Raw genomic sequence first — 48,389 nt, 5'->3', positions numbered from 1 at the left:
GAGCACGCCTTCAACATCGCGCCGAACCTCTTGCAACAGGACTTTTCGGCGAGTGCCCCGAACCAGAAGTGGGGAGGCGATATCACCTACATCTGGACGCGTGAGGGTTGGGTTTATCTGGCCGTCATCATCGACCTGTTCTCGAGGCGCGTGATCGGGTGGGCCATCAGCAACCGGATAAAGCAGGATCTGGCGATCAGGGCGCTGAACATGGCTGTTGCCCTGCGACGACCGCCACCTGGCTGCATTCACCATACGGATCGCGGCGCGCAATACTGTGCCCATGACTATCAAAAGCGGCTGCGCCTGCATGATTTCACGGTGTCGATGAGCGGTAAGGGAAACTGCTATGATAATTCGGCGGTCGAAAGCTTCTTCAAGTCATTGAAAGCCGAACTGATCTGGCGCCGGGATTGGCACACCCGGCGTGATGTCGAGATCGCACTCTTCGAATACATCAACGGCTTTTATAACCCGCGACGCAAACACTCAGCCCTCGGCTGGAAATCACCCGTGGCCTTCGAGCAGAGGGCCGCCTAACATGAGCACCTGACCGGAACAGAACCGGGACAGGTCCAGAGCGAGTGCGTGCTCACCCCGAGCCGCTCAGAGACCTCCTTGGCCGGATAGCCCCGCTCCGTGATCTGCACTACCGCATCGCGCTTGAAATCGTCAGTGAAATTACCTGTGCCCATCATGGCCTCCTTGCCTCAAAGTTAGCGAAGAAGGCGTCCACGAAACATGGGGCTATTCAGGGAGATCTGGCCCGGGTGCGATAGCAGGCGGTCGACAGCGGTATAAAGGTCACCCGGTCGGCCCAGTACACAGTCAAATCCTTTGTCCCCCTTTCCAGAGGCGGCAGCCTCGGCTACGAATGGCGGCATGCGCTGGACGATCCCAAATACCCTCACTTTCATGCGGCTGCTCGCGGCTCCCGGCGTAGCTGTGTTGTTTCTCTATTTTCACAGGCCGTGGGCCGACTGGCTGGCGCTTGCGCTTTTCATCGGTGCGGCGGTGACCGACTATTTCGACGGCTACCTTGCGCGGTTGTGGAAACAGGAATCCAAATTCGGGGCCATGCTGGATCCGATTGCCGACAAGGCCATGGTGGTGATCGCGATCATGGTTCTGACTGGCTATAACGGCATGAACCCCTGGCTGATCCTGCCCGCCACCGTGATCCTCTTCCGTGAGGTTTTTGTCTCGGGGCTTCGCGAGTTTATCGGCGCGAAAGCCGGCACGCTGCGCGTGACACAGCTCGCCAAATGGAAAACCACCGCGCAAATGGTTGCGATTGCAGCGCTTTTCCTCGGGACCGGGCTCGATTATGTCAATGGGATCGCGGCGCGTGGCATGACGGTCGAGCAATATGTCGATGCGGTCCGCGCCGGTACGGCCGATCCGATCCGGGCCTGCGTCACACAAAACTGCGCCTCTTATGCCAATTCCATCGGCCTTGTGCTGATCTGGATCGCGGCGATCCTCACCGCCTTCACCGGTTGGGAATATTTCGCAAAATCAAGGCCATACCTGCGAGATGATCCATGATCGAGATCCTCTATTTCGCCTGGCTGCGCGAAAAGATCGGTCTGCCGCGCGAGAGGGTCGAGACCGGAGCGGCAACAGTTGCCGATCTAGTGCAGGAGCTCGCGCTGCGCGACGACGCCTATGCTCTGGCCTTCGCCGATCTGACCAGCCTGCGGGTGGCGCTTGATCAGGAACTGGCGGATTTTGACGCCCCGCTTGCGGGCGTGCGGGAAGTGGCTTTCTTCCCGCCAATGACCGGGGGCTGAGCCGTGACCGCGCCACTGATCCGGGTAGAGGCGGCGGCTTTTGACCAGGGGGCAGAGCTGAACCGCTTCGCTTCTGCCGCCGGTGCGGCCGGCGCGGTTGTCAGCTTTTCCGGCCTCGTGCGCGATGAGGGCGGTATCCTCGAAGCGCTTGAAATCGAACATTATCCTGCGATGACAGCCCTTGCGATCCAGGCCATTGCCGAAGAGGCCGCGCGCCGCTGGTCGCTCACTGCGACACTGGTGATCCACCGTTTCGGGCGGCTGGTTCCGGGCGAGGCGATCATGATGGTTGCCACCGCCGCCCGCCATCGTCGTGAGGCCTTCGAGGCGGCGGAGTTCCTGATGGATTATCTCAAATCGCGCGCGCCGTTCTGGAAAAAGGCCTTCACCGCCGGGGGCGCCGAATGGGTTGCCGCCAAAGCCAGCGACGAAGAGGCGCTTGGCCGCTGGGGCTGAACCGCCTTTCCTGACGGGGCTAGCCCTTCCGACCGAACCGTTCAGACCAGCAGGGTTGCAGATCGCCGCGCTCCGGGCGGGCGAGCCAGACCGCGCGGGCAATGGCGCGCGACAGGCAGACCGCCGCCGCATGGCCGATCTGGAACAGATCGGTCAGCGGGTCCTGCAAGTCCCGTGCACCGCTCGCGGCTGCAAAGACCAGATCTCCGTCGAGCAGCGTGTGCGAAGGGCAGATCGCCCGCGCCATGCCATCATGCGCGGCCACCGCGACCCGATGCGCCTCGGCCCTGGTCAAAGCGGCGTCGGTGGCGACAATCGCGATGGTGGTGGCCTCGCCCATCCGCTTCACCGGCAGGGGGGCTGCCGGCGCGGGCAGCGCCGGGGCCGGGCCGAGGCCGCCGAATTCGGCGCCCTCTTCGAACGGGGCGGCAAGAAACCAGGGGCCGTCACCCGCCGTCACCTGACCAAGCGCATTGACCGCGACCAGGGCCCCGACCGTGATCCCCGAGGGCAGCACCGCCGAGGCCGAGCCAAGCCCGCCCTTCAGTGTGCCGGTCATTGCCCCGGTGCCGGCACCGACGCTCCCGAGGCCGAAATCCACCGCCGCCGCCTCCAGCGCGGCGCGGCCAAGGGCGGGGTAGGGGCTGGTCACGGTCGCTTCGGGCCAGGCCTTATCACCGCCATTCAGCAGGTCGAAGAGGATGGCACCCGGCACGATCGGCACCCGCTGGTCGCCCACCGCATAGCCACGGCCCATCGCGCGCAGCCCCGCCATCACGCCGGAACAGGCATCAAGACCAAAGGCTGATCCGCCGGACAGCACCAGCGCGTCCACCCCGTTCACCAGCCGGTCGGGCGCCAGAAGATCGGTCTCGCGGCTGCCCGGGGCGCCACCCATCACATGTACCGCCGCCGTGAAGGGGCGGTCAGCCGTCAGGACGGTGACGCCTGATCGCAGGACCGGATCCGAGGCATTGCCGACCCGAAACCCCGCGACATCGGTGATCAGATTGCCTGGTCCTGGCCGCATCCGCCGCATCCCTTCCGCATCTTCTGCTCGACCCTGTTCAAGGCGCAGACTGCCCGCATTTCTGTCATTGATCCAGTGCCTGCGCCCGTATCTGCGCCCGCGCCGCAAGGTCCGGATCAGGCGAACCTGACCGAGGGGGATGCATGATTTGTTGCCTCAGTCGCAACACTTAACCTGTGCATTGGCTGCTCTGGCCCCTGAATCGACGCGCGCAGCCCTTCGGGACTTGACGTGGCGCGGAGGGCGTGGCGCATGGACTCTATGCGGGACGGCGGGGGCCGTCCTGAGTCGTTTTCACCACACCGGGATGATCTTCGTGATTTTCACACTGCCCCGCCTTGTTGCCGTGCTTGCCCTCTCCGCCCTTGCTGCCTGTGGCGCGAAACCGCAAATCGAACAGACGCCGGGCGTGGTCGCCGGCTACGAGGCCGTCGATGACGGCACCATCCATATTCCCGCCGTTCAGCCGAAATATCTGATGGAGGACCATCGCCGCGCCGAGGTCGCCTATAACGGTGATGACGCGCCCGGCTCGATCGTGGTCGATGTCTATTCGCGCAAGCTCTATTGGGTGATGCCTGACGGGCGCGCGGTGCGCTATGCCATCGCGGTGGGTCGCGAGGGCACCTCGTTCCGTGGCAATGGCTATATCGGGCGCAAGGCGGAATGGCCGTCCTGGACGCCGACCGCCAATATGATCCGCACCCGCCCCGATCTTTACGCGGAATATGCCGGTGGTCTGCCGGGCGGTCTTGAAAACCCGCTGGGCTCGCGCGCGCTTTACCTTTATCGCGGCGGCCGTGACACCATGTTCCGCATCCATGGCACCATCGACAATGCGTCGGTCGGGCTGGCGACCAGCGCGGGCTGCATCCGTCTTTACAACCAGGATGTGATGGATCTCTACACCCGCGCCGGCAATGGCACCCATGTCAAGGTCCGCAGCGAAGCCGAGAGTGTCGCGCTTGAGGGCCCCTATATGGATGACGCCTTTGGCCGTGCCGTGCCGGAGACCGAGGCGAATATCGCGAAGAAGGCGGCAGATGAGGCGGCCATCGTCAAAGCCGAGGCAGATGCCCGCGCCGCGGCTGAAAAGGCCGAGGCAAAGCGCCTGAAACAATGCAAGCGCAAGAAGATCGCGGCCGAGGATTGCCCGCGGCCAGAGGCTGAAACAGCCGCTGCGGGCTGAACCCGCCCAAGCCTCAACAGATGAAAACCGCGCCGGATCCTGGCGCGGTTTTTTCATGTGGAGGACCGTTTGCGGCTGTCATATTCGCGGTCAAAGTCCAGATCACCGCCCCTGATATATGGGCATTGACCGGGGCATTCCCGGAGCCTCAGGCGATGTTCAGGCGACGATCACATAGTCTTTCAGCGTGGTCTCGATCACCTCCCAGGTGCCGGCATAACCGGGGCGGATGATGAAACTGTCGCCCGCTTTCAGATGGGTTTCGGTGCCGTTCTGGTCGGTCACCACCGAATGACCCTCATGGATATAGACATATTCCCATTCGTCATAAGAGACCTTCCACTTGCCTTTGGTCGCCTGCCAGAGGCCGGAATAAAGCCCCTCCTTTTCCTCAAGGCTCCAGGTCGTATGGACCGGATCGCCCGCGATCACCTTTTCGGCCGAAGGGCGGTCGGTTTCGGGCGTGATGCCGTCACGGGTGACGCGCAGGATCAGGGGATGGGTCATCAATTGCTCCGTGGCTGAAAGGGGCTGTGCCGGGCATAAGCCCTGGCGCCGCCCGGTTTGGCCCATTGGCGCCGGGAGGCGCAGCGGCGTCAAGAGGGGGCCGCGGGAGGGGCGAAAGCCCAGGTGCTGCACTGCGGCGCTTAATTCTTGCACAAGTTGCAGCGCTATGCCCTTATGCCGCGCAATCTGTTAACGAAGCCCGGGACCTGCACCGCCGATGAGCGCCACTTCCTCCGCCAGGGCGGTTCTGCCGCCCGATATCAGGGCCATGAAAGGGGGGGCGCCGATCGTCACCCTCACCGCCTATACGACGCCGGTTGCGCGGCTGGTCGATCCGCATTGCGATGTGATCCTGGTGGGTGACAGCCTTGGTATGGTGATCCACGGACTGCCCTCGACCATCGGCGTGACGATGGAGATGATGATCCTGCATGGCCGCGCCGTGGTCCGGGGCGCGTCAAAGGCCATGGTGGTGATCGACATGCCCTTCGGGTCTTACGAGGAAAGCCCGGCCCAGGCGTTTCGCAATGCCAGCCGGCTGATGGCCGAGACCGGCGCGACCTCGGTCAAGCTGGAAGGCGGCGCGCATATGGCGGAAACGATTGCGTTTCTGACCGCGCGCGGCGTGCCGGTGATGGCGCATATCGGGCTGACGCCGCAATCGGTGAATACGCTGGGCGGCTATAAGGTCGTCGGGCGTGACGGTGAGGCTGAGAAGGTTATGGCCGATGCCCGGGCAACCGAGGCGGCGGGCGCCTATTCGGTGGTGCTGGAAAAGGTGCCCGCTGGGCTCGCAGCGCGGATCACCGGGGCACTCGTGATCCCGACCATCGGGATCGGCGCGGGTGTCGATTGTGACGGCCAGGTTCTGGTGGTCGATGATATGCTGGGGCTCTTTACCGAATTCCGCCCGAAATTCGTCAAGCGCTATGGCAATCTGGGCGAGGCTGCGGATCAGGCCATCGCGACCTATGCCGCCGAGGTGCGCGCGCGCGCCTTCCCTGGCCCTGATCATTCCTTTGCTGACACTATGCCAGGACCAAAAACCTCCAAATGACTGAAATCATTCATACTGTAGCCGAGCTGCGCCAATGTGTGCGGGCCTGGCGGGCGGCTGGCGATATGACCGGCGTGGTGCCAACGATGGGCGCTTTGCATGAGGGTCATCTGTCGCTTGCGCGGCGCGCGCGGCTGGAATGCGAGCGCGTGATCACCACGATCTTCGTGAACCCGCGCCAGTTCAACAATCCTGACGATCTGAGCCGCTATCCCCGCACGCTGGACTCCGATGCGACGCTTTTGAAATCGGTGCCGGTGGATGTGGTTTTCGCGCCGGATGTCGATGAGGTCTATCCCGATGGCTTCATCACCACGGTCTCGGTCGGTGGCGTGTCAGAACCGCTTGAGGGTCGTATGCGCCCGGGCCATTTCGACGGGGTCGCGACAGTGGTGACCAAGCTTCTTGGCATGACCGAGGCGCAGCGCGGCTATTTCGGCCAGAAGGACTGGCAGCAGTTACAGGTGGTGACGCGGCTGGTGGCCGATCTCAACCTGCCGGTGCAGATCGTCGGCTGCGAGACGGTGCGCGAAACGGATGGCCTCGCCATGTCCTCACGCAACCGCCAGCTGACCGGGGCGGGCCGCAGCATCGCGCCGGTGCTTTATGCCGCAATCAGCCGCGCCGCCGATGAGATCCGTGACGGTCAGAGCGACCGCATGGCGATCCGCGAGGCGGCGGAAACCATGCGAAATGCCGGTTTCGAGCGGGTGGAATATATCGAGCTGCGCGATGCTGCCACGCTGATGCCCTCGGATGACCCGAAACGCCCGCGCCGGATGCTCGCCGCCGCCTGGCTGGACGGGGTGCGCCTGATCGACAATATCCCGGTGTGACTGCGGCCGGATGCCTCCGGCGGGAGTATTTAAGTCAAGAGGAAATGCCAGCTTCCTCTTGATCAAAATACTCCGGGGGAGGCGGCCGCAGGTCGCCTGGGGGCAGCGCCCCCTGCGCCACGAGCCAATGGAGAAGGCGCCCGGATTTCTCCGGACGCCTTTCCTTTTTCGTGAAGTCACCAGTCCCGGCAGGGATCAGTTCAGCGGGCCCATCGGGGTTTCCGCTTCGACCATTGCCTGGGTCGCGGCAAGTTCCGGATCGGAAACGAGGCCGTAAGCGGCGAGCGGGCCATCGGGGCCAGCCACTTCATCCGAGACGAAGAACTGGACGAATTCCTTCAGGCCCGGCACCACGCCGAAATGGGCTTTCTTGACATAGATATAGAGCGGGCGCGAGATCGGGTATTCGCCGGCCGCGATGGTTTCCACCGAAGGCACGATACCGCCGATGGTGGCGACGCGCAGCTTATCGGTGTTGTTCTGGTAGAAGCTCAGGCCGAAGACGCCGATGGCGTTCTTATCGGCGTCGATGCGGGCGAGGGTCTCGGTATAGTCGCCGTCGATATCGACCGAAACGCCATCGGTGCGCAGGGCATGGCAGCCCGAAACAGCGGCTTTTTTCTTCGCATCGTCGTCGCCTTCGGCAGCGGCGAGGAACAGGTCATAGGCGCCGGTGGCCTTGCAGCCGACTTCCAGAACTTTCACGTCAAACACTTCGCGGGTGCCATGCTTGGTGCCCGGGATCATGGCGAGGATGTTTTGGGCCGGGAAATCGGCCTTCACATCGGCCCAGGCTTTGTTCGGGTTGGCAACCAGAGCGCCGTCTTTGACGACCTGAGCGGCGAGCGCATTGTACCAGTCAGCCGGCTCGAAAGCGAATTCCGGGCCGTCCACAGCCGAAGCGAAGACGATGCCGTCATAGCCGATGCGGACTTCGAGGATCTCGGCCACACCGTTTTTGGCGCAGAGGTCGATATCCGATTGCGAGATGCGCGAGGACGAATTCGCAATGTCGATGGTGTTTTCGCCAACGCCTTCGCAGAGTTTCTTGCGCCCGCCGCCCGAACCGCCACCTTCCACAACCGGGGTCGGGTGGTCGAAATTCTCACCGAAAGCCTCGGCCACGATCGTGGCATAGGGCAGAACGGTGGACGAGCCCGACAGCTGGATCTGGTCGCGCGCAGAGGCGGCCGAGGCCGCGGCAGCCATCGCAAGGGCGGAGACGGCGAGTTTCACGGTGTTCATGGATCACTCCTGATGTGCAGACCGGCGAGTCGGCCTTCGCCAGCCGGAATATGCGGGTTCGGTAACGGCAATCCTGCATTTGTGTAACAAAAGCATGACGATTTCGGTCTCCCGGCCCGCAGATACCGAGGGCACGCAGGGCCAGGACAGCTTCTGCGCTGCGGCATTGATCAGCATAGATGAACACAGATGTCGAAAAAGCGGGCCTGATGTTAGCGGATACGCAGGTCTATATCCCTCTCATCCGACGCAGAACAGCGTCACGAAAAAACCGAAAGGACAATAAAATGAAACGCTTCGCTACCATCGCCACCGCTGCAGCCCTCATCGCCGCTTCGAGCCAGTTCGCCCTGGCTGCTCTGCCGGCTCCGGAAATCACCCGCGCTGCTCCGGAAATCGTCGAAGTGCCGGCGGCCCAGATCAAATCCAGCAAAGAGATGCATCAGCTGGGTCTGGAACGCTCGACCCCGGTTGAAGTGACCAAAATCCCGGCTGGTCCGCGCGACACCAGCAAAGGCCGTGGCTGAGCCCGGTTCCGGGCGCAAAGCGGCCGGATGGCGAAAGGGGCAGCTGCACCAGCAGCTGCCCCTTTCTTAAATAAGAGGGCGGCAAAGGGCCGGTATCCGCGCCGCGCATGATCTGACGTCTTTAAACAGTAACATTGATGTGAAATTCGCGCTCTGCCGCACAGATGTGACGCGTGGTCTCCGGTTGTCGGAAGGCCCCGGCATGCCTAAGTCCTGCACATATAAATCACCGGAAACCGGGTACGTGTTATGGATACGGCAGTTCTGCGCACTTATGTTCATATTATCGAAGAGGGCAGCTTTGCGGGGGCTGCCAGGCGGATGGGGGTCTCGCGCAGCCTTGTCAGCAAATATGTCTCGGATCTGGAGGCGCGGCTTGGGGCGCAGCTCCTGACCCGGTCAACCCGCTCGCTCAGCCCGACGGAGCTGGGGCGTTCTTATTTCGAACAGGTACGCGAAATCCTGCAACATCTGGATGACGCCGATGATTCCGTCCGTCAGGGCGTCGGAATGGTGGCGGGCAAGCTGCGGATCGGCGCGCCGGTCACGTTCACGCTTCAGGTTCTGAACCCGCATGTGATGCGCTTCATGGAAGCCTATCCCGATGTGCGGCTGGATCTTTCGCTTGATGATGGCTGTGTTGATCCGGTTGCAGCGGGGTTTGATGCCACCATCCGGGTGGGGGTGCTGGATGACAGCAGCATGCGGGCCCGGCATCTGTGCCAGGTCGATACGGTGCTGGTCGCCTCACCGGATTATCTTGCCGAACATGGCACGCCGACAGATCCCGCCGATCTGAGCGAACATCGCATTCTCTATTACACCAATACGAAAAGTGCCGGCACCTGGCCGTTCCGTCGCGGCAATGAGGTGATCCATCAGAAGGTGACGCCGGCATTCTCGACCAATAACGGCGATATGATCCGCACGGCGGCGCTGGACGGGCAGGGGGTCGCGCTGACGGTCGGCTTTCAGGTCGCGGCGGATCTGGCAGCGGGGCGGCTGGTGCCGATCCTGACGCATTACGGCCTGCCGGAACTGCCGGTGAGTGTGATCTGGCCCAGCTCGCGCAATATGGGGGCGGCGCTCCGGGCCTTTGTCGATTTCCTTGGTCAAAGCGATTTCCACACCCGTCGGGTCGTCTCTCCGGAATTGGTCAAGTAGCGAAATCCCGCCGTTTCATCTTGAATTTCAGCAGGTTCTTGCCTTGCCGCGGCCGCCGCGCGATGAGAACTTGCTCTTTGCGTGGCGGCCCTGTTTTGTGCCGCAGCAATGATCCCAATTGTGGAGTTTGATATGCGTAAGTCTCTGGTCCTGTCTTCGGCTGCTCTGGTGGCTTCTCTTTTTGCCGCGCCGCTGATGGCGCAAACGATGGATGACGCCGTGGCTGCGGCGCGCAATCAGCTTGGTTTGCTGGAATACTGCCAGGCCGAGGGTCACACCGATGGCGCGGCCGTCGAGGCTCAGACCAAGATGATGGCGCTGCTGCCGGCAGCGACCGATGCCACCAAAGGCGACGAAGCCTATGCCAAAGGCAAAGAGGGCAAGCTCTCGGTCGGCGGCGTCGAGCAGGATCTGGCGGCGGCGGAAGCCCAGGGCAGCAGCATTGCCGATATGTGCAAGCAGATGGCGGATGCTGTCGTTGCGGCTTCGGCCCAGATGGGCGGCTGATCGCCCCGACTGGTCAGGGATCGTGACCCGGTCCCGGCGTGTCAAAGGCCCCCTCAGGGGGCCTTTTTCATTGCCCGCCAAACCCCTATCTTTTGTACTGGATTTTAAGGGGACCGTGCGATGCAGCTTCACCACAGCTATCTGACCGAGCTTCCGGGCACATTCCTGCGTCATATGCCGGATGTGGCGCCGTCGCCTGCCCTGATCGTGCTGAATGACTCACTTGCAAGGTCCCTGGGTCTGGAACTGACTGAGTTGCGGGACGAGGGCGCGGCATGGTTTTCAGGGGGCACGGTGCCGGAAGGCGCGGATCCTGCGGCGCTGGCCTATGCCGGGCATCAGTTCGGCGGCTTTTCTCCGGCTCTGGGCGACGGGCGGGCGCATCTTCTGGGCGAGATCCGGGGGCCGGACGGGCGGCTTTGGGATTTGCAGCTGAAAGGCTCGGGCCGCACCCCGTTTTCGCGTGGCGCGGATGGCAAGGCAGCCCTTGGGCCAATGCTGCGCGAATATCTGATTTCCGAGGCGATGGCGGCGCTTGGCGTGCCCACGACCAGGGCGCTGGCGGTGACAACCACGGGCGAGCGCATCGCGCGCGATGGCGCGCTCTTGCCCGGCGCGGTTCTGGCGCGGGTGGCGGCAAGCCATATAAGGGTCGGCACTTTCCAGTATTTCGCCGCGCGTGGTGACAACGAGAGGCTGCGCGCGCTCGCCGATTACGCGATCCGCCGCCATTATCCGGAAATCCCCGACACGCCAGAGCGTTACCTCGCGTTCTTTGATCAGGTTTGCGCCCGCCAGGCCGCGCTGATCGCCGAATGGATGGGGCTTGGCTTCATCCATGGCGTGATGAATACCGACAATATGGCGATCTCGGGCGAGACCATCGACTATGGCCCCTGTGCGTTCATGGAGGCCTTTGCCCCCGGCACGGTGTTTTCCTCGATCGACCGCCAGGGCCGCTATGCCTGGGCCAATCAGCCGCTGATCCTTGCCTGGAATCTCGCGCGGCTGGCGGAATGCCTGCTTCCGCTGATCGCCGGGGATGAGGCGGCGGGGGTAGAGCTGCTGAACACCCGGCTTGAAGGGATCGCGGGGCTTTACCGGCGCGAATGGCTGCGGGTGATGCGGCGCAAACTGGCGCTTTCGGGCGAGGATGACGCGGATGGCGCGCTGATCGACGATCTGCTGACCGCGATGACCGGTGCGGACTGGACCCTGACCTTCCGCCGCCTTGCCACCCTGGTTGAGGGCGATCCGGTGCCGCTGAAAGCGCTGTTCGGGGATTTCACGAAGATGGAGGCCTGGCTGCCACGCTGGCAGGCGCGGCTTGCGCCCGGGGCGGCGGCGCAGCTGCGGGCCGCCAATCCGGCGGTGATCCCGCGCAATCACCGGGTCGAAGAGGCGCTCGCGGCGGCGACCGAGGGCGACCTCGCGCCCTTCCGTTCGCTGCTGGCTGCGGTGCAAAACCCGTGGGAAGAGGCGGAATATTACATGCTGCCCGCGCCGCAGGGTTTTGGGCGATATGTGACTTTTTGCGGTACCTGACCCGGGAAACGGTTCCATCACATCTTTTTTGCAGAGGCAGCAACCGCCCCATCGGCGGAAAGCTGCACAAAGACGTGCCCCGGGGTCGTGGTTTCCCGCACGAACCGGTGTTTTCAAACACTTATCAGTTGAAGGAAATGTGTCGCGGCAGTATCGAATCGCCCGATGATCCCAATGCTGCAAGTGCGAAATACTCGATTCGCGCCCTGAGGCAAAAGGATCGCCCAGCAAGACGGGAACCGGCAGTCAGGACGTCCTGACCCGCAAGGCCCGCCAGCCAGCACAGGGTGCAGAGGCGAGACGTGAGCGACAAACCAGTGACCGCCAGAGCTGACGGCGGTGAGCGGCGTGAACGCGACATAAGGCTGGATTTTTTCCGCGGCCTCGCGATGATCGTCATCCTCATCGCCCATATCACCGATAACCCCTGGACCCTCTGGATGCCGGGCCGGTTCGGATTCTCGGATTCGACCGAGATATTCGTTTTCTGCTCGGGCATGGCCTCGGCGCTGGCTTATGGCGTGATCTTTCACCGCGCCGGCTGGCTGATCGGGACAGGGCGTATCTTTTACCGCATCTGGCAGGTCTATTGGGTTCATATCGGCGTCTTCCTCGTCGCCGTTTTCGCGATGCTGTCCCTGAATATGTCGGGGATCTTTCCCCGCGATGAGGTCGGCTCGCTGAACCTCTACCCCTTCCTGAAAAACACCGCGTCGAATTTCTTCGGGTTGATGACGCTGACCTATGTGCCGAATTATTTCGACATTCTGCCGATGTATATGGTGTTGCTCGCGCTGGTTCCGGTGATGGTCGCGCTGGCAAAGATCGATCCGCGCCTGGCGCTGGCGGCCTCGGTCGTGCTTTGGCTTTGCGGCACCACGGGCAGCCTCTGGCTGCCGGCGGAATGGTGGTTCGTGAACAATTCGACCCGGCCCTGGTTCTTCAACCCCTTCGCCTGGCAGCTGGTCTTTTTTACCGGTTTCGCACTGATGTCGGGCTGGATCCCGGCGCCCCCTCTGCGGCGTGAGCTGGTGGTGCTGGCGCTGGCCATCGTGATCCTGACCGTGCCCTTCGCCTGGCATGTGGTGATCGGCAAATCCACGATCCTGCAGGACTGGCGCAATGAATGGCGCCTGCTTTACGACAAGACCGGCTTTGGCCTGTTGCGCTATGTGCATTTCCTGGCGCTGGCCTATCTCGCCTGGGCGCTGGCGGGCGAAAAGGGCGCAAGGCTGCGCGGCCTTGCCGCCGACTGGCCGCGCCTTGTTGGCCTGGTCACCGATATCGGGCGGCAATCGCTGGCGGTTTTCGCGGTTTCGATGGTGCTGGCGCGGGTGCTGGGTGCCTTTCTCTATCTTTTCGGACCGGGCGTGATCGTGACCCCGGCCATCAATTTCACCGGCCTCCTGCTGATCTGGCTGACGGCGCGTATCGCCGCCTGGTTCAAGGGGCAGGGCTGGAAACGTCATATGAGCGCTGTTGCCGCACCTGATCCGGTGCCGGCCCCGGCGCCGAGTATACATGAGGCCGGCCGCGTCGTGCCGTCTCAGGGAGCCAAGGCATGACCAGGACCGTTTCCGATTTCCTCACTTCGGCCGCGCTGAACCGGCGTGGGGCGCTTGGCCTCGTGCTGGCCATGGCGGCGGCCGGCGTGCTGCCGCGGGCAGGGCGGGCCGAAGAGCTGCCCGAGGGCGGGATTGTCACCCCCGAAGGCGTGAAGCTCGGCGCGGCCGAGCCCTTTGCCGATGGTATGGTCGAGGCGCTGGCCCGCGCCATGGCCGAACAGCCCTATGCGCCCCCGACCGAGATTTCACCGGAATGGAAGGGCCTGACCTATGACCAGATCCGTGAGATCTGGTTCGATGGCAAACATGCGCTTTACGGTGCGACCGACAGCCCGGTCCGGGCGGAAATGTTCGTGGCCGGCCTCTATCAGCATTTCCCGGTCGAGATTTTCGCCGTCGCCCGGGGCGAGGCGCGCGCGATCCTGTTCGATTACGACCTCTTTGTCCGCACCGACCGTTTCCCCGAACTGCCCGAGACCGGCACCGGGTTTTCGGGCTTCCGCCTGACGGGCGAGATCGAGACCAGGGGCACCTTCCAGGAATATGCCGTCTTTCAGGGCGCGACCTATTTCCGCGCGGTGGCCAAAGGCCAGCAATACGGGCTTTCGGCGCGTGGTTTTGCGCTGAACACCGCGGCGCCGGATCAGCCCGAGGAATTTCCGCAGTTCCGCCGCTTCTGGATCGAAGAGGGCAAGCTGCATGACGAAGAGGCGGTGGTCTGGGCGCTGATGGACAGCCCGTCTTTGACCGGCGCTTACCGTTTCGCGATCCGCAAGGGCGATGTGACCACGATGGATATCGAGGCCGTTGTCTTCCCGCGCGTCACGCTGACGGCGACGGGTCTGGCGGCGGGGACGTCGATGTTCCTGTTCAATGATATGAACCGGATCGCCTTTGATGATTTCCGCGAAGGCGTGCATGACAGCGACGGGCTGCTGGTCGCGACCGGCTTGGGCGATCTGCTCTGGCGCCCGCTCAACAACCCGAAATCGGTGGAGACCTCCTGGTTCAGCGATGAGAACCCGCGCGGGTTTGGCCTGATGCAGCGCGCGCGTGATCCGGGCAGTTATAATGACTTTGCCGCGCATTATGAGCGCCGGCCCTCCTTGTGGGTCGAACCCAAAGGCGACTGGGGCAAGGGCTCGGTCGTGCTGGTCGAGATCCCGGCGGATAAGGAAATCTATGACAATATCGTCGCCTTCTGGCGCCCCGAGGCGCCGATGGAGGCCGGATCGGAAAACCGTTTCGCCTATCGCCTTTACTGGGCCGATGGCGCGCCGCCGGTCGATGGCGAAAAAGCGCGTGTGATTGCGTCCCGTCAGGGCGACCGGGTCTTCGAGGCGGGCCGTATGTTCGCGATTGATTATGAGGCGCATCCGGCGCTCGGCTCTGATCCGGGCGCGCTGGAGGCGCGGGTCACGGCCTCGGCCGGAGACGTGACCGGCACGCTGATCCACAGGAATGAGGCGACCGGCGGAATGCGGGTCGATGTGACGCTGATCCTGCCGGAGGACAAACCGGTGGAACTGCGGGTAGAGCTGTGGCGCGGTGGCGTGACCATGGTTGGTGAAGTCTGGCTTTATCGTTGGGTGGCCTGAACATGTCTCGTGCCTTTCGTCCGCAATATGGCTTCCGCCCGGTCACGCTGCCGGCGCCGTTGTCGATGCCTGACCAGCTGCTCGACCGGCCCTCGCATGACCCGGCCTCGCGCGCCGGCGGGCCGATCCGCAGCCATTCGCGGCTGGCCCGTGCCGCTGTGCTGCTGGTGCCGCCGCCCTTTGCGATTGGCTTTGGCTATATGACCGGCACGGTGCTGGCGGCGGATGGCATCTTTGCGCCGGCCGATCTGCTGCTGGCGGCTCTGTCGGGCTTTGCCGTGTTCTGGATGGCGATGTCGGTCGTATCGTCTTTCTTTGGCCTGTTCTGGCGCGCGCCGGCAAAGGCCAATGCGGCGGCCCCTGGCCTTCGGATCGCGATCCTTTTGCCGATGTATGGCGAGGATCCGGAAGCGACGCTGGCGCCGTCGGTGGCGCTGCTGGACAGCCTGCGGGCGCCGGGCCATGCGCATCGCTTTTCGCTGCATGTGCTGTCGGATACCCGCAACGGGCGGGCGGCGCTGGACGAGGCGGCTATGGTCGCGAAACTGACCGCGAGCCGCCCGGATCTGGCGATCACCTATCGCCACCGGCTGAAGAATACCGATTATAAACAAGGGAATGTGCGGGACTGGATCACCCGTCAGGGCGCGGCCTATGATGCAGCGCTGATCCTTGATGCGGATTCGGTGATGGGGCGCGAGACGGTGCTGACGCTGGCGGACACGCTGGTCGCCGATCCCGGCTGCGCGCTGGCGCAGAGCCTGCCGATCACCGGCGCGGGCGAAAGCCGCTGGCAGCGTATGCAGAGCTTCGCGAGCCGGGTTTACGGCGGCCCGCATGGTCGTGGCTTTGCGATCTGGACCGGGTCTGACGGCAATTTCCTCGGCCATAATGCGATGGTGCGGATGAAGGCTTTTGCCACCAATTGCGGCTTGCCGCATCTGCCGGGTCCGCGCCCGATGGGGGGCGTGATCCAGAGCCATGACTTTGTCGAAGCGGCTTTGCTGCGCCGGGCCGGCTGGGGCGTGCGGATCATCCCCGAAGCCGCCGACAGCCATGAAGAGGCGCCGTCGAACCTGCTGGCCCATATCAAGCGGGATGCGCGCTGGTGCCAGGGCAATCTGCAACATATGCGGCTCTTGAAAGTGCCGGGGCTGCACTGGGTCTCGCGGCTGCATTTCCTCTCGGGCGCGATGGCCTATATCGGTTCGGTGCTGCTTTTGGTGATGCTGGTCCTCTGGGCAATGGCGGATCAGGGGCGGACGGGGCAGACAACGGATCAGCTGGAGATCTGGCTGGCAGGCACGGTGATCTTCCTTCTGTTTGCGCCGCGGGCCTTCGGGGTGCTGGATTATTTGCGCCGGGTGGGCGTGGCAAAGGGGCGGCGGCTCGGCTTCGTGAAGCTCTTGCTGATCGAGACGGTGGTGGCGGTGCTGTCGGCACCGGTGATGATGCTGCACCATGCGAAGATCATCTTCCGGGCGCTGACCGGGGCAGATACCGGCTGGCCGCAGCATATGTCGGGGCGGATCCCCCTGAAGGCGCTGCTGAAATTCCATGCCGGGGAGACCGGGCTTGGCGTGCTGCTGAGCGGGATGATCGCGCTTGGCATCCTGAGCGTCTGGTTCCTGCCGGTGGCGGTGGGGCTGTTGTTGGCGGTGCCGGTTTCAGCCTGGGTCTCGGGGCCTGCGGGCAATCTGGCGGTGGTGCCGCTGACCTCTGAGCGCTGACCCCCGGAAAGGGGGAAGCTGCGGTCGGAGCCAGGATTGAGACAATGAAAAAGGGCGGCCCGGTCGGGCCGCCCTTTTGCTTTTGGCTGGCCGGGGAGGGGGCACTGCCCCCGTCCGCGCCTTTGGCGCGGACTCCCCCGGGATATTTAAGGACAGAAAATGCGCTCTGGGATCAGTGGGCCGGGATCAGAGGGCTGGAATCTGGGGCCGGGATCTGGGGATCGGATCAGACCAGGCGGCCGCTGTCTTTCGCGGCGCGGACGAAATCGGCAAAGAGCGGATGCGGCGAGAAGGGTTTCGATTTCAGCTCGGGGTGGAACTGGACCCCGATGAACCAGGGATGGCCTTTGATCTCGACGATTTCCGGAAGTTTGCCATCGGGCGACATGCCCGAGAAGGTCAGGCCGCAGGCTTCAAGCTGCTCGCGGTACTGGATATCGACCTCGTAGCGGTGGCGGTGGCGTTCCTCGATCATGGTGCCGCCATAGACTTCGGCGACGCGCGACCCCTCTTTCAGCTGTGCGGTATAGGCCCCCAGACGCATAGTGCCGCCTTTGTCGTCGGACGCTTTGCGGCGGACCTTGTGATTGCCCTGCACCCATTCCTTCAGGTGATAGACCACCGGGACAAAGCGTTTCCCGCCCGCCTCATGGTCGAATTCTTCCGAGCCGGCGCCTTCGATCCCGGCGAGGTGGCGGGCGGATTCGATCACCGCCATCTGCATGCCAAGGCAGATACCGAGATAGGGCACGCCTTTTTCGCGGGCGAATTGCGCGGCGCGGATCTTGCCTTCGGTGCCGCGTTCGCCAAAGCCGCCTGGGACGAGGATGGCGTCATAGCCATCGAGCCAGGCGGCCGGATCTTCTTTCTCGAACAGGGTCGAGTCGATCCATTCCGCCCGCACCCGCACCCGGTTCGCCATGCCGCCATGGGTCAGTGCCTCGGCAATCGACTTATAGGCGTCTTCAAGCTGGGTATATTTGCCGACCACCGCGACGCGGACCTCGCCCTCGGCATGGTCGAGCCGGTCCATCACATCTTCCCACCGCTCCAGATTGGGGCGGGGTGCGGGCGAAATTTCAAAGCAATCCAGCACCGCCTGATCGAGGCCGGCGCGATGGTATGCCAGCGGCGCCTCATAGATCGATTTCAAATCATAGGCGGGGACCACATGTTCCTGGCGCACATTGCAAAAGAGCGCGATCTTTTCCCGCTCGCGGTCCGGGATCGGATGTTCCGAGCGGCACACGAGCACATCTGGCGCGAGGCCGATCGATTGCAGTTCCTTGACGGAATGCTGGGTCGGTTTGGTCTTCAGCTCGCCCGATGCCGCCAGATAGGGCAGGAGGGTGAGATGCATCAGGATGCATTCGCCACGCGGGCGTTCATGGATGAACTGGCGGATGGCTTCAAAAAAGGGCAGCCCTTCGATATCGCCGACCGTGCCGCCGATCTCGCAAAGCATGAAGTCGACCTCATCTTCGCCGATGCGGAGGAAGTCTTTGATCTCATTCGTCACATGCGGGATGACCTGGATCGTCTTGCCGAGGTAATCGCCGCGACGTTCCTTTTCGAGCACGTTGGAATAGATCCGCCCCGAAGAGATCGAATCCGTCATCCGCGCCGAGACGCCGGTGAAGCGCTCATAATGGCCAAGGTCAAGATCGGTCTCGGCGCCGTCATCGGTCACGAAGACTTCGCCATGTTCAAAGGGCGACATCGTGCCGGGGTCGACATTCAGATAGGGGTCAAGCTTGCGCAGGCGCACCGTATAGCCCCGGGCCTGCAACAGCGCGCCCAGAGCCGCAGACGCGAGACCTTTCCCGAGTGACGATACAACGCCACCGGTGATGAAGACATAACGCGCCATTGGGGACTCCCGTAGTTCTGGAAACAGGCGATTCGGACAGGTGGAATCGCATCACCACGGGAGTCGGCAAATAGCCTGATGCGCGTCAGAACGCAACCGCCTGCCGCAAGATCATGTTTGCGGCAGGCGAAACCCGTCAATGGATTGTAGATCAGTTGGCCGGTTGGGCCGGTGTGGTTTCGGGGGCCGCTTCAGGCGCCGCTTCGGCCGGAGTGGTTTCCGCAGGGGCAGGCGCGGAAGGTGCAGGCGCGGCAGGAGGAGCGGCGGGATCCGCAGCAGCAGGCGGTGCTGCCGGATCGGTGCTGCCCGAGGCCGGAGGCGGCATCATGCCCGAGATGTCCGGATTGCTGCTGTTGGTCTGCGCGGCCGGGGGCATCAGCCCGTCAACCACCGAGCCGGTGCTTGCCCCGCGCGTGGCCAGCACGGTCAACGCCAGCGAGGTCACGATGAAGGCGCCCGCAAGGATCCAGGTCACGCGGGTAAGGGCATTGGGCTTGGCGCGCGCCTGCATATTGCCACCGCCGGACAGCAGGGCGGAGCCTTCGCTCTTCTGGACCAGCACCACTCCGATCAGCAGCAAGGCAAGGATCAGGTGGATCGTAAGGACAAAGGTTTCCATCGGGCAGAGGCTCCATCAGCGGATGCGGCTATCTATTCACAAGATCGCGCCTGCGCAAGGGCAAGGCGGTCCTGCGGGTGGCAAAGGCTTCGGGAACCGGGGGCGCGGTCCGAGGTCCGGGCCCCGTCGGGGCGGAGCCGCCGGGGGCGGTCTGACCGCGCAGCGGCCCGGCCACATTCCGGGCCTCGCCCGGCGCAAGGCAGGGTTGAGGCGCGCGGCGCCCGCCCCGCGCCCGCGTCGTCATATCGCGTGTTCCTATCCGGAGGTCTTCGCGGGCGGTCTTTGCTGTGAAAACGGGCAGCGTGCTGTCGCTTTCAGCATGGCAGCGACCGGCGGGGCAGGATAGCCAGGACCTATGACCCAGGCCCTTTCCCCCTCTCGCCCGACCGGCGCCCGTGCCGCCTCAGCCGGTGCACGCGCCACCGACCGCATCCTGCCGGGCATTATCCTTATGCTGGCCTTTTGTACGCTGGCGCCGCTGCTGGATGTCTCGTCCAAGCTTGCGGCGGAGGCGGGCATGCCGGTCGGCTGGATCACGGCGGCACGGTTCATTGTCCAGGGGCTGATGATGGCGCCGGTGATCCTCTTGATGGGGATCTCGCCTGCGCTGAACCTGCGTGCGCTTGGCCTTGTGTTCCTGCGCGCTTTCCTCCTGGTCTTTTCGACCTTTTCCTTTGTCTCGGGCCTGACGGTGATGCCGATCGCCGATGCCCTTGCCGTCGCTTTTCTCGAACCCTTTATCCTGCTGCTCCTCGGCCGCTGGATCTTTGGCGACGAGGTCGGGCCGCGCCGGATCGCCGCCTGTATCGTCGGCTTTGCGGGGTCGCTTCTGATCATCCAGCCCTCGATCACCGTTTTCGGGCTGATGGCGCTCTGGCCGCTCGGGACGGCCTTTGGCTTCGCGCTCTATATGCTGGTCACGCGCGGCATGTCGTCTTTCATGCATCCGGTTGCGATGCAGTTCCACACCAGCTGGGCGGGGGTGGTGCTCTGCCTTCCGGTTCTCGCGGTGCTGTGGAACGGCCCCCTGCCGCAATTCGCCTTTGTCATGCCCGGGGGGATTACATGGCTCTGGCTGATCGGCGTCGGCTTCTGGGCCTGCATCAGCCATATGTGCATGACCATGGCGCTGAGCTTTGCGCCCTCGGCCACGCTGGGGCCGCTGCATTACTTCGAGATCGTGATCGCGGTGATTCTGGGCTACCTCGTTTTCCACGATCTGCCGAATGCGCTGAGTTTCGCAGGCATCGCCATCATCATCGCCTCGGGCCTTTATCTCGTGCATCGTGAGCGGGTGGCGATCCGCGAGCGGGCGCGTCAGACCGCCGCCGCCGGGCAAAGCGCCCGGATCACCTGACGCAGCCTTCGGCGCGGCAGAATTGCCACCATGCCCGGCTGATCGGGCCTGAGCACCACATCCGCAACGGAGGCACGGTTCGAGGTGGCGATAAAGCCGTCGGGCTGAAAGACATGGCCATCCAGCGGCCATTCCAGCCCCTCACTTCTGCCCGTCACGCGCGCGAAGGGGAACAGGGACACCCGGTCCCCGGCCTTCAGCCGCAGCCGTGTCTCGCCCCGGGGCAGCGCAAAGGCCACATCCTGCGGGCCAAGCACCAGGCAGGGGCGCCCGGGATGGCGCACGAGGCTGTTGAGGACGGCCAGCCCGTGATCCATCCTCGCCCCGGTAAAGCCCAGCCCGAGGATGAAAGGCGCCGCAATCCGCCGCAGCGCCTTGTCGAAATCGGTGCTGTCCTGTTCCGCAATCCGGTGCAGCCGGCCGGAAGGGATCTGCGCCAGTGCTGCGGGCGAGATCGAATCAAGGTCGCCGATCACCGCTTCGGGGGCGATTCCCGCCGCCATCAGCCGGTCGGCACCGCCATCTGCCGCAATTGCGACCGGCGCCAGCCGCAGCGCCAGTGCCAGGTCGCGCGCCGGCACCGGGCCGCCGCCCACCAGCGTAATCCCAGCGGAGAAGTGAAGGTTCGGGCATTGATCAAGAGGCAATTTCATGCGGATACTGTTCGAATTAAGGCAAAACCCGGGGCGGGCGAACACAATCAATCCTTCAAATTACCCCGGTCTGTCCATGGATTCGAACAAAGCGCCAGCAATGTTTCCGTGATGGAAAGTATGAGGTCCGCGTCGATGAATGATGCCAGCAAGATCCTGACTGTCTCTTATGGGACCTTTAGCTGCACGCTCGAGGGCTTTGATGAGCCCTTTACCACGATGCGGGCGATTGCCGAATATTTCCGCGATCTCGCCGCCGAGGATCGCTATTTCGGTGCGGAACCGCCGCAGCCCGATGCCGCCATGCTGCACCGGATAGCCGAACGCGAGATCCAGCGCCGGGTCGAGGCGAAGATCACCGATAACAGAGTGGTGCTGCGCGCCGGCGACCAGGAGGAGGCCGTTCCCGCCGGGGATGCGCCTGCGCCGCTGACGGCTGCGCCTGTTGCCGCCGCGACTGTTGTGCAGGCCCCGGTCGCCCGGGGGGAAAAGAGCCTCCCGGCTGCGGTGCTTAGGCCGGTGGTGGAAGAGGTTACTGAAGAGCCTGCAAAAGCGGCTCCGGCAGAGACACCCGCGCCCGCCACGGCTGGAGACCGCACGGCTGGCGACCGCAAGGCTGCGCGCGACTCCGTGATGCGCGCCACGCCCGAGAACCCCGCACTGATGGCAGAAGATCCGGCACAGGTTGCACCGGCCCAGGCGGCGAAAACGCGGCGTGACGATCCGGTGGGCAATGCTGCGCCTGCGCTTCGTGATACGGTCCCGGAAGGGGTGGCCGCAAAACTCGCCCGTCTGCGTCGCGCCATCGAGCCGGCCTCGCGCGTTGAAGAAGCTGCGGCGGCACCACTGGCAGCTGCGGCGGCGGCTTTTGCCGATATCGCTGAAGACCCTGATCTCGCAGAGCCCGACCTGGTTGCGCCCGACCTGGAGGAAGCTGCCGCATTTGTGCCAGGCATGGGCAAGCCGGAATTTGGCAGAGATGAGGATTTCGAGCCTGAGCTGGGCGATCTCTCAGACGATGCCACTCTCGCGGCGATCGATGAAGACCTGCGCGCAGCCTTTACCGAGGTAAGCGATACGAGCGAAACGCCGGCGGCGCCGGAAGCGGGCGAGGTCGGCCTGACCTCGTCGGCTGAGGCCATGGGTGAAAGCCCTGAGGACGATCTTGCGCAGGCTCCCCTTGCGACCCCGCCCCGTGCGGAGGGCACCAGTGCTGCCGCTCTGGCCGAGCTGCGGGAACTGGCCGCGGAACTGACCGGCGCGCCCGCCGCAGGGCAGGGTGTGGCCACTCACATCGCCTCTGCTGTGGCGGAGGAGGCTGTGGCGGAGACCGCTGCGGCTGATGTCGACATCGGCAGCCTGATTGCCAGCCTCTCGCGCGAAGCATCGCCCGAAGAGGCCGCCTCGGCCGCTGCGGCAGAGGCTCAGGCAGAAGCTGATGCAGGAGAGGCCGCGCAGAAGGCCAGGGCGAAAGCCGCCGGGATCCCGGGCGATGCCTTTGCCGATGACCCTGAATATGACGAAAACGAAACGGCCTGGGAGGCCGCGCTGGAAGAGACCCTGCCAGGGGTTGGTGCGGCAATGGCCGCGGCTACGGCGGAGGATCTTTCGTCCGCAGACGTGATTGCCGGGCTGGACCAGGATCTGCGCGCCGAGCTGGCACAAATCGAAAGCGAGCTTGGTTCGCCCCCTGGCGAAGACCCGGACGAGGCCGCGCGCAGCGATGCGCCCGACGCGTCGGTTCGCGATGTGGCGAAGGATGCGGATCACGGGTGGCGCGATGCGTCGGAAAGCCGGGTCGGGGCCGATGATCTCCCGACACAGTCCGCTGGCGACGCCGCCCTGGACACAGAGGTTGCCCGTTCCGAATTGGAACAACCGGTGGCGGCGGATGTCTCTGATGCGCCCACAGGCCTGGATACGGAAGCCCGCCCCGGTGCCGGTCTGCCCGCAGATGACGCCGCAAGCCCCGCGCCGGAGGCTCAGCCGCTTGAACCCGCCGCCGCTGCCCGGCTGGAGCGCGCCCGTGCCCGGGTGATCCGGATCCGCCGTGTCGATGCTGTTGCGACCAGCCCCGAGGCTGCGACTCCCGGCACCGAAGCCGCCGCCTCGCAGGCCCCGCCGGCTGCGGCGGAGTTCACCGGCCCGGCTGAAACCCCGTCTGAACCCACGTCTGCGGCCCCTGAAGCCGTCCCCCCGCGGTCGGACGAGGATCTCGCCCGGCTGATGAAACAGGCCGATGATGAAATGGCCGGGCCGGAAAACAAGCGCCGCATCGCCTCGATCCAGCATCTGAAGGCGGCTGTGGCGGCTGCCATCGCGGATCGCCGCGCCGGCGTGACGCCGGCAGATCCCGGCAAGCGCGAAGGCGCTTATCGCGACGACCTCGCGCAATCGGTGACCCAGTCGATCACCCCGCCCATGCCGCATGCGCCGCGCCCGGTGCGTCCGGTCCGGCCGGCGCGCCCGATGCGTGAGGGCGGCGAGACCACCCCGGCCACGGTCTCAGCTGCCGGCGTGGCACCGGACACCGGTGCTGTGGCCCAGTCGCAGCCACAGACACCGCCCGCCGCCGCCCGCCCGGCGCCGCTGGTGCTGGTCTCGGAACAGCGGATTGATCAGTCGAAGCGCAGCGATCTGCGCGAGACCGGCCCGCGCCCGCATCTGGTGCATGGCTCTGCCGCAGTGGCGACGCCACTTGGCAGTTTTGAGGCCGAGCAGGAAGAGGCGACAACCGCGCCCGGGGCGACACAGGAAATCCGGGAGGTTGTCAGCCCTTCCGATGCCGATGCCGCAGATCTGGCTCTGGATGATCTGGCCGCAGAAGATGGCGCAGAAGATGATGACCTGGCCGATGACGGCAATATCTTCGCGACCAACGGCGCGTTCGCGGCCTTTACCGAAGAGGTTGGCGCCCGCAGCTTGCCCGATCTGATGGAAGCTGCCGCCGCCTGGGCCGCCTGTGTCGACATGCGCGAATATTTCACCCGTCCCTATCTCATGAGCCGGGTCATTGCGGGCGAGCTGGGGGAGATCTTCACCCGCGAGGAAGGTTTGCGCGCCTTCGGAACCCTCCTGCGCGAGGGCCGTCTGGTGAAGCAGCGCCGTGGCCAATATGCCATTGCTGAAACCTCGGCGATCCTTGCGGAAGCGCGCCGCAGTCTCGGCTGACCGGATCCGGGACCCGACCCGCGACCCGACCCGGGGCTGGCGCCCGGCCCTGTCGTGAGGCCAATGACATTCGATGAAAGGCTGGTGCCGCAGGGGGCCGGCCTTTGTCTTTGTGGCCGCCCTTCGGCGCCGCTTTCCCGCCAGTCCCGTCAGGCCGCCGCCAGTCCCGCCCGGATTTTTTTTGCAATCAGAGCGGGAATGGGGTTTCTTCTCCTGGGAATTAATTTCCTGAGATTAAAATTAAGCTTCCCGAATCGGACCTGAGGTCGCATCGTCCGGCTGGTATTTCGCAGCCCCGGCCTGGCGCCCCGAGCGTCTGGCTGTTTTGGGCGTCGGGCAGTCTTGGGTGTCTGGGAGGTCCAGGGTCGTGATTTCGGCGCATTCCTCTGCTCCGGTCTTTTGGCCGGTGGCTGCCCACTCAGCCTTCTTCCATAGTGTGCAGCAGTTTTTGGCACCCCGGGTCTTGCGGTCCGGAGCTGCGCCAGACAGCACGCGACACTTCCGGCGGCACGGGAAAGATCCGGGCCGGAAAATGGGTGGCCCCTGAGCGCCACCTTCCAAAAGGGCACCGCAAAATAAAAGCCGCGGGCCCATCAACTCTGACCAACAGGAGGGGGATTTGAGCATGAATGATGCGGGAACGGGGCGTGAGGAGAACACGCTTCATCGGGTGATCGGCTGGCCTGCGGCCTTTTGGGTGGCGGCGGGCGTCCCCGCGCTGGTCTTGTTTTCCATTGGCGGGATCGCGGCGACTGTCGGCACGCCGAGCTGGGTGATCTGGATCATCTCGGTCGCCTTTGGCTTTATCCAGGCACATACCTATGCCGAGATCGCGGGGCTTTTCCCGTCGAAAAGCGGCGGCGCCTCGGTTTACGGGGCTTCGGCCTGGGTGCGTTATTCCAAGGTGATCGCGCCCTTGTCGGTCTGGTGCAACTGGCTGGCCTGGACGCCGGTGCTGGCGATCGGATCGGGTCTGGCGGCGGGCTATATGCTGAACGCCTTTGCCCCGGCCGATTCGGCGCTGCTGTCCTGGCAGATCACGCTGGCGGATCTGGGCTTCCTGAAAGAGGGGATCACGCTGAGGATCAACGCGACCTTCTTCATCGGGGCGGCGGTGCTGCTGGTGGTGTTTGCGATCCAGCATCGCGGTATTCTTTCAACCGCGCGGATCCAGACAATTTTCGGCATTGCGGTGATCGTGCCGTTGCTGGTGGTGGGTCTCGTGCCGCTGCTGTCGGGCAATGTCCATTCCGAGAACCTCTTCCCGCTGGTGCCGATGGCGACCGATGAGGCCGGGAATGTGGTCGACGGGATCTGGGACCGCCATGGCATCACGCTGTTCCTCGGTGGTCTCTTTATCGCGGCCTGGTCGACCTATGCATTCGAGACATCGATCTGCTACACCTCCGAGTTCCGCCGTCCGGAGCATGACACCGTGCGGGCGATCCTTTATTCGGGGCTGCTTTGCGTGGTGATCTTCACGCTCGTGCCGCTGGCCTTCCAGGGCTATCTGGGGGTTGACGGTATCCTGCAGCCGGGCATCGTCGATGGCACGGCGGTCGCCGGCGTCATGGGCGAGATGGTCGGAGGCGGCGCATTTGTCACCAAACTGATGGTGGTCCTGCTGATCCTTGCCACCATGCTGGCGATCATGACCTCGATGGCGGGCTCGTCGCGGACGCTCTATCAGGGCTCGGTTGACGGCTGGCTGCCGAAATACCTGTCCCGCGTCAATGAACACGGGGCGCCGGTCACGGCCATGTGGACGGATCTCGCCTTTAACCTGATCCTGCTGATGATGTCGGATTACCTGTTCGTGCTGGCGGTTTCCAACTGCTGCTACCTGATCTTCAACTTCCTCAACCTCAATTCCGGCTGGATCCACCGCATCGACAATGCGGATGTGCCGCGCCCCTGGCGCTGCCCGACGATCCTGATGGCGGCAGGTGTGGCGCTCAGCTTCGTCAATATGGTGCTGCTTGGCGCCGGGGCGAACGTCTGGGGGGCAGGGACGCTGATGTCGGGCATCGTGGCGGCGGCTTTGATCATCCCGGTCTTTGCCTGGCGCCATTATGTCACCGATAAGGGCAAATTCCCCGACCGGATGCTCGAAGATCTTGGCGTCTCGTCGCGCGATCTGCTGGTGAGGAAGGCCGGGATCCTGCCCTACCTGGTGCTGGCGGCCGGTATCGCGGTGGCAGCGGCCTCGAATATGTATTTCACCCTCTGATCCAGGGACAAAATGAAGAAGGCGCGCAGGGGATGTCCCTTGCGCGCCTTTTTTCATGAGTTGAGGATCGGATCAGAACGCATCCATCAGAAGGAAGGTCCCCTCCTGCCGGCGCAGCGCATCAATCTGCGGCACCAGGCGGCGGAAATGCTCGGTCTCGCAATGCAGATCAAGAGCGGCACGATCCGGCCAGGTCTCGACAAAGATGAAATGACCGGGATCTTTCTGATTGGTGAACAGATCATAGCTGATGCACAGCGCCTCGGCCTGGCTCAGCCGCACCAGTTCCTCATAAAGCGGACGCACTTCGGCAAGCGCCTCGGGGCGGATGAAATCCTGCGCGATGACTTTCAGCATGTCAGGGCTCCTTTGGTGCTTCGGGGTCGGGCTGGCCGATCCCGAGGAAGATCCTGCGCAAAGGCAGTGCCCAGGCAAGGCCGAGGCCGATAAAGATCACCGCTTCCATGAACAGCGGCATCCGCTCGCCGGGCTCAGACCACCAGGTGTCATTCGCCAGCCCGATCAGCACCAGCGTGACAAAGCAATAGACCGGCACCCCGATCACAAGGATCAGGAGCGCCAGATTTTTGCGTTTGCGGTAGCTGAGCGCCATCGGTCAGTCCGCAAAAGGGTCGGTGACGAGGATGGTGTCGTCGCGTTCCGGGCTGGTCGACAAAAGGGCAACCGGGCACTGGATCAGCTCTTCGATGCGGCGGACATATTTCACCGCAGCCCCGGGGAGGTCATTCCAGGACCTGGCTCCTTGGGTCGATTCGCTCCAGCCTTCCATCTCCTCATAGATCGGCGTGACGCGGGCCTGAAGGTTCGCGGCGGTCGGCAGATAGTCATAGCGCTCGCCGTCGAGATCATAGCCGACGCAGATCTTCAGCGTCTTGAACCCGTCCAGCACATCGAGCTTGGTGAGCGCAATGCCCGACACGCCCGAGGTCGCGCAGGTCTGGCGCACCAGCGTGGCATCGAACCAGCCACAGCGACGCTTACGCCCGGTGACAGTGCCGAATTCATGGCCGCGCTGGCCCAGACGCTCGCCGTCTTCATCGAACAGCTCGGTCGGGAAGGGGCCTTCGCCGACGCGGGTCGTATAGGCTTTGACGATCCCGAGCACGAAATCAATCGAGGTCGGGCCAAGGCCCACGCCGGTTGCCGCCATACCCGCAAGGGTGTTCGACGAGGTCACATAGGGATAGGTCCCGAAATCGACATCCAGCAGCGACCCCTGAGCGCCTTCAAACAGGATACGCTTGCCGGCGCGGCGCGCCTCGGTCAGGACTTTCCAGACCGGTTTTGCATAGGGCAGGATCTTGCCCGCAACCTCTTGCAGGGCCGCTTTCAGCGCCACCACGTCAACCGGCTCCAGCCCGAGGCCGTTGCGCAGGGCGTTGTGATGCGTCAGCAGCCGGTCGATACGGGTGTCCAGCGTTGCCTCATCGGCCAGATCCGCCACGCGGATCGAGCGGCGGCCGACCTTGTCCTCATAGGCCGGCCCGATGCCGCGCCCGGTGGTGCCGATCTTGCCGACCGAATTCTGCGCCTCGCGGGCGCGGTCCAGCTCGCCATGGATCGACAGGATCAGCGGCGTGTTTTCCGCAATGATCAGGTTGTCAGAGTTGATCTCGACCCCCTGAGCCGAAAGCTTTTCGATCTCGGCCAGCAGCGCCCATGGGTCGAGCACCACCCCATTGCCGATCACCGACAGCTTGCCGCCGCGCACAATGCCCGAGGGCAACAGCGAAAGCTTGTAGACATTACCGTCGATCACCAGCGTATGGCCGGCATTATGGCCGCCCTGGAACCGGGCAACGATATCGGCCCGCTCCGAGAGCCAGTCGACGATCTTGCCTTTACCCTCGTCACCCCATTGGGCGCCTACGACAACCACATTGGCCATTGAGCAGCCTGCCTTTGCGAAAGAAAAAATGCGGCTGAGCTATAGCGGCTGTGTCGCCCGGGGGAAACAGGAAAAACCGGTGGCAGGCCAATCCTGCCTGCACCCGCACAAACACCTGCAGGCAAATGAAAGCCGCTCGCAGGATTGCTTCTGTCGTTTTAGCGCTTACCTGTGAGGCCGCGCCCGGTCATTCTGGCGCGAGAAAACAAGCCAGGATTCGCGCGAATGTTCCTTTCGGTCTTTGATATGTTCAAAGTGGGGATCGGCCCCTCGTCGAGCCATACGATGGGCCCGATGGTGGCCGGTGCCCGCTTTCTTGACCGGCTGCGCAATTCGCCTTTCCAGGTGAAGGGGGTGCGGGCGGTGCTGCATGGCTCGCTGGCCTTTACCGGGGTGGGCCATGCGACCGACCGCGCGACGGTGCTGGGCCTCGCAGGCTTCGTGCCGGAAAGCTATGACAACGACAAGGCCGAGGCGGCGCTGGCCGCGATCCGCGCCACGAAGACGGTGACGCCGCCCGGTCTGCCGGCGCTGGCCTTTGATCCGGCCACCGATCTCAGCTTTGATTTCGGCCCGTCCTTGCCGGGGCACGCCAATGGCATGGTGCTGAAAGCGACCGATGCCGAGGGCGATGTGATATTCGAAGAGATCTATTACTCGATCGGTGGCGGTTTCGTCCTGACCGCCGGAGAGCTTGCAGATCAGGCCGGGGGCGGTGCCCGGGCAAAGGCAGATGTGCCCTGGCCCTTTGAATCCGCGGCTGAAATGCTCGAAATGTCGCAGAAATCCGGCCTGACGGTCGCGGCGATGAAACGCCAGAACGAGCTGAAATTCCGTTCGGCACCGGATCTGGATCGCGGCATGGCGCGGATCTGGGAGGTGATGAACAATTGCATCGACCGCGGCATCGAGGTCGATGGCATCCTGCCCGGCGGGCTCAAGGTGCGCAGGCGGGCAAAAGGCATCTATGACGCGCTCCAGGCCGAGCGCGGGCTGAACCTTGTGGCGCCGCATACGATCAATGACTGGATGTCGCTTTACGCGATGGCGGTGAATGAGGAAAATGCGGCCGGTGGCCAGGTGGTGACCGCGCCCACCAATGGTGCGGCCGGTGTGGTGCCGGCGGTGATCCGCTACTGGCTCGACCATGTGCCGGGCGCCTCCGCGTCGAGAGTGGGCGATTTCCTGCTGACCGCCGCCGCCATCGGGGGGCTGTGCAAACACAATGCCTCGATCTCGGGCGCGGAATGCGGCTGCCAGGCCGAGGTGGGCTCCGCCGCTGCCATGGCAGCAGCCGGGCTCTGCGCGGTGATGGGCGGCACGCCGGAACAGGTGGAAAACGCCGCAGAAATCGCGCTGGAACACCATCTCGGCATGACCTGTGACCCGGTAAAAGGCCTTGTCCAGGTCCCCTGTATCGAACGAAACGGCCTCGGCGCCATCAAGGCAGTCTCCGCCGCCTCCCTCTCCTTGCGCGGCGATGGCCAGCATCTCGTCAGCCTCGATGCCTGTATCGAGACCATGCGTCAGACCGGCCATGATATGCATGAGAAATACAAGGAAACCTCGCTGGGCGGACTGGCCGTCAACGTCCCCAATTGCTGAAGCCAGGCCTCTGGCCGGCTCCGGAAGCCTCCGGCGGGGATATTTAAGAGACAGAAAATATGCTGCTTCTATTTTCTGTCCTTAAATATCCCGGGGGTGAGGCTCCTTTTGGAGCCGAGGGGGCAGGGCCCCCTCTCTCTGCGGCCAAAAGCCTTTTGCCCTCCGGCTGCGATTGGGGTAAGCCCGGGCCCAGGCCGCGCGCCGCTGTCACAGCCCGGAGACCCCCATGCCTGCCGATCTGAACCCCATCGACAAAGCCAAATTCGTTGCCGCCAAACGGGCGGTGGAATTCGTCGAGGACGGGATGAAACTCGGGCTCGGCACCGGATCGACCGCGGCCTGGATGGTGCGCTGCCTGGCGGAGCGCGTGCGCGAAGAGGGGCTGCGGGTCACCTCGGTTGCGACCTCCAGCCGTACGGCTGAGCTGGCCACCAGCCTCGGGCTGAGTGTTCGCAGCCTTGATGAGGTGCGCTGGCTCGACCTGACGATTGACGGCGCCGATGAATTCGACCCGGATCTGAACCTGATCAAGGGCGGCGGCGCCGCGCTGTTGCAGGAAAAGATCGTCGCCACCGCCTCGGATCAGATGATCGTCATCGCCGATGCCGCGAAAGAGGTCACGCGACTTGGTGCTTTCCCGTTGCCGGTCGAGGTGATTCCCTTTGGCTGGCAGACCACCAGGGCGCTGATCGAGGAAACCCTTGTCGCTATGGATGTGATGACGCGCGATGTCAGCCTGCGGATGACCGGCGAGCGGGCGCTTGTCACCGATGAGGCCAACCATATACTCGACCTGCATCTGGGCCGGATCGGCAATCCGCGCCAGCTGGCGCTGGTGCTGAACCAGATCCCCGGTGTGGTGGAAAACGGTCTTTTCATCGATATCTGCGATATCGTGGTGATCGGGGCGCCGGATGGCAAAGTCACGGTGCGCGACATCAACACGGGCTCGGTCACCGATGATCAGATCGTGTTCGCACCCACCGACAATATTTTTGCGGATCTCGACTGATGGCTTTTGATTGCGATCTCTTTGTTATCGGCGGCGGTTCGGGCGGCGTGCGCGCCGCGCGGATGGCGGCGGCCACCGGCGCATCCGTTCAGCTGGCCGAGGAAAGCCGGATGGGGGGCACCTGCGTCATCCGGGGCTGTGTGCCGAAAAAGCTGATGGTTTTCGCCTCATCCTTCCGCGAATTGCCCTCGCAGGCCCGCGCCTATGGCTGGGATATCCCCGAGGGTCATTTCGACTGGCAGGCCTTTCGCAGCCGCCTTCATACCGAGCTGGACCGGCTGGAGGGCGTCTATCGCCGGTTGCTGGGCGGGTCGGGCGTCACCATCCATGACAGCCGCGCGAAGCTTGTCGATCCGCATGAGGTCGAGCTGGCTGACGGTCGCCGGATCTCGGCGAAACATATCCTGATCGCCACCGGCGGGCGCCCCGAACGCCCCGATCTGCCCGGTGCGGCTCTGGGGATCGGCTCGGATGACGTGTTCAATTTTGAAAAGCTGCCCGAGCGCCTCCTGATCGTCGGCGGCGGTTTCATCGCTTGCGAGATGGCCTGTATCCTCCAGGGCCTCGGCGTCCGGGTTACGCAATTCTACCGCGGCGCCCAGATCCTGCGCGGCTTTGACGAAGAGGCGCGGGGCCTTGTGGCCGAGGCGATGCGCGCCTCGGGCATCAATCTGCGTGTCGGCACCAATATCGCGGCGATGGGGCCGAAGGGCGCTTTGGAGGACGGGTTCGACGCACCGGTCTCGGAACTGCAACTCGAAACCCGCCGGGTGCCCGCAACCGCAGGGCCTTGTGCGGTCCGTTCGACCACGGGCGAATTGTGCGAGGTCGATCATGTGCTCTTCGCGACCGGGCGGCGGCCGAACAGTGACGGAATCGGGCTGGAAGAGCTGGGGATCGGTATCGGGCGGCGTGGCCAGATCGAGGTGAATGAGTACAGTCAGACCGCGGTGCCCTCGGTCTATGCCATTGGCGATGTCACCGACCGGGTGAATCTGACCCCGGTCGCGATCCGCGAAGGCATGGCCTTTGTCGATACCGTGTTCCATGGCCGGCCCACGCCGGTCGATCACGACCTGATCCCGATGGCGGTCTTTACCCAGCCCGAACTGGGCTCGGTCGGGCTGACCGAAGAGGCCGCGCGCGATCTGGGCCCGATAGAGGTCTATGCGACCAGCTTCCGCCCGATGCGCAGCGCCTTTGCCGGCTCGGAGGCGCGGGTTCTGATGAAGCTGATCGTCTGCGCCGACACGCGCCGCGTGCTGGGCTGCCATATCGTCGCGCCCGAGGCGGGCGAGATGATCCAGCTTGCCGCCATCGCGGTAAAAATGGGCGCGACCAAGGAAGATTTCGACCGCACCTGTGCGGTGCATCCCACCATGGCCGAGGAACTGGTGACGATGCGCAGCCCTGTGCGCCGGTAACGATTGCGAAAATCCTGACTTTCCCGCGAGATCGGACCGCAGCGACCCTGCTGTGGCTTGAATTCCCGGGCGGGATGCACAATTGAGATCATGATATTGTGAAGGAAAAGGACGTATCGATGGCAGGAGGTCCCTGGGGCGGAGGCGGCGGCGACGATGGTCGCGGCGGGAACCGTGGTTCTGACGACGACGGGCGCCGCGGCCCGAACGGGGGTCCGAACGGGGGCCAGAACGGCGGACCCAATGGTGGCCGGCGTCCGGAAGGCGGGGTGCCGGAAGTCGATGACCTTCTGCGCAAGGGCCAGGAACAGCTGCGCGTCCTGATGGGCGGGCGCGGTGGCCAGCGTGGCAATGGCGGCGGGCCCCGCGGTCCGCAGGGGCCGGGCCTTGGCCCGATCTTTACCAAACAGGGGCTTGTCTTTGGCGCGCTCGCGGCGGTGGCCGCCTGGGCTTTCATGTCCTTCTATACGGTGCGCCCGGAAGAACGCTCGGTCGAGCTGTTCCTCGGCGAGGCTTCGGGCATCGGCAATCCTGGTCTGAACTTTGCGGCCTGGCCGGTTGTGACCTATGAAAAGGTCCAGGTGACGGGTGAACGCACCACGGATATCGGGGCCGCCGACGGCAATGCCGGCGAGCTGATGCTGACCCGCGACCAGAATGTCGTCGATATCGGCTTCCAGGTCGTGTGGAACATCACCGATCCGCAGGCCTATCTCTTCAGCCTGGCTGATCCCGAGGAAACCATCCGCGCCGTGTCGGAATCGGCGATGCGCGACATCATTGCGCGTTCGGAACTGTCGCCGATCCTCAACCGCGACCGGGGTGCGATTTCTTCGGATCTGCGGATCGCGGTGCAATCCACGCTCGACACCTATAATGCCGGGATTCAGGTCATCCGTGTCAACCTGCGGCGCGCGCAGCCGCCATCGGACGTGGCCGATGCCTTCCGTGCGGTGCAATCGGCGCAGGCCGAACGCTCGCGGCTGGAAAACGAGGCGGACGGTTACGCCAATAAGGTGACCGCAGGCGCTCGCGGTGAGGCAGCCCGCCTGACCGAAGAGGCCGAAGCCTACCGCGCCAATGCGGTGAACTCGGCCGAGGGTGAGGCCGCGCGTTTTGTCTCGGTCTATACCGAATATGTCAAAGCGCCGGAAATCACCCGCCGCCGTCTCTATCTCGAGACGATGGAGCGTGTTTATGCCGGCATGAACAAGGTGATCCTTGACGGGGTCAGCGGTGGCCCCAATGGCCAGGGCGTGCTGCCCTTCCTGCCGCTCAATGAACTGGGACGCGGCTCTGCCGCCACCCCCGCCGCACCTGCGGCAGCCGGAGGGTCCAACTGATGCGCTCGATTGTCATTGTTCCCGTCCTGATCGCCATCGTCGTCACGGCGCTGTCCTCGGTCTTCATCGTCGATGAACGCAAAAAGGCGCTGGTGCTGCAATTCGGCCAGGTCCGGCAGATCAAGGAAGACGCCGGTCTCGGCTTCAAGATGCCCTTCATACAGGAGGTGGTCTATTACGAGGACCGTATTCTGGGCCTGAAAACCGCGCCGATCGAGGTCACGCTGCTCTCGGATCGCCGGCTGGTGGTGGATGCTTTCGCACGCTGGCGGATCTCGGATCTCCAGGCATTCCGCCAGGCGGTCGGGGCTGGTGCCGAAGAGCGTGCTCAGGCGCTTTTGAACAACATCCTGCAACAGGCGATCCCCGAGGTGCTGGGCAATACCACCCAGGACCGCGTGCTCAGCCAGGACCGCAATGCGCTGATGAACGAGATCCTGACCATCGCGCGGCGCGAAGCGCAGTCGATGGGAGTTCAGGTGATCGACGTGCGTCTGACCCGCACCGACCTGCCGGATGCCAACCTCAAGGCCACCTTTGACCGGATGCGGTCGGAACGTGACCGTGAGGCGGCTGACGAGATCGCACGGGGTGGCGAAGCCGCACAGCGCGTGCGTGCCGCCGCTGACCGGACCGTGGTCGAGGAAACCTCCTTCGCGCGTCGCAGCGCCGAGGTGATCCGCGGTGAGGCCGATGCAGAACGCAACGCGATCCTTGCCGAAGCCTATGGCGCGGACCCGGAATTCTTTGCCTTCATCCGTTCGCTCACGGCATATGAGCAGGCGCTGAAGGGGCAGAATTCCTCGATCGTGATGGAGCCGGACAGCGATTTCTTCGCCTATCTGCGCTCCCCGGGCAGCTCGGCCTATACGCCGGTCGAGACGCCGGAAAATCTGCCTGCCCCGCCGGCCGCGCCGGAGGTTGCCCCGGCGCCGCAACCGGTCCCGGCTCCGGTGGAGTGAGGCAGGCCCCGCGCAGATGCGCGCAGAACTACAGGAAAAGGGCTGGCTTTTTGCCGGCCCTTTTGATCTTCGGGGCCGGGATCGGGAGGAAGGGTGGTCCTGGCTGGTGTTCAAGGATCACAGCGATCTTTCGTGATCCTCTCAGCGTGATGCAATCTGCACGCTTGTTTCGCCTGCGGGCAGGGTTGTTCCCGATGGACCGAACGCCTGCGACAGGGGGCAGTCACGCGCCGATCCGGCCTGTTCACGCGGCTTTGACAGGACGCGACAGGGTTTGCATTGCGCGCCGCTTTGGCTCAGAGTTTCTTATGCACTTATCCGGACCGGCTTCAGGCGACTCCAGCCCGCGACGATCCGGCTGCACGTCCAAAGGAGACCAGATTTGTCCCGCCCCCACACCGATTCCCTGCGGCCCGCCCGCTTGTCCATCCGGTCCTCCGTCCTGACCGGGTTGCGCAACAGCACGATGCTGGCGCTCGCGCTCAGCGCCGGGCTTGCCTTTACTGCGCCGGCCCCGGTGCTGGCCTTCGGCGCCCCTGATACTTTCGCCGATCTTGCCGAAAAGATCAGCCCTGCGGTGGTCAATATCACAACCTCCTCCGTGGTCTCGCGCCCCTCGGATGGTGGCCCGATCGTGCCCGAAGGCAGCCCGCTTGAAGATTTCTTCAAGGATTTCGGGGGCAGGGGCAATTCCGGCCCGCAACGCTCTGAAGCGCTCGGATCGGGTTTCGTGATCTCGGAAGACGGCTATATCGTCACCAATGATCACGTCATCAAAGGCGCCGATGAGATCACCATCGAGTTTTTCGGCGGCGAGAAACTGCCGGCGAAACTGATCGGCACCGACCCGCAGACCGATATCGCCCTGTTGAAGGTCGAAACCGAAAAGCCGCTGGCCTTCGTGTCCTTCGGCAATTCCGATCTGGCAAGGGTGGGCGACTGGGTGGTCGCGATGGGCAACCCGCTTGGCCAGGGCTTCTCGGTCTCGGCGGGGATTGTTTCTGCCAGAAACCGCGAGCTTTCGGGTACTTATGACGACTATCTGCAAACCGATGCTGCGATCAACCGCGGCAATTCGGGCGGGCCTTTGTTCAATCTGGATGGCCAGGTGATCGGGGTGAATACCGCGATCCTGTCGCCGACCGGCGGCTCGATCGGGATCGGGTTCTCGATGGCCTCGAATGTGGTGACCAAGGTTGTCGATCAGCTGAAACAATTTGGCGAGACGCGGCGTGGCTGGCTCGGGGTGCGCATTCAGGACGTCACCCCGGATATTGCCGAGGCGATGGGGCTGGCCACTGCCACCGGTGCACTGGTGACCGATGTGCCGGAGGGACCGGCCAGAGAGGCGGGCATGATCGCAGGCGACGTGATCCAGCTCTTCAACGGTCAGGATGTGAAAAGCGCCGGCGATCTGACCCGGCGTGTCGCCGATGCGCCGGTGGGCGAGGCGGTTCCGGTCGTGGTGATCCGCGATGGCGGTTCCGAGACGCTGAATGTGACGCTGGGGCGGCGCGAAGAGGCAGAGCCGAAGACCTATCCGGCCTCGGCTGACCCGCAGGAGGTGCCGCAGGGGCAGCTTGAGATCCTCGGGATGCAGCTGGAACTGGTGACAGATGCGCTGCGCGATCAGCTTGGCCTGCCGGGCTCGGCCGAGGGGCTGGTGGTTGCGGGCATCGATCAGACCTCGGAAGCCTGGACCAAGGGGTTGCGCGAGGGCGATGTGATCACCGAAGTCGGCCAGCAGAAGATCGCGCGGGTGCAGGATATGAAGGACCGGATCGAGGATGCGAAAAAGGCGGGCCGCAAATCGGTGTTGCTGCGTTTCAGCCGTGGTGGCGATCAGCGCTTCGTGGCCCTGCTGGTGAAGTGAGCCCGGTTTTGAGCTGAGACTTGAACTGGGCCTGAAACCAGGGCGGCGGGGGAACCCCCGCCGCCTTTTTGCGCGGGCGGGGCCGGAGTTTCGGCGAGCGGCGATCAGAAATCCCCGACCACAAGACCCAGCTCGCGCGCGGCTGCGAGCGAGAGATGATCGGAATCGAGCCCCCGGCTTTGCTGCCAGCTCCGCAGCGCCTTGCGGGTTGGCCCGTCTGTCATCCCGGTCAGCGGCTCAAGATAAAGGCCGCGCGCCTTCAGCGCCCGTTGCAAAGTGGCGACGAATTCGGGCGTCATGACTTCGGGGCAGGGCACGCGGAACCAGACCGTGCTGCGATCCGTGACAATGCGCTGCCGGGCCTCAGACGCAAAGCGCGCCGGGGTGAGAAGCGTACCCGCCTCGTCACGGGTCTCGGGCGAGATCAGCACCTGTTCCGTAACCGTCTCGATGACGGCCGGTCGGATGTCGGATTGCCAGCAGGCGCCTTTCGGCCCCTGAGGTGGCCCCGGCTTTCCCTTCAGATCCACCAGCTCCGCCGAGAAATCGGCGCGGGTCGGGCCTGTGGGGGTGTTTGCGCTGTTGCAGGCGGCGAGGATCAGAACGAAAGGGATAAAGCAGGCGAGATGCCGCCTGCGATATGGGGTTGCCCTGTCATGGGCGAAGCCCTGATGCGGCGCAGCGAAGCAGGGCAGGTCAGAGGGGGTCATCGGCTTCTGCTCTTGTTTTCCGGTCACCGGCTGGCCCGATCCGTCCCTGAGGGTCTTGTCTGGTCCGGCGCTGCTGCGGGCACCCGCTCAGGCTGTAAGGCTATCCGCATCGCGACAGGGTGGCAACAAGCGGCAGGGGCCGGACAAGGAAAAGGCAAGGTGATCCTGCACATGGCGATCCTGCAGGGGGCCGAAAGCGGCGAGACCCCCCGTTTGTCGCAATTCGCCCGTGTGGTGACTGCTCTGGCACAGCGGCCCGGGATGACATATGTCATGGGCAAGACAGGGAATTCAGCGCCGGGCCCGGGTCACGGGCCCCAGAGAACAGACGGAAACCGGGGACGGCAATGGCGAAGATCACCTATATCGAATTCGGCGGCAAACAGCATGAGGTCGAGGTCGCCTCTGGCCTGACGGTCATGGAAGGGGCCCGCGACAATGGCATTCCGGGCATCGAGGCCGATTGCGGCGGTGCCTGCGCCTGCTCGACCTGCCATGTCTATGTCGATCCGGCCTGGGTGGATAAGATCCCGGCCAAGGATGCGATGGAAGAGGATATGCTGGATTTCGCCTGGAATCCGGATCCGCTGCGATCACGCCTGACCTGCCAGCTGAAGGTAACGCCGGCAATGGACGGGCTGATCGTGCATATGCCCGAGAAGCAGATCTGACCCCGCATGAGGGGCGCCGACGGGCGGGCTAAGATTTTTCAGAAAAAATCTTAGAAAATTTCTTAAAAGAAATTTGACCGGAATTCGATGAATTCCGGCGCCTCTGGCCGCTGTTGCACCTCAGGTCGTCAGTCGCTCGGCCTTCCTGCGCACCAGGACGCTGCGCAGGTCATGCATCGCAAGCAGCAGGGCATCGGTGACCTCGTCAAGCTGCGCATCACTGGCCTTTGACTGGGCCCATTGCGAGGTCATGTTCAGATGATCCACGGTGCGCAGGATATCATCCGTCTCGCGGGCGTCGAGCAGCGCGCGCCGCTTTGCAAGCCAGGTGCGGATCGCCTCAAGATCTGCCTCTGAAAGCTCGCGATCCCCATGTGGCCGGATAGTGCCGTTCTTCACATTGACGCTGGCGATCTCGTCCAGCTCGATCCGGCGCTGGCGGTTTTCTGTGTCCACCCGGCAGACCGAGGCCCCATTTTCCCGGATACGAAAGTAATAGGGGGGTAAGCTGTCGGACATGTCGGGACTATTCCTGGCGCCATGGGCAAAAACCGTCAATCCGGCTGATTTAAGCGCAAATTTCCGCAAAAACCAGCCCCTGCTGACGCCCGCCCACCTCAGTCGCGATTGTCGATCACCCGCAGCAAAGATCCCTCAGGATCAATCAGCGCGAACATCCGCGGCGCACCCTCCGGACGGAAAAACCCGGTGAGGCGCGGGATCCCCTCGGCTGCGAGGCCGAGCTTTTGCCATTCTCCAAGCAATGCATCCGGGTCATCCACCCGGATACAGGCCGAGAAACTGCTCTGTGCCGGATCAAGATCAGGCCAGGCGAAAAACTCCAGCTCCAGTGCGCCGCGCCCGAGGATCATCCAGCCCTCGCTGAAATAGCGCGTGGCAAAGCCGAGCCTGGCATAGAACTCTTCCGTCGCCCGCATATCGCGCGACGGCAGATTGGCGGTGATCCGGTCCTGGGTCATGGCTTCCCCCATGCTGCGCTCCACCGATCATGATCGGTGGTTACCGCTCAGACAAGGCTCGCGCAAAACCGCTGGATCCGGGCGCAGGCCTCGCGCAGCACCTCATCCGAGGTGGCGTAGCTCACGCGGAAATTCGGGCTGAGGCCGAAGGCCGAGCCGAAGACGACAGCAACCCCGGTCTCCTCCAGAAGAGCTGTTGCAAAGACCTCGTCATTGGTGATCACTACGCCTGCGGGTGTCGCCTTGCCGATACAGCCCGAGATGTCCGGATAGACATAGAAGGCGCCTTCCGGTTTCGGGCAGGTGATGCCGGTCGCCTTGTTCAGCATCGAGACCACCAGATCGCGGCGCCCCTGGAACACGCGGCGCCAGTCGGCGAGGAAGTCCTGCGGCCCGCTCAGCGCCTCGAGCGCCGCCCATTGGCTGACAGAACAGGTGTTCGAGGTCGATTGCGACTGGATCGTCCCCATCGCCCTGATCAGCGCCACGGGGCCTGCCGCATAGCCGATCCGCCAGCCGGTCATCGCATAGGCTTTCGAGACGCCATTGCAGGTCAGAGTGCGGTCATAAAGCCCCGGCTCGACCTGGGCGGGGGTGGTGAATTCGAAATCATCAAACACCAGATGTTCATACATATCATCCGACATGATCCAGACATGCGGGTGGCGCATCAGGACATCGGTCAGACCCTTCAGCTCGGCGCGGCTATAGCCCGCACCGGTCGGGTTCGAGGGCGAATTGAAGATCAGCCATTTGGTCTTTGGCGTGATCGCAGCTTCAAGCTGTGCGGGGGTGATGCGGAAATTATTCTCAAGCGTCGCGACCACCTCGACCGGGGTGCCACCGGCGAGCTGCACCATATCCGGGTAGCTGACCCAATAGGGTGCCGGGATGATCACCTCATCGCCTTTGTTCAGCGTGGCGATCAGCGCGTTGAAGAGGATCTGCTTGCCGCCGGTGCCCACCGTCACCTGGTTCGGCGTATAGGTAAGGCCGTTCTCGCGCAGGAATTTCGCGCAGATCGCGGCCTTGAGTTCGGGGATGCCATCGACGGCGGTATAGCGGGTCTTGCCCGCATCAATCGCACGCTTTGCGGCATCGCGGATATGTTCCGGCGTGTCGAAATCCGGCTCGCCGGCACCAAGGCCGATCACATCCTTGCCGGCTGCCGCCAGTTCTCGCGCCTTGTTTGTGACCGCGATCGTGGCCGAGGGTTTCACGCGGGCAAGCGTATCGGACAGAAAGGCCATTTCCGGGTCTCCGGTGGGATTGTTTGCATTTTCCGGTCTCGGGTCTTAAGTTCGCCCCCCCGTTCATACAAGCGATATCAGCAAAGGAGAGGCGTGATGGCGGAAAGCAGCACAGGACGTGAGCCGGGTGTGGATCTGGCGCCCGAGGACTGGTTCTCGGCGGATGTGGCAACCTTTGGCGACCGGCTTGCCGGTGCGCGCGAGGCGGCCGGGCTGAGCCAGGAAGATCTGGCGCAACGGCTGGGGGTGCGGCTGACCACGCTGCAGGCCTGGGAAGACGATATGGCAGAGCCGCGGGGCAACCGGCTTTCGACGCTGGCGGGGATGCTGAATGTCTCGCTCGCCTGGCTCCTCACGGCCGAGGGCGACGGGCTGGGCCTGCCGGAGGCGGAGGCAATGCCAGTGGCGCTGAGCGATGCGCTGGCCGACCTGACGCGGCTCAGGGCAAAGGCGGCGGGGCTTGTGCAGGAGATCGCAACGGTGGAAAAGCGGCTCAGACAGGCTTTGCGGCAGGAGTGAGCGATGGTTGCGAAAGAGGGGGCGGTGCCGGGAGAAAGCCATGACGCCCGGCTCCGCCGGATGCGGATGCGCAGCTGGCGCCGTGGCATTAAAGAGATGGACCTTGTGTTCGGGCCATTTGCCGATGCCGGGCTGGCGGGGCTGACGGCGGAAGAGCTGGATCTTTATGACCGGCTTTTATCCGAGAATGATCAGGACCTTCTGACCTGGGTTCTGGGCACGGTTCCCGCCCCGGACTGGACCGCGCCTTTGCTGCCGCGTATCGCGGATTTTGCGGCGACCCGGCTCGCAGGCTGATCCTTTCGCGATAAATCGCGGCAAAATCGTCGCGAGTTTACGGAATGTTTGTGCTTTGTGCTGATTCTGTCTCCGTCTGTTACGTGCGGAGCAAAGTACAAATGTCCCTCCATCAATCCGTCCTCGATGGATCGCAGAAAGCGTTCCTCTCCTGTTATCTCGACAATCTGGGCCTGGTAGAACGCCTGCACAGATTGCTGCTTGATGTCATCAAGGATGAGTTCGAGCGCCTGCGCGTGTTGGAGGTCAACCCGGTCCAGGCCCTGCTCCTGTTCAACATCGGCGAAAACGAGGTGACCGCGGGCGAGCTGAAAAGCCGCGGTTACTACCAGGGCTCGAATGTCAGCTACAATCTCAAGAAGCTGGTCGATCTTGGCTATATGCACCATCAGCGGTCTGAAATCGACCGGCGTTCGGTGCGGGTGCGGCTGACGGAAAAGGGCCGGATCCTGCGCAATCAGGTCTCGGACCTGTTCCTGCGCCATGCCGAGGGCCTCGAAAAACGCGGCGTGATCGATGTCAGCGGCATGGACGAGATCAATATCTCGCTGCGCCGCATGGAGCGGTTCTGGACCGAACAGATCCGTTATATCTACTGAGATCGCATTTTGCCCCCGGGGATGGTGCCCGGGGGCACATCCTTCCCGAACCGGCGCGCGCCTGCAGCCGGGAGTACTTTCGTGCAGCCCCCCCTTATCTCAATGGCCTCAAGGGTCTTGTACGTCCTCAGGGCGCTCTTTGCTGGCCGCGAGGGAATGCGGCAAAGACGGGCACAGGCAGCCACCTCGGCATTCGCGAGCGGCAGGCCTGTTCCCGGCGCGAAACGGCGGCGATCCCGACCGTCAAAATCGGTGCCCGCGTCTGCGCCCGGCGTTCCGATCTGAACGCAGGGCCTGAGACGCAGAGGAACGGAGGGCAGGCCAGTGGCTGATCTGCCTGTTGCCACGATCCCGAAAAACTCCCGCGGGAAGATCTGCGTCACCCTGACCGAATCCGGGGGGATCGGCATTTTCAATGCCCGCGTTCCGTCGACGCGCAGGCCGGGGGCATGCGGCCGGGAAAGGCCGGTGTGGCGCTCCGGCTCGCGGCTACGCCCGCGCCGTGACCGCCGCGCCCGATGAGACAAGAGTGCGGGGGTCTGTGACGTGATCGGGGAAACCATGCGCCACCAGGGGCGAGTCTGCCTGGCTGGGCACGGCCTGGGTGTCACCGATTTCGTGGCATCCCGTTTCCCTGATGGTGCTCGAGCAATATGCCAGCGAAACCGTGGCCGCTGGCACCCCGGGCCTGATCCAGCCGCGCCCGATCATTGACCGCCTGTTCCCGGTCGCTGTCGCGGTGCAGAGGCGGGCGCAGCTTATCACCGTGGGTTCGGGCGCTGTCGAATGGCCGGTGACCATCTCGAGCATCACCGCAGGGTGGGCCGCAACTGAGACCGGCTATGTCGCCGGTCTGACCGAATACGCGACCATCGATAGGGCGCTGAAACCAGAACAGACCCTTGGCATCCACATGCGCGCCACGCGCAAGGCCATTTTCCCCGGCACCGGAAACGGCACCGGCGCGCCGCCCTCGGCGTCATTTCCGGCGCGGCGACCGATGGCATCACCTCGACCCCCGCTCCGGCGCCTGCGCTCAACGATCCGCCGCGCCTTCACACAAGGGGTCATCAGCCGGAACGCGACGACCGAGGGCGATCTGCGCCTTCTGGGGCGAAAGGCTGAACGCAAGGAGAGTCCGACGAAAGCAGAAATGCTTGGCCTGCTCGATGTGTCCCGCGCGGTATTGGGGCCAGGCGGCGTTGTTCGGTATCTGAGCCCGCTTGTCTGCATCTCTGTTGTCACCGGCATGCGGCATGGCGAGCTGCCGGCACTACAATGGGAGGACGTTGACCTCGGCGGGCGGATGGTCGCTGTGCGGCCCGGGGCCGATCAGTTCGAACGAACCGGGGATCCTAAATCCCGCGCCGCCTTCCGTGATATACTGCTCGCCCCTTTGGAGGTGACAGAGCTGGAGAAGAGGAACCTGGCCTCTCTGGGTCGCAATCCATCGCCTCTGGGGTTCATCGGGAACCGGGGACGTTTGGTCCAGCCCGCTTGCATTCAGCAAGCGTGTGTCAGATTGCAAAAACGGCTGCCTGGTGGTGACGAAGGCATGGACGGCTCGGCTGGCCTCTGCCTCCGTGGTTTTGCGCCTTTGCTGATCCCGGCGACCAGCGCCGGTTTGCGGCGGGGCCGTCGCCTGACGACTTCTGGTAATCCTCCGCCTGTCGCCACGTTTTGCGCGTTGCAGCCCGAGCAGGGTTCACTGTGGCAAAACGCATGGCGGCGTGGTCACCCTTATCCGCGCTTTAACTCGCTTTGCTGGCGATCGCGGGGCCGGTCAGCACCGTCAGGTTCGGCCCGGAACCGGGCCGTGCCAGGTTCGCCTCATTGGGTGAAAACCATAGCCAAAACGGTCTCTGGCCGCGTCTTTTCCCGCCGGAGGGGCGTTCAGTTGGCCTTGCGGCGTGGCAGGAACGGCAAAGGCATTACATGCACGCCGTCGTCCAGCAGCTTCCGCGCCTCTTCCGGCCTGGCCTCGCCATAGATCGAGCGCTCGGGCGCATCGCCGTCATGGATGCGGCGCGCCTCGGCTGCGAAATTCATCCCGACATATTCCGAGTTCTTTTCGACCTCGCGGCGCAAAACAGCCAGGGCATTTTCGATCTCGGCGCGCGAGGGGACCGGTGGCGCAGCAGGCGAGGCTTCGGGCGCGCCGGAAGACGGCGTTTCCCCGGTGGGTGCCGCCTTGCGGGCGGGGCCAAGCGAGGGTGTCATCAGCGCCTTTTCAACGCGCGCGCTGCCGCAGACCGGACAGGCCAGGTGGCCGGCGCGCGACAGGCTGTCAAAGGCCTGGCCATCGGCGAACCAGCTCTCAAACCCATGGCCTGCCTCGCATTGCAGCGTGTAGCGGATCATTCTGCGTAATCTCCTGCTGGCCCGGGCCTTTGGTGCCGGACCATATAGCGGGGAAGCTAGTGTTTCGCGGGCGCGGGTCAAGGCCACAGCCACCGGATCCTGTCAGAGCCGGTCGAAGGAAGCAGGTCAGACCTGACCGCCATCCTGCTTTGACCCATCCTGCTTTGCGCCGTTCGGTTTTGCATTGCCTGCCGCGAAGGCAAGGATCAGCTGTTGCAGATCTGGCTCGTCAACCTTGCGCGCCGCTTTTTCCGGGCTGAACCATTTGCGCCGCCGCTGACGATATTCGGGATATTTGCGGGCAAGGCTGGCGACCCGTACCGGATAGACCTCGACATCGCAGCGCAGCGCCAGATCGGTGTCGCGGCACAGCACCTTGTCATAGCTGTAATTTCCGACCGGAAACCCATCGGTTGCCCCGGTCACCCCGGCCTCTTCCCAGGCCTCGGTCAGCGCGGCATCGGCATTGCTGCGATCTGCCATCGGCCAGCCCTTGGGAAGCACCCAGCGGCCGGTGTCACGGCTGGTGATCAACAGGATCCGTGTCCCGTCCTTGCTTTCATTCCAGCACAATGCCGCAAGCTGAAGCCTGATTTCCAAATCGGAATCCCGATACGCTAGCCTGACCTCTTTGTTCATATTATTTACCAGCTACCCTCGCACCCGTTCGGCCGTTGCAGCAAAACCCTGCGGACCCGGGAGTCTGTTATACATATGGTTCATTGTGCCTGACGCGCGCCGCCCGGCCTATGGTTATATAGAGATTTATCAAGATTTTCTGTCTGTGAGGCTAATATGCACAAGATTGTGACGCTGTGCCGGATCAAAATCCCCGCCTGGGCGGGATGTGGAGAAGGCTGATGCGGATATTCATCGGGCTGGATATGCCGGCATCTGTGCGCGAGGCGCTTGTCCTGCAGCAATTCCTTTTGCCGCTGCACCGCAGGATTGCGGCAGAGGAGCTGCATCTGACGCTGCTCTTTTGTGAGGATCTCGCCGACGACCTCGCGGAGGTGCTGCACTTTGAGCTTTCCGATCTGCATCTGCCGGGATTTGAGATGTCGCTGGCGGGGCTCGGGCTTTTTGGCGGCACAAAACCGCACAGCGCCTGGGCCGGGGTCGCGCCTTCTGTGTCACTCGTCGCGCTGCAGGCTGCGGTCGAGGCGGCCGGGCGGCGCGCGGGGCTTGATCTTCCGCATCGCCGCTTTGTGCCACATGTGACGCTTGGCCGTTTCAGCCGTACCGATCCCGCGACGCTGATGCGGCTGGAACGCGGCATCGCGGCCGGGGCGGGCTTTGCTGCCGGCCCCTGGCAGGTCGATGAGATTGTGCTCTGGCAAAGCGTGCTGACCGCAAACGGCCCCCGCTATAGCGAGCTTGCCCGTTATCCGTTTGCACAGCATCGCCGCCCGCCGCGCGATCCCTGACCGCTTCCTTGACAAGTCCGGGGCAGGGGTGCAGCACGGGCAGAGCTTTACACGATCAGTCCAGGACAGAAAGCAGACCTGCCGATGACCCGTTCCATCACCATTGCCGGCCGCGAGATCGGCCCCGCCCATCCGCCGCTGGTCATCGCCGAAATCGGCATCAATCACGGCGGCGATCTGGATGTCGCGAAAGAAATGGTGCGCCTTGCTGCCGGAGCCGGCTGCGAGATGATCAAGCATCAGACCCATATTCTCGAAGACGAGATGACGGAGGAGGCGAAGCAGATCTTCCCGCCGAATGCCGATGTCTCGATCTGGGAGGTGATGGCGCGCTGTGCCCTGGACCAGAGCGACGAGGCCGAGCTGAAACGCTATACCGAAAGCCTCGGGATGATCTGGATCTCGACGCCGTTTTCGCGTGCAGCGGCCGATTTTCTCGAAACTCTGGATGTGCCGGCCTATAAGATCGGCAGCGGAGAGGCCGACAATCTGCCGCTCATTCGCCATATCGCGAAAAAGGGCAAGCCGGTGATCATGTCGACCGGCATGCAGACCATCGATACGATCCGCGCGAGCGTGGATATTCTGGATGCTTCGGGCGTGCCCTATGCGCTGCTGGAATGCACCAACCTTTACCCGAGCCCGCCTGAAATTGTGTCCCTGCGCGGTGTGACCGAGCTGAAAGAGGCCTTCCCGAAGGCGGTTGTCGGCTTTTCCGACCATTCCATCGGGCCGGAAATGGCACTGGCAAGCGTAGCGCTCGGGGCCACGATCCTTGAGCGCCATTATACGGATTCGCGCTACCGCAAGGGCCCGGACATCATCAATTCGATGGATCCGGCGGAGCTGCGCCTGCTGATCGACCGCTCGAAAGAGATCTGGATCGCGGCGAACAACCCGAAGCAACGCTCGGCGCCGGAAGAGGATGTCTACCGTTTCGCGCGCGGCTCGGTGGTGGCGGATCGCGACCTGCCGGAAGGCCATGTGATCCATGAGATCGATATCTGGGCACGGCGTCCGGGCTCCGGGGAAATCCCGGCCTATGACTTTGACAGGCTGATCGGCAAGCGTCTGACGCGCACGGTCACGCGCAATACCCAGCTGAAATGGAGCGATCTGGCGTGACGTCGGTGGCGCGCAGGATCCTCTTTCTGACCGGTACCCGCGCCGATTTCGGCAAGCTGGAGCCACTTGCGGCGGCGGCGCGCGAGGCGGGGCATGAGGTCACGTTTTTCGTGACCGGCATGCATATGATGACCCGCTACGGGCTGACCGCGCATGAGGTGCGCCGCCAGCCCGGCATTGCGACGCATGAATTTCTGAACCAGCGCCCCGGCGATCCGCAGGATATCGTGCTGGCAAAAACCGTCACCGGCTTTTCGGATTTTGTCACCGAAAGCCGCCCGGATCTGATCGTCCTCCATGGCGACCGGATCGAGGCGATGGCGGGCGCGCTGGTTTCGGCCACGAATTACATCCGCTCGGCCCATATCGAGGGGGGCGAGGTTTCAGGGACCATCGACGAGGTGTTTCGCCACTGCAATACCAAGCTCTGCACGCATCACTTCGTGTCCTCCGAGACAGCGAAACGCCGGGTGATGGCGCTTGGCGAGCCCGAGGATGTGATCCATGTGATCGGCTCGCCGGAGCTGGATTTCCACGCCCGCCCCTCGGGCGTGACGCTGGACGAGGTGCGGGCGCGCTATGCGATCCCCTTTGCCGATTACGGCATCGCGACCTTCCACCCGGTGACCTCGGAACAGGCGACGATGGGCGCCCAGGCCGAGGCGCTGTTCGCGGCTCTGACCGACAGCCAGCGCAATTTCGTGGTGATCGCACCGAACAACGACCCTGGATCAGAGGCGATTTTCCGGGTGCTGGATGCTTTGCCGAAGGCGCGGTTCCGGGTGCTGCCCTCGATGCGCTTCGCGCATTTTTCGGAACTGATGCGCAACGCCGCCTGTATCGTGGGCAATTCCTCGGCGGGCGTGCGCGAGGCGCCATTTCTCGGTGTGCCTTCGCTGGATGTGGGTACCCGCCAGACCAACCGCTCGGACGCGGCCTCGGTCACCGCCGTGTCGGCCTTTGACCGCGCGGCCATCCTTGGGTTTCTCACCAATGCCTGGGGCAACAAGGCGCCCCGCGATGCGGGTTTTGGCGAAGGCGCTGCGGCGGATCGTTTCGTCGAAGTGCTGGCCGACCCCGCCTTCTGGGACCGGCCTTTGCAAAAGGCGTTTCATGACTGAGACGCCGCAAGGGGCGGGCCGTTACCAGCCCGAGAAACCGCCATCCACATTGATCAGCTGGCCGGTGATATAGCCGGATTGCGGGCTGGCAAGGAACAGCATGGCATCGGCGATCTCATCGGGTTTTGCCATACGGTCGAGCATGATCAGCTCGCCCACGCGCTTCTGGAATTCCTCGGAATGGCCGTTGAACACCGCGCCCGGCGCGATGGTGTTCACGGTCGCGCCGCGCCCGGCCCAATAGCCGGCCAGCCAGACCGTCAGCCCATGCACCCCGGCCTTTGAGACGCCATAGGCCGAGAAATTCTTGAACGGCATCCCGTCATAGATCCGGTGATGCGCCCCGTTCAGCGCATACATCGAGGCGACATTGACCAAGGTGCAGGGGCGGCGCCCGACAATGTCGCGATCCATCTGCCGCGCGATCATGAAAGGCGCGGTCAGATTGGTGCGCATGGTCTTTTCCCAATCCGCCACTTCAAGATCGGCGAAGTCCGGAAAGCCCTTGCCCGCGCCCATCAGCAGCTCGCCGGTAATGGCGGCATTGTTGAG

At 63.8% G+C, this 48,389-nt stretch carries 47 protein-coding genes and 1 pseudogene (1 of these 48 running past the window's edge); 31 read left to right on the top strand and 17 right to left on the bottom strand.

Annotated elements, in window-relative coordinates; all coding sequences use genetic code 11:
* On the top strand, positions 1-540 hold a 540-nt coding region (locus JC607_RS03785), incomplete at its 5' end, for an IS3 family transposase (protein WP_198835601.1).
* A gap of 35 nt (positions 541-575) precedes the next feature.
* Here the strand turns inward: JC607_RS03785 and JC607_RS03780 are convergent.
* Positions 576-695, bottom strand: a pseudogene (locus JC607_RS03780) (transposase); the annotation flags it as partial.
* Between the two features lie 187 nt (positions 696-882).
* Here JC607_RS03780 and pgsA point away from each other — a divergent pair.
* Genes pgsA through JC607_RS03765 form a run of 3 tightly spaced genes read left to right on the top strand, consistent with a single transcriptional unit; the run spans position 883 to position 2,249 of the window.
* Positions 883-1,548 (top strand): CDP-diacylglycerol--glycerol-3-phosphate 3-phosphatidyltransferase, encoded by a 666-nt coding sequence (gene pgsA, locus JC607_RS03775; protein WP_198835600.1) that lies wholly within the window; start codon positions 883-885, stop codon positions 1,546-1,548.
* The gene (moaD, locus tag JC607_RS03770) at positions 1,545-1,793 is read left to right on the top strand and encodes a molybdopterin converting factor subunit 1 (protein ID WP_198835599.1); all 249 of its coding nucleotides are present in this window, start codon (positions 1,545-1,547) and stop codon (positions 1,791-1,793) included. The genes pgsA and moaD overlap by 4 nt, the downstream gene beginning before the upstream one ends.
* A 3-nt stretch (positions 1,794-1,796) precedes the next feature.
* Positions 1,797-2,249 (top strand): molybdenum cofactor biosynthesis protein MoaE, encoded by a 453-nt coding sequence (locus tag JC607_RS03765; protein WP_370584743.1) that lies wholly within the window; start codon positions 1,797-1,799, stop codon positions 2,247-2,249.
* Between the two features lie 19 nt (positions 2,250-2,268).
* Here the strand turns inward: JC607_RS03765 and JC607_RS03760 are convergent, their stop codons facing one another.
* Positions 2,269-3,279: a P1 family peptidase gene (locus JC607_RS03760; protein ID WP_198835598.1), complete on the bottom strand. Its 1,011-nt coding sequence runs from the start codon at positions 3,277-3,279 to the stop codon at positions 2,269-2,271.
* A 307-nt stretch (positions 3,280-3,586) separates the two neighbouring features.
* Here JC607_RS03760 and JC607_RS03755 point away from each other — a divergent pair, with 307 nt between their 5' ends.
* Positions 3,587-4,468, top strand: a complete 882-nt coding sequence (locus tag JC607_RS03755) for a L,D-transpeptidase (protein ID WP_198835597.1) — start codon at positions 3,587-3,589, stop codon at positions 4,466-4,468.
* A gap of 159 nt (positions 4,469-4,627) precedes the next feature.
* Here the strand turns inward: JC607_RS03755 and JC607_RS03750 are convergent, their stop codons facing one another.
* Entirely contained in the window at positions 4,628-4,975 is a 348-nt protein-coding gene (locus JC607_RS03750; RefSeq protein WP_198835596.1) for a cupin domain-containing protein, read from the bottom strand.
* A gap of 217 nt (positions 4,976-5,192) precedes the next feature.
* Between JC607_RS03750 and panB the strand changes: the two genes are divergently transcribed.
* A complete protein-coding gene (gene panB, locus JC607_RS03745) occupies positions 5,193-6,032 on the top strand; it encodes a 3-methyl-2-oxobutanoate hydroxymethyltransferase (protein ID WP_198835595.1) in 840 nt (279 codons plus the stop codon).
* Positions 6,029-6,868: a pantoate--beta-alanine ligase gene (gene panC / locus JC607_RS03740; RefSeq protein WP_198835594.1), complete on the top strand. Its 840-nt coding sequence runs from the start codon at positions 6,029-6,031 to the stop codon at positions 6,866-6,868. Before panB ends, panC begins: the two co-directional genes overlap by 4 nt.
* Positions 6,869-7,063: 195 nt before the next feature.
* Here panC and JC607_RS03735 read toward each other — a convergent pair whose 3' ends face one another.
* On the bottom strand, positions 7,064-8,113 hold the full coding sequence (locus tag JC607_RS03735; RefSeq protein ID WP_198835593.1) for a substrate-binding domain-containing protein: 1,050 nt from the start codon (positions 8,111-8,113) through the stop codon (positions 7,064-7,066).
* 287 nt (positions 8,114-8,400) lie between these two features.
* Between JC607_RS03735 and JC607_RS03730 the strand changes: the two genes are divergently transcribed.
* The 7 genes from JC607_RS03730 to mdoH all read left to right on the top strand — a co-directional run bounded on the left by JC607_RS03730 (position 8,401) and on the right by mdoH (position 16,749).
* Positions 8,401-8,640: a hypothetical protein gene (locus tag JC607_RS03730; protein ID WP_198835592.1), complete on the top strand. Its 240-nt coding sequence runs from the start codon at positions 8,401-8,403 to the stop codon at positions 8,638-8,640.
* Between the two features lie 249 nt (positions 8,641-8,889).
* Positions 8,890-9,804: a LysR family transcriptional regulator gene (locus JC607_RS03725; protein ID WP_198835591.1), complete on the top strand. Its 915-nt coding sequence runs from the start codon at positions 8,890-8,892 to the stop codon at positions 9,802-9,804.
* Between the two features lie 132 nt (positions 9,805-9,936).
* Entirely contained in the window at positions 9,937-10,311 is a 375-nt protein-coding gene (locus JC607_RS03720; RefSeq protein ID WP_092901435.1) for a pore-forming ESAT-6 family protein, read from the top strand.
* Positions 10,312-10,431: 120 nt separating this feature from the next.
* The gene (locus JC607_RS03715) at positions 10,432-11,856 is read left to right on the top strand and encodes a YdiU family protein (RefSeq protein WP_198835590.1); all 1,425 of its coding nucleotides are present in this window, start codon (positions 10,432-10,434) and stop codon (positions 11,854-11,856) included.
* Positions 11,857-12,158: 302 nt separating this feature from the next.
* The gene (locus JC607_RS03710; RefSeq protein WP_198835589.1) at positions 12,159-13,421 is read left to right on the top strand and encodes an OpgC domain-containing protein; all 1,263 of its coding nucleotides are present in this window, start codon (positions 12,159-12,161) and stop codon (positions 13,419-13,421) included.
* On the top strand, positions 13,418-15,019 hold the full coding sequence (locus JC607_RS03705; protein ID WP_198835588.1) for a glucan biosynthesis protein: 1,602 nt from the start codon (positions 13,418-13,420) through the stop codon (positions 15,017-15,019). The genes JC607_RS03710 and JC607_RS03705 overlap by 4 nt, the downstream gene beginning before the upstream one ends.
* A 2-nt stretch (positions 15,020-15,021) precedes the next feature.
* Positions 15,022-16,749: a glucans biosynthesis glucosyltransferase MdoH gene (mdoH, locus tag JC607_RS03700; RefSeq protein ID WP_198835587.1), complete on the top strand. Its 1,728-nt coding sequence runs from the start codon at positions 15,022-15,024 to the stop codon at positions 16,747-16,749.
* 226 nt (positions 16,750-16,975) lie between these two features.
* Here the strand turns inward: mdoH and JC607_RS03695 are convergent, their stop codons facing one another.
* Complete coding sequence (locus JC607_RS03695; protein WP_198835586.1) at positions 16,976-18,619, bottom strand: CTP synthase; 1,644 nt, start codon at positions 18,617-18,619, stop codon at positions 16,976-16,978.
* 151 nt (positions 18,620-18,770) lie between these two features.
* The gene (secG, locus tag JC607_RS03690; RefSeq protein ID WP_198835585.1) at positions 18,771-19,238 is read right to left on the bottom strand and encodes a preprotein translocase subunit SecG; all 468 of its coding nucleotides are present in this window, start codon (positions 19,236-19,238) and stop codon (positions 18,771-18,773) included.
* Between the two features lie 355 nt (positions 19,239-19,593).
* Between secG and JC607_RS03685 the strand changes: the two genes are divergently transcribed.
* Positions 19,594-20,595, top strand: coding sequence for a DMT family transporter (locus tag JC607_RS03685; RefSeq protein ID WP_255532294.1), 1,002 nt, complete (start codon positions 19,594-19,596; stop codon positions 20,593-20,595).
* Here JC607_RS03685 and JC607_RS03680 read toward each other — a convergent pair.
* On the bottom strand, positions 20,556-21,248 hold the full coding sequence (locus tag JC607_RS03680) for a thiamine diphosphokinase (protein WP_198835584.1): 693 nt from the start codon (positions 21,246-21,248) through the stop codon (positions 20,556-20,558). The genes JC607_RS03685 and JC607_RS03680 overlap by 40 nt on opposite strands.
* Positions 21,249-21,383: 135 nt before the next feature.
* On the opposite strand from JC607_RS03680, the gene JC607_RS03675 reads away from it, so the two are divergent.
* Together JC607_RS03675 and JC607_RS03670 are read left to right on the top strand one after the other, a co-directional pair.
* A complete protein-coding gene (locus JC607_RS03675) occupies positions 21,384-24,419 on the top strand; it encodes a hypothetical protein (RefSeq protein WP_198835583.1) in 3,036 nt (1,011 codons plus the stop codon).
* Between the two features lie 625 nt (positions 24,420-25,044).
* The gene (locus tag JC607_RS03670) at positions 25,045-26,649 is read left to right on the top strand and encodes an APC family permease (RefSeq protein WP_198835619.1); all 1,605 of its coding nucleotides are present in this window, start codon (positions 25,045-25,047) and stop codon (positions 26,647-26,649) included.
* 72 nt (positions 26,650-26,721) lie between these two features.
* Here the strand turns inward: JC607_RS03670 and JC607_RS03665 are convergent, their stop codons facing one another.
* From JC607_RS03665 to JC607_RS03655, 3 genes are read right to left on the bottom strand one after another with little or no spacing between them, the layout of a single operon-like run.
* A complete protein-coding gene (locus JC607_RS03665) occupies positions 26,722-27,006 on the bottom strand; it encodes a putative quinol monooxygenase (protein ID WP_092896387.1) in 285 nt (94 codons plus the stop codon).
* Between the two features lies 1 nt (position 27,007).
* Positions 27,008-27,262, bottom strand: coding sequence for a DUF2842 domain-containing protein (locus JC607_RS03660; RefSeq protein ID WP_198835582.1), 255 nt, complete (start codon positions 27,260-27,262; stop codon positions 27,008-27,010).
* Between the two features lie 3 nt (positions 27,263-27,265).
* The gene (locus JC607_RS03655) at positions 27,266-28,558 is read right to left on the bottom strand and encodes an adenylosuccinate synthase (protein WP_198835581.1); all 1,293 of its coding nucleotides are present in this window, start codon (positions 28,556-28,558) and stop codon (positions 27,266-27,268) included.
* A 225-nt stretch (positions 28,559-28,783) separates the two neighbouring features.
* On the opposite strand from JC607_RS03655, the gene JC607_RS03650 reads away from it, so the two are divergent.
* The 6 genes from JC607_RS03650 to JC607_RS03625 all read left to right on the top strand — a co-directional run bounded on the left by JC607_RS03650 (position 28,784) and on the right by JC607_RS03625 (position 36,777).
* On the top strand, positions 28,784-30,163 hold the full coding sequence (locus JC607_RS03650; RefSeq protein WP_198835580.1) for an L-serine ammonia-lyase: 1,380 nt from the start codon (positions 28,784-28,786) through the stop codon (positions 30,161-30,163).
* 226 nt (positions 30,164-30,389) lie between these two features.
* Positions 30,390-31,175, top strand: coding sequence for a ribose-5-phosphate isomerase RpiA (rpiA, locus tag JC607_RS03645; RefSeq protein ID WP_198835579.1), 786 nt, complete (start codon positions 30,390-30,392; stop codon positions 31,173-31,175).
* Complete coding sequence (gene gorA, locus JC607_RS03640) at positions 31,175-32,599, top strand: glutathione-disulfide reductase (protein WP_198835578.1); 1,425 nt, start codon at positions 31,175-31,177, stop codon at positions 32,597-32,599. The genes rpiA and gorA overlap by 1 nt, the downstream gene beginning before the upstream one ends.
* A gap of 119 nt (positions 32,600-32,718) precedes the next feature.
* Positions 32,719-33,942 (top strand): FtsH protease activity modulator HflK, encoded by a 1,224-nt coding sequence (hflK, locus tag JC607_RS03635; RefSeq protein WP_198835577.1) that lies wholly within the window; start codon positions 32,719-32,721, stop codon positions 33,940-33,942.
* Positions 33,939-34,904: a protease modulator HflC gene (gene hflC / locus JC607_RS03630; RefSeq protein ID WP_198835618.1), complete on the top strand. Its 966-nt coding sequence runs from the start codon at positions 33,939-33,941 to the stop codon at positions 34,902-34,904. Before hflK ends, hflC begins: the two co-directional genes overlap by 4 nt.
* Before the next feature lie 466 nt (positions 34,905-35,370).
* Complete coding sequence (locus tag JC607_RS03625; protein WP_198835617.1) at positions 35,371-36,777, top strand: Do family serine endopeptidase; 1,407 nt, start codon at positions 35,371-35,373, stop codon at positions 36,775-36,777.
* A 104-nt stretch (positions 36,778-36,881) separates the two neighbouring features.
* Here JC607_RS03625 and JC607_RS03620 read toward each other — a convergent pair whose 3' ends face one another.
* Positions 36,882-37,487: a peptidoglycan-binding protein gene (locus JC607_RS03620; RefSeq protein WP_198835576.1), complete on the bottom strand. Its 606-nt coding sequence runs from the start codon at positions 37,485-37,487 to the stop codon at positions 36,882-36,884.
* Positions 37,488-37,834: 347 nt separating this feature from the next.
* Between JC607_RS03620 and JC607_RS03615 the strand changes: the two genes are divergently transcribed.
* Complete coding sequence (locus JC607_RS03615; protein WP_092896405.1) at positions 37,835-38,158, top strand: 2Fe-2S iron-sulfur cluster-binding protein; 324 nt, start codon at positions 37,835-37,837, stop codon at positions 38,156-38,158.
* A gap of 120 nt (positions 38,159-38,278) precedes the next feature.
* On the opposite strand, the gene JC607_RS03610 is transcribed toward JC607_RS03615, so the two are convergent.
* From JC607_RS03610 to JC607_RS03600, 3 genes are all read right to left on the bottom strand, one after another.
* Positions 38,279-38,677, bottom strand: a complete 399-nt coding sequence (locus JC607_RS03610; RefSeq protein ID WP_198835575.1) for a hypothetical protein — start codon at positions 38,675-38,677, stop codon at positions 38,279-38,281.
* Between the two features lie 98 nt (positions 38,678-38,775).
* Complete coding sequence (locus tag JC607_RS03605) at positions 38,776-39,138, bottom strand: bleomycin resistance protein (protein WP_198835616.1); 363 nt, start codon at positions 39,136-39,138, stop codon at positions 38,776-38,778.
* Between the two features lie 47 nt (positions 39,139-39,185).
* A complete protein-coding gene (locus tag JC607_RS03600; protein ID WP_198835574.1) occupies positions 39,186-40,388 on the bottom strand; it encodes a pyridoxal phosphate-dependent aminotransferase in 1,203 nt (400 codons plus the stop codon).
* A gap of 96 nt (positions 40,389-40,484) precedes the next feature.
* Here JC607_RS03600 and JC607_RS03595 point away from each other — a divergent pair, with 96 nt between their 5' ends.
* The 4 genes from JC607_RS03595 to JC607_RS03580 all read left to right on the top strand — a co-directional run bounded on the left by JC607_RS03595 (position 40,485) and on the right by JC607_RS03580 (position 43,793).
* A complete protein-coding gene (locus tag JC607_RS03595; RefSeq protein WP_198835573.1) occupies positions 40,485-40,907 on the top strand; it encodes a helix-turn-helix transcriptional regulator in 423 nt (140 codons plus the stop codon).
* Between the two features lie 3 nt (positions 40,908-40,910).
* Positions 40,911-41,204: a succinate dehydrogenase assembly factor 2 gene (locus JC607_RS03590; protein ID WP_233092598.1), complete on the top strand. Its 294-nt coding sequence runs from the start codon at positions 40,911-40,913 to the stop codon at positions 41,202-41,204.
* Between the two features lie 101 nt (positions 41,205-41,305).
* Positions 41,306-41,803: a MarR family winged helix-turn-helix transcriptional regulator gene (locus tag JC607_RS03585; protein ID WP_198835572.1), complete on the top strand. Its 498-nt coding sequence runs from the start codon at positions 41,306-41,308 to the stop codon at positions 41,801-41,803.
* 637 nt (positions 41,804-42,440) lie between these two features.
* A complete protein-coding gene (locus tag JC607_RS03580; protein WP_198835571.1) occupies positions 42,441-43,793 on the top strand; it encodes a hypothetical protein in 1,353 nt (450 codons plus the stop codon).
* Here the strand turns inward: JC607_RS03580 and JC607_RS03575 are convergent.
* On the bottom strand, positions 43,697-44,164 hold the full coding sequence (locus JC607_RS03575; RefSeq protein WP_198835570.1) for a DUF1178 family protein: 468 nt from the start codon (positions 44,162-44,164) through the stop codon (positions 43,697-43,699). The two genes, JC607_RS03580 and JC607_RS03575, sit on opposite strands and share 97 nt — an antisense overlap.
* Positions 44,165-44,290: 126 nt before the next feature.
* Positions 44,291-44,764 (bottom strand): NUDIX hydrolase, encoded by a 474-nt coding sequence (locus JC607_RS03570; RefSeq protein ID WP_233092597.1) that lies wholly within the window; start codon positions 44,762-44,764, stop codon positions 44,291-44,293.
* A gap of 260 nt (positions 44,765-45,024) precedes the next feature.
* On the opposite strand from JC607_RS03570, the gene thpR reads away from it, so the two are divergent.
* From thpR to neuC, 3 genes are all read left to right on the top strand, one after another.
* A complete protein-coding gene (gene thpR / locus JC607_RS03565) occupies positions 45,025-45,591 on the top strand; it encodes an RNA 2',3'-cyclic phosphodiesterase (RefSeq protein ID WP_233092596.1) in 567 nt (188 codons plus the stop codon).
* An 84-nt stretch (positions 45,592-45,675) separates the two neighbouring features.
* Entirely contained in the window at positions 45,676-46,716 is a 1,041-nt protein-coding gene (locus tag JC607_RS03560) for an N-acetylneuraminate synthase family protein (RefSeq protein WP_198835568.1), read from the top strand.
* Positions 46,713-47,837, top strand: a complete 1,125-nt coding sequence (gene neuC, locus JC607_RS03555; protein WP_370584742.1) for a UDP-N-acetylglucosamine 2-epimerase — start codon at positions 46,713-46,715, stop codon at positions 47,835-47,837. Before JC607_RS03560 ends, neuC begins: the two co-directional genes overlap by 4 nt.
* 21 nt (positions 47,838-47,858) lie before the next feature.
* Here neuC and JC607_RS03550 read toward each other — a convergent pair whose 3' ends face one another.
* A protein-coding gene (locus tag JC607_RS03550) for an SDR family NAD(P)-dependent oxidoreductase (protein ID WP_198835567.1) crosses the window boundary here: on the bottom strand, positions 47,859-48,389 show its 3' portion. The gene runs 261 nt beyond the window's last position; the window shows 531 of its 792 coding nt (coding positions 262-792); its start codon lies off the right edge, out of view — the gene reads right to left on this strand; the stop codon is at positions 47,859-47,861.

It is taken from the genome of Paracoccus sp. IB05 (assembly GCF_016405985.1).
GTDB lineage: Bacteria > Pseudomonadota > Alphaproteobacteria > Rhodobacterales > Rhodobacteraceae > Pseudogemmobacter.
This window is presented reverse-complemented; position numbering and strand designations above follow the sequence as displayed.

What these genes read in the sequence shown, in the direction of transcription:
- hflK (WP_198835577.1), top strand. Translation starts at nt 32,719, where the DNA reads ATGGCAGGAGGTCCCTGGGGCGGAGGCGGCGGCGACGATGGTCGCGGC.
- thpR (WP_233092596.1), top strand. Translation starts at nt 45,025, where the DNA reads ATGCGGATATTCATCGGGCTGGATATGCCGGCATCTGTGCGCGAGGCG.
- JC607_RS03705 (WP_198835588.1), top strand. Translation starts at nt 13,418, where the DNA reads ATGACCAGGACCGTTTCCGATTTCCTCACTTCGGCCGCGCTGAACCGG.
- panB (WP_198835595.1), top strand. Translation starts at nt 5,193, where the DNA reads ATGAGCGCCACTTCCTCCGCCAGGGCGGTTCTGCCGCCCGATATCAGG.
- JC607_RS03685 (WP_255532294.1), top strand. Translation starts at nt 19,594, where the DNA reads ATGACCCAGGCCCTTTCCCCCTCTCGCCCGACCGGCGCCCGTGCCGCC.
- JC607_RS03755 (WP_198835597.1), top strand. Translation starts at nt 3,587, where the DNA reads ATGATCTTCGTGATTTTCACACTGCCCCGCCTTGTTGCCGTGCTTGCC.
- JC607_RS03625 (WP_198835617.1), top strand. Translation starts at nt 35,371, where the DNA reads ATGCTGGCGCTCGCGCTCAGCGCCGGGCTTGCCTTTACTGCGCCGGCC.
- JC607_RS03725 (WP_198835591.1), top strand. Translation starts at nt 8,890, where the DNA reads ATGGATACGGCAGTTCTGCGCACTTATGTTCATATTATCGAAGAGGGC.
- JC607_RS03615 (WP_092896405.1), top strand. Translation starts at nt 37,835, where the DNA reads ATGGCGAAGATCACCTATATCGAATTCGGCGGCAAACAGCATGAGGTC.
- JC607_RS03715 (WP_198835590.1), top strand. Translation starts at nt 10,432, where the DNA reads ATGCAGCTTCACCACAGCTATCTGACCGAGCTTCCGGGCACATTCCTG.
- JC607_RS03720 (WP_092901435.1), top strand. Translation starts at nt 9,937, where the DNA reads ATGCGTAAGTCTCTGGTCCTGTCTTCGGCTGCTCTGGTGGCTTCTCTT.
- gorA (WP_198835578.1), top strand. Translation starts at nt 31,175, where the DNA reads ATGGCTTTTGATTGCGATCTCTTTGTTATCGGCGGCGGTTCGGGCGGC.
- JC607_RS03585 (WP_198835572.1), top strand. Translation starts at nt 41,306, where the DNA reads ATGTCCCTCCATCAATCCGTCCTCGATGGATCGCAGAAAGCGTTCCTC.
- JC607_RS03590 (WP_233092598.1), top strand. Translation starts at nt 40,911, where the DNA reads ATGGTTGCGAAAGAGGGGGCGGTGCCGGGAGAAAGCCATGACGCCCGG.
- JC607_RS03610 (WP_198835575.1), bottom strand. Translation starts at nt 38,677, where the DNA reads ATGTCCGACAGCTTACCCCCCTATTACTTTCGTATCCGGGAAAATGGG.
- JC607_RS03660 (WP_198835582.1), bottom strand. Translation starts at nt 27,262, where the DNA reads ATGGCGCTCAGCTACCGCAAACGCAAAAATCTGGCGCTCCTGATCCTT.
- JC607_RS03670 (WP_198835619.1), top strand. Translation starts at nt 25,045, where the DNA reads ATGAATGATGCGGGAACGGGGCGTGAGGAGAACACGCTTCATCGGGTG.
- JC607_RS03650 (WP_198835580.1), top strand. Translation starts at nt 28,784, where the DNA reads ATGTTCCTTTCGGTCTTTGATATGTTCAAAGTGGGGATCGGCCCCTCG.
- pgsA (WP_198835600.1), top strand. Translation starts at nt 883, where the DNA reads ATGCGCTGGACGATCCCAAATACCCTCACTTTCATGCGGCTGCTCGCG.
- rpiA (WP_198835579.1), top strand. Translation starts at nt 30,390, where the DNA reads ATGCCTGCCGATCTGAACCCCATCGACAAAGCCAAATTCGTTGCCGCC.
- JC607_RS03675 (WP_198835583.1), top strand. Translation starts at nt 21,384, where the DNA reads ATGAATGATGCCAGCAAGATCCTGACTGTCTCTTATGGGACCTTTAGC.
- JC607_RS03750 (WP_198835596.1), bottom strand. Translation starts at nt 4,975, where the DNA reads ATGACCCATCCCCTGATCCTGCGCGTCACCCGTGACGGCATCACGCCC.
- JC607_RS03595 (WP_198835573.1), top strand. Translation starts at nt 40,485, where the DNA reads ATGGCGGAAAGCAGCACAGGACGTGAGCCGGGTGTGGATCTGGCGCCC.
- JC607_RS03600 (WP_198835574.1), bottom strand. Translation starts at nt 40,388, where the DNA reads ATGGCCTTTCTGTCCGATACGCTTGCCCGCGTGAAACCCTCGGCCACG.
- panC (WP_198835594.1), top strand. Translation starts at nt 6,029, where the DNA reads ATGACTGAAATCATTCATACTGTAGCCGAGCTGCGCCAATGTGTGCGG.
- JC607_RS03730 (WP_198835592.1), top strand. Translation starts at nt 8,401, where the DNA reads ATGAAACGCTTCGCTACCATCGCCACCGCTGCAGCCCTCATCGCCGCT.
- JC607_RS03580 (WP_198835571.1), top strand. Translation starts at nt 42,441, where the DNA reads ATGGTGCTCGAGCAATATGCCAGCGAAACCGTGGCCGCTGGCACCCCG.
- secG (WP_198835585.1), bottom strand. Translation starts at nt 19,238, where the DNA reads ATGGAAACCTTTGTCCTTACGATCCACCTGATCCTTGCCTTGCTGCTG.
- JC607_RS03560 (WP_198835568.1), top strand. Translation starts at nt 45,676, where the DNA reads ATGACCCGTTCCATCACCATTGCCGGCCGCGAGATCGGCCCCGCCCAT.
- JC607_RS03665 (WP_092896387.1), bottom strand. Translation starts at nt 27,006, where the DNA reads ATGCTGAAAGTCATCGCGCAGGATTTCATCCGCCCCGAGGCGCTTGCC.
- JC607_RS03695 (WP_198835586.1), bottom strand. Translation starts at nt 18,619, where the DNA reads ATGGCGCGTTATGTCTTCATCACCGGTGGCGTTGTATCGTCACTCGGG.
- JC607_RS03735 (WP_198835593.1), bottom strand. Translation starts at nt 8,113, where the DNA reads ATGAACACCGTGAAACTCGCCGTCTCCGCCCTTGCGATGGCTGCCGCG.
- moaD (WP_198835599.1), top strand. Translation starts at nt 1,545, where the DNA reads ATGATCGAGATCCTCTATTTCGCCTGGCTGCGCGAAAAGATCGGTCTG.
- JC607_RS03605 (WP_198835616.1), bottom strand. Translation starts at nt 39,138, where the DNA reads ATGACCCAGGACCGGATCACCGCCAATCTGCCGTCGCGCGATATGCGG.
- mdoH (WP_198835587.1), top strand. Translation starts at nt 15,022, where the DNA reads ATGTCTCGTGCCTTTCGTCCGCAATATGGCTTCCGCCCGGTCACGCTG.
- JC607_RS03680 (WP_198835584.1), bottom strand. Translation starts at nt 21,248, where the DNA reads ATGAAATTGCCTCTTGATCAATGCCCGAACCTTCACTTCTCCGCTGGG.
- JC607_RS03760 (WP_198835598.1), bottom strand. Translation starts at nt 3,279, where the DNA reads ATGCGGCCAGGACCAGGCAATCTGATCACCGATGTCGCGGGGTTTCGG.
- JC607_RS03620 (WP_198835576.1), bottom strand. Translation starts at nt 37,487, where the DNA reads ATGACCCCCTCTGACCTGCCCTGCTTCGCTGCGCCGCATCAGGGCTTC.
- JC607_RS03575 (WP_198835570.1), bottom strand. Translation starts at nt 44,164, where the DNA reads ATGATCCGCTACACGCTGCAATGCGAGGCAGGCCATGGGTTTGAGAGC.
- JC607_RS03655 (WP_198835581.1), bottom strand. Translation starts at nt 28,558, where the DNA reads ATGGCCAATGTGGTTGTCGTAGGCGCCCAATGGGGTGACGAGGGTAAA.